Genomic DNA, 55,510 nt, shown 5'->3' with positions numbered 1-55,510 from the left:
GCGCTGGTGTGCCGCGCCCCCCCCCCCCACCCCCGCCTTCAATCGCTGCATCCCCTCGGCCAGCGTCCACAGCGCGCGGTTGAGCGTCACATTCTGATCGATGCCGTTGATCGCGCGGGTCTGGGCGCGGCGGATACGGCCCTCGGCGGTGCGCCTGCGGCCCTGCAATCCGCCACGAACCACATTCTCCTGAATGACGTTGAACGTGCTCCACAGGCTGCGGCCGACATCTTCGCGGCGACGCGGCGCGATGATCTGCTCGGGGCGCAGTGGAGCCTCGTCCTCGCCGTAGCGGGCAACAAGGCTCACCTCGCCGAGCAAGCGCTGTTCGGCCTCGGAAAGCTGGGTCGCCTTCATCTGCTCGGACGCATCGATCAGGCGCGGGAAATCTTCGGCGACGGTGAACACGCCTTCGATGATATCGTCCTGAATGTTGCCTTTGTGCGGAACGCGGACTTCCTCGAAGCGCTCGCCGGCAATCATGCTGTTGGTGCAGACGAACCGCAGCATGCCCGCGAACATCTGATAGGCGGAGGTTCCGTCATGGCTGTTGACGATAATGACCTCAGCAGCCTCGGGCTTCCCTATACCGTCATCCCGGCGCAGGCGCAGCATATGCTTGGCGTGGCCGTGTCGGGAGCCGTCGCGGGGAACCGACTGTACCGCGAAGAACGGGAGCCATCCCTCGCGCCGTAGGCCCTCCACGATATCGATCGTGGGCACATAGACGTAGCGGTCCGATCGGCTGTCATGCGCCTCACGGGCGAAGATCGAGGGAACGTGGCGATAGAGCGCCTCATTGTCGAGCGGCTCCCGGCCGCTGATCTGGTGGGCGTTGCGGCCGAAACGAGTGGCAAGTTGGTGATGCATGGTCCTTCCTTTCCGTGCTGGGGTTCAGCGCAGCTGCTGCACGCGCCTGAACCCCTGCCCGTCGGCGAGACCGGGGGTGCAAACGGAGGGGCGGCTTCGCGGGGAACCGGCTGCACGGAGCGAAGCGGAGGAAGCTGGGCGGAAGACGATCCGAAGGGCGCCTGGGGCAGAGCCCCAAGCAGCCGCGCCGCTCGCGGCGCCACAGAAACGCACCCTTGCCGCGCCCTCCGGGCAGAGCAAGAGTGCAACGCGGTCATCAAAACGCGCGCACCCTGACCGGCTTCGCCAGAAGCTGGCAGTGTGCGCTCTGTTGATTCCGCGTGCCATCCGGGTCGTTGCGGGGGCAGGCCCCGCAGAAGGGGTACGGCCAGACCTCGGCTAGCCGTCAGGGGAAAGCATTCCCCACGCGTCAGTGGCTAAGGACGAGCCATGGCGCGGCCGACGAAATGATACAAAGTCTTGGTCATTGCATGTAAATACCGAGGACTTATATCAGGCCGCATGGAAATGACGACCCATCGAGAACGGGCCCTGCAGGTCGTCCGTCACCGCGGCATCGCACGCGGCCGCGATTTCGACGCGGTCGGCGTCACGCGGGCAACCCTGCAAAGGCTGCGGGATGAAGGCGTCCTCCAGCAGGTCGGCCGCGGACTCTACAAGCTGGCCGATGCTGACGTCGACAGTGCGGCGAGCCTGGCCGAGGCCGTACGCATCCAGCCTCGCGGAATCATCTGCCTGCTCTCCGCGCTGCAGTTCCACGAGCTGACCACGCAGACCCCCCATGCGGTATGGATGATGCTCGGCCAAAAGAACTGGGCACCGGTCAACCCGTCGGTGGCGCTCAAGATCGTCCGGGCGAGCGGCGAAGGGCTGACAGCGGGCGTGGAGACACACCTCATCGACGGCGTTCCCGTGCCCATCACCGTGCCGGCCAAGACCGTCGCCGACTGCTTCAAGCACCGTAATAAGATCGGTATCGACGTGGCGGTCGAGGCTCTGCGCGATTTCATGAAGTCCCGGCCCCGGCCGGACCTCAATGCGATCTACCGTTATGCCCAGCTCGATCGGGTCCAATCGGTGATCCGGCCCTATCTCGAAGCGATGACATGAGCCGGCCGCCGAAGAACATGGCAATCTCGGTGCGCGACCGGCTGACGGCGCGCGCCCGCGAACGCCGGGAAAACGCACAGCTGCTGATGACGCGCTACGTCATCGAGCGCCTCCTCTTTCGTCTCAGCATGTCGCCACACCGCGAGCGGTTCGTACTCAAGGGCGCGATGCTGTTCAGCCTGTGGGCGGCCGCCCCCTATCGCGCCACTGGCGACCTCGATCTGCTCGGCACCGGCGAGAACGCGCCCGAGCAGCTCGCAGCGGTTTTTCAAGAAATCCTTGGCGTCGGAGTCGATGACGACGGTATCGTGTTCCGGGCCGAAACCTTGCGCGCAGCCGCAGCCCGCGCCGAGGATGAATATGCCGGCGTCCGGATCGACTTCGTCGCCGAACTCGCCGGCGCACGGCTGCCGATGCACGTCGATATCGGCTTTGGCGACGCGATCACGCCGGGCGCTGTCGAGATCGAATATCCGTCGCTGCTCGGCCAGCCCACCGCGCATCTTCGGGCCTATCCGCCCGAGACGGTCGTGGCCGAGAAATTCCAGGCAATGGTCGCGCTCGGCATGCTGAACACGCGTCTGAAGGATTTCTACGACATCTGGGCGATCGCTGGATCGTTCGCGTTCGATGGCGCCGTGCTGTCCCGCGCCATCCAGGCCACCTTCGATCGCCGCCAAACCCCGTTGCCCGTCGAGACGCCCCCGGCGCTCACGCCCGCCTTCGCCGACGAGAAGCAGGCCCAATGGACAGCGTTCCTGCGGCGGACCGAAATCGCGCTGGCGCCCGAGCCGTTCGCCGCGATCCAGGCGCAAATCTCGACGCTGGTGATGCCGCCGGTGCTGGCGCTCGGCCAAGGCACCGCCTTGGCCAGCGACTGGCCCATGGGCGGTCCCTGGAAGGAGAGGTAACGACATGCACGTCGATAGCGTTGTCGTAGCTGTCGCCGACACTGCCGACCGACGGTTCGATGCCGGCCTCGGCAAGGCGCTCGGTGTACTTGATAGACACGTATTGCGACCCACGGTCGCTATGATGGATCAGGCCACCCCGATGGGTCGGACGGCGATCGTGAAGCGCCCGTTCGAGCGCATCCAGAACGAAGCTTGCGTGCGCGGTCCTGCTGGCGCGCCAGCCTACGATCCGTCTGGCGTAGGTGTCGATGACGAAGGCGACGTAGACGAACCCTGCCCAGGTCGCGACATAGGTGAAGTCCGACACCCAAAGCCTGTTCGGCGCTGGCGCGAAGAACTGGCGGTTGACGTGATCGCGCGGGCACGGCGCCGCCTTGTCGCTGATGGTCGTACGCACCGGCTTGCCCCGGATCACGCCTGCCAAGCCCATCTCATGCATCAGCCGTTCGACGGTGCAACGGGCGATTACGAAGCCCTCCCGCATCATCTGCCGCCATACCTTCCGCACGCCGTAGACCGCGAAGTTCTCCGCGAACACGCGAGCGATCTCGGGCTTGAGGATCAGATCCTCACGCGCCCGTGCCGACAGACGCGATGGATCCTGTCGCTGCGCGACGTGCTCGTAGTAGGTGGATGGGGCGATCGGCAGGACACGGCAGATCGGCTCGACCCCATAGGCATCGCGGTGATCGTCAATGAAAGCGATCATCTCCGGAACGGGCGGTCGAGCTCCGCCTGCGCGAAATATGCCGATGCCTTGCGCAGAATCTCGTTGGCTTGCCGCAGTTCACGGACCTCGCGCTCCAGCGCCTTCACCTTGTCCGCCACCTCGGTCGGGACACCACCGCGCTTGCCGCTGTCGACCTCGGCCTTCTTCACCCACTCATGTAGCGTCTGCGGAACGCAGCCGATCTTCTCGGCAATCGATACCACGGTCGCCCATCTGGACGGATAGTCCCGCTCGTGATCGAAAACCATCCGTACCGCCCGTTCGCGGACTTCTGGCGCAAACTTGTTCGTCGTCTTGCTCGTCATGGCTCCACCTTCTCAGGAGTTGGAGCCTCGGACAAACCCGGGGCGGTTCAGTCCGAGGCGCGACGGACTCGAACGCTGGATAAGCTGCCTTTCGAAATATGGCCCTGACAGAAATGGCGGCCAACACCGGCCATTTTTCGCCAAGCGTCGCTTATGACCAAGAATTTGCGCTCGATCTCAACCGGCATGAGTCATGTCGTTTTCGGTCATTCAGAGAGGGATTGGCCGTCGCCTAACCTCAGTCTAGGTCGACGTGTCAACGGAGTGGCGGACTAGCGGCTCTGGTTCAGCAACGTACAACAGGCCTACCGGATGGGAGCAATACAACCCAGCCCGGGTATCGGGGCATCTGTCTGACCTGATGCTTTCAGTTGCCGTTTAGCGCCAATGCAGCCGAGCGAAGGGCAAAAACGCGGTCACATGCTTCCGGCGCGAGGTCACCCCAGGAAAACGCCGATCGATACTGCGCGGCGTCACGCCAAATTCGTGCCGCGAGCGCTGTGAGTTGCTGCGTCGTGGGGGGCGAACCTGTCGACACGCACTCGATCAATTCCTCAGGCACAGCAAGACTCAGGCTCTTCACGATGACAACTCCTATTGCGGATCGTCATTGGCCCGTAGCCGTGTCAGTGCCATTACAATTCTCTCTGCTCGTCGCTCGTATGGCGGCGTTTGCCTCCATTTCAGTTGAGTAGGAAACCGGAAGCCATGTGTGGCTTGAGGCCGATCGAAGCCCCCAACGATGAGCGAGGTTCGGCTCGGGCCGCAAAGCCACCAGAAAGTTACGCTTATGTGACATGAGTGCCTTCTAACCTGCGCCACTGTGCAGGAAAAGACTGAGGCGCGACCCGCTATTCCCAAAACTCGATAGCCAAACGGAAAAGCCGGAAGGCGGTCGCGAAACGGCGAAAAGCGGCAGCCAACCAATTGGCGTTCGGATGGCGATCTGCGGAAGTCGCTGACCATTCACGCATGAAGCTCTCAACTCCGGAGCAGTTTCCCGCCGCGTCACGCAATTGTCACGGGAAACCTCCATAGATTGCTATTCAAGGTGAATATTCGCCACCTAGGAAGCAAAAAGCTTTGTGACATCTGATTCAAGCCGAAGCGGCCTGATCTCCTTCGGGAGCGGACAGCTTTCTCGATCTGTTTTGTGGTGTGCCACTGACATGCTGATCGCGTACCATTTGGTCGAGCGAGTTGGTTTTTCGGGGCGCATTGCCGGATCAATCATGTTTGTCACTTTTGCGCTAAGCGCGCTTCCAGACGTTTTCGTCGCCCATTGGCTGGTGCGCAGAAGCTTCCCTGCAGAGGCCGCTCTTCGCCTTCAAAGCATTTTCGGGGTCTTGGCGGCATTGACCGGAATTGCAATGTTTTGGCCTCCCCCAGCGGAATGGCACAACAAAATCATCTATGTGTGTATATCATCAATCGCGTTTCGGATGAGTTACGCAATCTACGATGTAAGTCAAAATAGCTTGATATCTTTGCTGCCGAAGACCCCGTATGATGTTCGTCGCTTTGTGACCAGCAAGACGCTAGCATCTTCAGTGGGTCGCCTGTTTGCCTCAGTGCTTGTAGGCTTGGCTTTGACTTCGAGAACAAGCCCATTGATCGATGCAGGGATCATGGCCCTTATCGCTCTGTTGGTCATCCCGACGTGCGTAGGACTTTCCCGTGTAACGGTAGTGGCGGGTCCCGCACAGGGGACGCAGGCAGCATTCCGATGGTCCACGCTCCCGTTCCGACGCTTGGCTATTCCGATTGTTGCCATAACGTTCCAGGTCGGCTTTCTCGGGCTGATAAGCCGGTTGCTTCCGTTATATGGGCATGGCGAGGCAGGGTATGCCGAAAGCTCGGCGCTTCTTATGGCAATGGTTTGCGGAACCATCATCGGACCACCTCTTGCCCACTCGATTGGCGCTCATGGGAATGGACGGCCGATCCTGCTGGCGACGATGCTCCCCGCTGGCGCAATGCTCACCGGCATCGCGCTTGTCGTTCCACATGGCGTTTTCGTCAGCGTGTCACTCGCCATCCTCTATGGCGTAACGTTGTCCGGCATTACAAACCTGATATGGGAGCGGGCGGCGCTTGTGGCCACGGAACATGCCACTGCCACGACGATCAGGATTGACGGGCCGGTGTTCGCGTTACTGACCACAGCCATCAAGCTGGCAATTGCGGGGAGCAACGTGACCTTCGGATTCGTGCTAGAAGGCTTTAGGGCCGGTACGGCAATCAGCATCCTGACGATTATGTTCGTAGTCGTGGCCGGTGGCGTCGGCACAGCGATGACCTTAGTCCCGCTGGACGTTTGGCTTCCCAGCGCCCTACGAAAAGGTAAAAGACCGCGCTCTCCTGAAACGCCTGACCTGCGTACCGCCTCCGGATCACAAAACAGATGAGACAACGTGAAAAACCGGACATTGTACTTTCGAGCGACCAAAAGCGTATAGTCTGGCACATCCGAACTACCGGGCCTGCATCACGATCGAAGATCGCGACGGACCTGAACATGCACAATGCGTCCATGACGAGGCTCGCGCGCGAACTCGTCATCTTGGGATGCCTCGAAGAGCTCGACGACCACATTGCCGGCAGAGGCCGTCCATCGGTGCCGCTGACATTGAGCGGGCGGGCCGGCTACTCCGCGGGAGCGATGGCCCATCCCGGGTGGATTGAGCTTGTCCTGCTGGATTTCTCGGGAAAGGTGCTTGCAAGACATGCTGAACCGTTCACCAGCCCGCGTCCGAAGGACTTCGCCGAACTCGTAAGCCTGAGACTGAGGGAGCTCTCCTCGTCCACCGAAATCATGCGCCTCAAGTTTCTCGGATTGGGTATTGCGATCCCGGGAAATGCGGCCGACGCTTCCTCATACTGGACGGTCGAGTGGCTGGAGGGGTGGAGAAATATCAGATACCCTGACTTCTTCGAGGACTATCTCAATTTTCCCGTGTGGGTCGAGAACGAGTCTACTCTGGCCGGACTAGCGGACTTTTACGACCATGGCCTCATGTTGTCGTGCAGCTCCGCCATTTCCATTTTCATTGGTCACGGTGTGGGCGGTAGCATCATCTACCGACACAATGTAATCAGTGGCGAGTACGGTAACGCCGGAGACATCGGCCGCCTGTTTCCCGCCATGAACGAGCCAAGACCATCCGGCATTGACCTCGTCCGGGATCTCAACGCCGCCGGCGCAAACCTTCAATCTTTGTTTGACGTATCGAAATATGTCGACTCGCATGCCGATATTATTGCGAACTGGACGGCCCGTGCTTCAAAACAGCTCCTTACCCTCGTTGAGAGTGGGGCTGCCTGGATCGATCCGGGTGCAATCGTCGTCACTGGATCGATTCCAGTGATGATCCTTGACGCAATTGCGCAGGAGATGCGGCAATCTCAATGGATCTTTGGCGCGGCGCCCAAGCGAACTCCAGCCATATATGCGAGCCGACTTGGCAGCTGGGCCATGCCAATCGGTGCGGCCATGCTCCCTATTCACAATGTCATGGCGATCCGAGACTGACTACGTCGAATTTTATCGCGACCCTTATTTCAGCTTTAATAATTAAGTTTGTCACATTGCACGCTCAACGAGCCTTCGAACGCCAATCAGCGGGGGGGTACGATGAAGCGAATTTTGATTGTTAGTACGGGCATTGCGACTATCTGGACGTGCGCTGCACAAGCGCAGTCGGTTCCTGCCGCAAAAGACACCCTGCCAACTGGCGCTACGCAGGCCGCTACGGTGTCGGGCCCAAGAGACAACCAGCCGCAGCCCGACAGCAACATCGGAGCTGGGTCAACTGACATGCAAAGCTCTGCTGGCGACGGCGACATCGTGGTGACGGGCTCCCGCATCGCGCGACCGGAACTGCAATCCGCCATGCCGGTCTCGGTTATTCGAGCAGAGGAGGCAAAGACCTTCGCACGCACGACCGTCTACGATGCGTTGCTGCTCACGCCTGCGGTGGGACCGGGAGTCGGCGAGACCAATTCAGGCGGCCAGGTTTTCGATCAGGGTGTTGCAAACATCAATCTGCGCAATCTCGGCACCAACCGATCGTTGGTGCTCGTTGATGGCAAAAGGTGGGTTTCCGGAGGAGCTCGCACCTCGGCGGTCGATCTAAACACGATCCCCACTGCCCTCATCGACCGATACGAAATCGTGACGGGCGGCGCCGCAGCAATCTACGGCGCGGACGCCGTAAGCGGCGCAGTCAATATCATCATGAAAAAGAAGCTTTCGGGCGTTGAGTTGTCCGTGACCAATGGCATTTCCGAACGAGGCGATGGGCGTCAGACCAACGCGACATTGGCTACCGGCTTCGCCTTCGGGGGCGATCGCGGCCATGTTGTGATCGGCGGAGAGTATAACGACACGACGCCCATCGAAAACCTGTCTCGTTACCCCAAACGCATATCCTATTATCCCAACCCTGCGAGCAAGGGGCCGAATGACGGGATACCGGACAATATTCTAAACAAAGATACACGAAATTTTAGCCGTGCGGCCGTGCCTACGTTTTGCCTTCCGGCAGGTGCAGGCTGCCAGCAGTGGTATCAGGTAATCAACGACGTGGTCACGGCGGTGCCGCAGGATAGCTATCGCCCGGTAATTACGGGCCCCATCGGCACACAAGAAGGGGGCACAGATACAGGTAGCACTAGCTTCGAAAACGTCCTTCTGCGCGCGAAGTCGCAGCGCGCGGCCGCATATACAAACCTGTCCTACGAGCTGACGCCGGCCGTCACGTGGAACGGAACGTTCAGCTATGCCCATACCTACACTGAGGCAACGCCGGTCTGGCCGGCCAATCGCTCAGACAGTCGGGCCTCCTGGTGGGCCGGAGCTGGCGGTGAGGTGGCAACACTCAACAACCCTTATCTACCGTCTTCTTTGCGAGACTTCATGGTCGGCAATGGCTTGACATCAATTCCCCTAGCGCGGACATATCTCAATCTGCCGAGGTCCTACGAGATTCACAAGCGTGACAACTTCACCCTTGGCACGGACCTGAGCGCCAAGCTGACGGACAAATTCACACTTCAAGGATTTGTCCGCTACGGGCAGGTCGTTGACAATATCACGACCACGAACATGATCGTGAAGGATAACTGGCTTGCCGGCCGGAACTCCATGCGAGATGCAAGTGGTCAGATCGTGTGTTCTGATCCGGCTGCGCGAGCTGCTGGGTGCGTTCCGATTGATTTTGTCTCGACGGAGCCGTTTAGTCAAGCGGCCCTCAACTACATCGAGCGTGACCGGTATGATAGGACGAAGAATTCTCTCCTGAATGCGGGTGGGAGCGTATCGGGTAGCGCCTTTAGCTTGCCGTACGGCGATCTCTCGTTTGCCGCTGGACTTGAGTGGCGCCGCGAAAAACTGAGTACGCGAGACGATCCCGATACAGCTAAACTGAACAGCATCATCTGGGCCGGTGGCCTCGATTATCAGCTTCATCCTGCGCTGGACGCCAAGCGGGATACGAGCGAGCTGTTCGCGGAAACACTCATCCCTGTCCTTGCGGACCTGCCGTTTGCAAAGCGGGTCGAGGTCGAAGGCGCTTACCGGTATTCGCACTACTCGGATAATCCGGATACGCACACATGGAAGGCAGGCGCAACTTGGGAGCCCTTCAGTGGACTGACCCTACGAGGGGTCTACTCACACTCGGTCCGTGTTCCAAATTTCGGCGAGTTGTTCTCACCGCTTTCCAGCGTCACGTTTGGAGGTATCGACGACCCCTGCCAAACAGGTCTCATTGCTCAGAATACCAACAGGGCTGCAAATTGTGCCGCTTTAGTTAAGGGCGTTGCCTTACCATTGCCGCGCCCGAATCTTTCTCAACCGGTGATCGTGAGTGGTGGCAACCCAAACCTCACCCCCGAAAGGTCGAACAGCTACACACTTGGAGCTGTGTTTCAGCCGAAGGTCATTCGTGGCCTCGACGCAACGGTCGACTACTTTAACATTAAGATCGACAACGTCATAACGGCTTTGCCATATCTGACTTTGCTAAATAACTGTGTCGACTCGCCCGGCGGGCCGGATCAGTCATTTTGCCAGTTCATAACGCGTGATGCCCGCGGGGAAGTCACGTCCGTTCGCTCGCAGTTCGCTAATCTCGCAAAACGTAGCAGCCAAGGCATCGATGTTGGTATCAATTATCGAAAAAGCCTTGGCCGTGGCATTTTAAGCAACCGTTTGAGTGGTACATACTTACTCGACCAAACCATCGTTTCGGCCGTGGGTAGGCCGGGCGTTGATTATGCTGGAGAATGGGACTTCCCAAAAATTCGGGGAACACTGTTTTCAGATTACACAATCGGAATGTTTAGTATCGGATTACTCACGCGTTTTATTGGTCGATCCACGTATGACGTGACAGCGGCATCGAATGAAACCTTTGATGTTTCACATATTCCTGCTTTCGTCTACAATGACGTCACACTATCGTTCCGCCCTTCCAAACGTCATAGTATATCCGTTGGCGTCAAAAACATAAGCGATGCGCAGGTGCCTTTGATACTCCGCGGCAATACTGTTAGCCCAAATTCGCCTAGCTTTCGTCAGGACGGCGGAGCAAATTACGATGCAATTGGTCGCTACTTCTTCGTCAGAGTTGGCGCAAACTTCTGACTTAGTCTCCTAACTGTGCGCCTTCGGCGTGTGCATCAGATTGATGGGTCGCGTCGCTCGCAGATGCGACCCAAGCCGCCATCGCAGCGACAAGGAATATCAAACCATGATTGACCGAAAGACGGTTATCGTCACGGGACTAGCTGCTTTGTGGTCAGGCTTAGCTTCGGGGGGCGCTACGGCGCAGGCGATTCCCGAGGCGGCATCGGCAAGGCCATACGTCATCGTTCTTGCGCACCGCGCCTGCTGGGGAGCAGCTCCTGAGGTTTCGGTTTCGGCAATTCGACAATGCCTCGTAATCGGAGCCGATCAGGTCGAAATCGATGTGCGCGAGAGCAAGGACGGCGTGCTCGTTCTTATGCACGACGAAACAGTGGATCGGACGACGAATGGTAGCGGACGGGTCGCCGATCTGACCGCGCAGCAAATCCGATCGCTTCGCCTGAAGCGTGGAGCTGGCGGCCCCGATGCCAACCTGACGGAAGAGCATGTGCCCACGCTCGACGAGGGGCTTGTCGCCGCGCGCGGCAAACTGCTGGTGAACCTCCATCTAAAAGCGGCTCCGGAAACAAAAGTCGCGGCGTCGGTCCGCCGCCTTGGCATGGAAGGAAAAGTCACAACCTGGGTGACCTCCAGCTCGAATGACCCGAAGCTTCTCAGTTCGCCGCTATTAGGCGTCGTCAGCATCATACCTACCATAAACGAGTGTGGCGCCGGTTACCCCGCCCCGTGTTGGACCCAGCCGATCAGCTCGCTCAACACGTTCGCATCAGTTCGCCCTGCAGCCTTCTTCCTCGACTACCGTCAGACACACGGCTTCATCAGATCGGTGAGTGACGCCAAGCGGCCCGTAGGAACACGTATTTTCGTTGAAACCCTCAACGGCGTTGATGCTCTCCCACAAGCGCAGCGTCACGAAGAGTGGGGCAAGCTGCTCGACATGGGTGTCAGCTACATCATGACGAACGAACCGGCCGACCTGATCGCGTTCCTCCGTACCGTTGAGTATCGCCCGGACCCTGCGGCGACCAATCCAACACTGCAATCCTTTGCGTCTCGCCCGTGACAAGGGCTGTGTTAACCGTAACCCAAGCGCTCTCTGCGGCAGGCGCGGCGCTTTTGTGGGCCTCGCTCCCGTCGTCGGCTATCGCTTTGGAACGCCCTCTGATCATTGCGCATCGGGGAGGGGCCGCATTGTTGCCGGAAAACACATTTCCCGCTTTCGACAATGCGATCAGCTTGGGCATCGACATGATCGAGTTCGACATGCAAGTCACGGCAGACGATCAGCTGATTGTTACGCATGATGGCACCGTAAACGCATCGTTCTGCGCCGCTGATCCCGCTTATGTGGGTAGTCTAGGATCGGTACGCGGAACCAGTCTCAAGGTTTTATTGAAGTTCGATTGTGGTGCCAAGCACCGCGACATCTATCCTAGCCAAAAGGCGGTTCTCGGCGCCCATATGCCTGCGCTGGACACCTTGCTCGCGCGGTACGCGCTCAAGAAGGTGTTGTTTTTTGGTGAAACGAAGATGCCGGGGATCGGAGAAGGCGAGGTTGATCCAGTCGCCTTCGCACAGCTGGTCGCTGCCGCGATTCGCAAATACGGCCTTGAGCGTCGTTTTGTTCTACAGTCATCAGATTATCGCACGATCGACGCGATGCATAGGATCGATCCGCATGTCCGCACCTGTCTCCTGACGCCGTGGCAGGCCAAAAGCGACTATCTGAAATTGGCGCGCAGGCATCATTCCTCTTGCATGTTGCTGAGGCTGCAAGATGCCGATGCTGAACAGGTCGCACGCTTACGCCGTGCCGGTATCCTAGTCTTTTCAGACGTTGTGGACGATGAACAGGGCTGGCGCGATTACCTAACCCGCGGCGTTGACGCTTTGTTTACGAACGACCCAGCGAGCCTAAAGCGATTTTTGCTTAGGCGCACGCAAACACAACTTACTCATTGAAAGAGGCACCGTCTCGATTGAGAACCGCGGTGAAGATGACGTGAGCCTTCGCGGAATCGAACCGCCAGTGAGATAGCTGACGTCTTTTGGTCGGCCCCGCTCCTTATGTACGGAGCTTTTCTCAAAATCCGTTCCCAAAATCATTTTCTCAACATTGCGCCGTCGAGATGGAGTTATGAGAAAGCCAAGGCTGCTCCGGTGGGTCGACCTCAATGAACCAAGAGTAAGGCACCATCGATCCTGGTCGAGGCCCCTCCCCTCCCCTGCCCTTCCGCTTCGACAGTCGTGCGAATGATCGAGATGCTGCCGGTACGATTTGAGCATGCCTTTCGCAGACCCCTCAATCGCTGGTACTTTATTACCGCCCTGAATGCGTAAAAAGGACTGGACTAATAAGTACCACATATACCAGACTGCGGCATGTTCATCCGAGCCTATCTTCGCGCATCTACCTCCGAACAAGACGCGTCGCGCGCCAGGAGTGCCCTCGACGTGTTTGCGACGGAGCACGGGCTTAGGATTGCGGCCCGTTATGTCGAAAACGAAAGTGGTGCCAAGCTTCACCGGCCCGAGCTGTTCCGCCTGCTATCGGATTGCGAGCCGGGAGACGTGCTCCTGGTAGAGCAGGTTGATCGGCTTTCTCGCCTGACCTCACCGGACTGGATCAAGCTGCGCAATCTGCTCGACACCAAGCAGGTCAGGATCGTCGCGCTCGACCTGCCGACGTCCTGGATCCTGACGGCACCGATCGATGAGTTCACCGGCCGAATGTTCGCAGCGATCAACGCCATGATGCTGGACGTACTCGCCGCGGTTGCCCGGAAGGACTATGAGGATCGCCGTCGTCGACAGGCCGAAGGCACTGCGAAAGCCAAGGCAGCGGGCCTTTATAAGGGACGCCCCGAGAACAAGACCCGCAACGCGGCGATCTCGAGTCTTCTCCGCGATGGCCGAAGCTGGCGCGATATAATGGATGCGACTGGGTGCAGTCGAACGCTGCTCGCCAAGATTGCTCGTGATCGCCGTCTACAGGCAGGGGCTGACGCAGCGATCCGGGCGGCTGAGTCAGTAGCGCATCGCTAATGTGTTCAGGCAGCCTCTAGACCCTTATAATGAGGTGTCCATTTTAGCTGCTACCGACCCTGATTGAACGGGTTTCGTGTACCAAAGCCCCTGCCCACTCAGGGTATACCCAAATTGACGATCAGTGTGACGTCTCGCCCGTTTTGGTGGGTGACGGAAAACCTCTAGATTTTGGTTTCCGCACAGTCAGACAAAGCGACAGGGTTTGTCGCATCTGCCGGCGCATAGGTTGGGGCAGCCCCGGTCGCCTGACTGCCGCCTGTCGACAATCATGTGTTTTGCGTCACCCAAGAATGACCTGTCATTACCATAACTCTGTCGAGATGACGCCATTTCGGAAAATGTCTTGGGAACGGTTTTTGGTAAAGCGGCTTACTGCGGGGGCAGCTCGCATTGGTCGGAGTTGTTTGCCGTTTCCAAGCTAGCTTTGATCCTGAGAGTAGGCTTCCCGCTCTTGATCATTGTTTAAAACTATAGGCCGTACAACCGTGCCGAATGTAAATCATGTTGGAAATGATGCGCGAAACCGGTTTTGGGAATGAAGTCCCCATTACCTGAATGGATGTGTATACAGGAGAGCGGTAAGTCCCGATGCAAACCGATTGTCAAAGCTATTTGTCAGGATGGCGTCCAGGTTCCTCGAGAGGTTAGGAAAGCGACCTTCGGTAGCGCCGAGGAACTGGCGACGTACAGAAGATCCTTCAGACTTTTCACTCCACCGTCTGTCAAAACCTTGCTCCTCGATTGTGAAACCAAGCACGTAGTAGACGAGGTTGAACATGGCATCGGTTGCTTCGCATGCATCAATCCCCTTTCGAAGCAGTGCGCCAAGCGCGATTTCGGCGACACCGAGCACGTTGTCGCCCATGACGTAGGTGCCCGCATATATGCGCGCACCATCCCGTCTCGACAGGAGTGCCGCACGTAATGCCCCCGCGAGCGAGCGGAGCACATCGTCTGGCGCGGCATTAACATTTACGTTTCTCAACACCGGCGCGATCAGCGCGTCTGCCATTTGCTCGAGCAGGTCCTGCTTGGAGGGGAAGTGCCAGTAAAGCGTCGGCGCCTGCACGTTCAGCGCTTTGGCCAACGCCCGCATTGTCAATCCGTCGCTGCCGACTTCATCGAGCAATACCAGCGCCGTTTGGATCACCACATTTTTATCAATCGCCATCTTGACTCTCTAACACGGTTAGACTCTCTAACAACGTTAGATTGGACTCCGAAATGATTAATGCAGACGTGATTGTTGTTGGCGGCGGGCCCGTTGGGTTATGGGCTGCCTGCGAGTTGAAGCTTGCCGGCCTCACAGTCATTTTGCTCGAACGACGCGACGTCTCTATGGCGCAGTCTCGAGCGCTCACGATGCACGGCCGCACGCTCGAAATGTTCGCGATGCGAGGGCTTGCCGAGCGCTTCCTTGCTAAAGGGCAGGCGATCTCCACGGGGCATTATGCGGCCTTGGACACTCGGCTGGACTTCTCCGCCTTCGACACGCGTTACCCTTTTACGCTGTTGCTGCCGCAGAGTCAGACCGAGGCGCTTATTGAGGAACATGCCCGCGAGTTGGGTGTGATCGTCCTGCGGGGACATGAAGTGACACGAATCACTGGTAGCGAGACGGAGGGCTATGGGGTGTTCGCGCAACACGAAGATAGCGAAGCCTCCTTTCACGCCCGAGCAGTGGTGGGCGCCGATGCGCGTCGCAGTATCGTACGGCAGACGGCTGGCATTGCGTTCGAAGGCCACCCCGCCACGCTGAGTATTATGATGGGCGATGTATCACTGCGCGGACTGGACGGACCACCCGTACGAATGGTGACCAACGCGCGTGGCGCCGTGACGATCGTGCCAGTCGGGAACGGTGGCACGATGCGCGTGATCGTTGTCGATCCGCAGCGCACCCACGTAGCTGTCGGTGAACCGCTGACGCTAGAGGAACTGTCGGCTTCCACACGGCATATCCTCGACGAGGATGTTCACTTTAGTGACCCGACTTGGCTTACCCGGTTTGGGGACGAGACCCGTCTTGCTGCGCGCTATCGCGAGGGCCGCCTTTTCCTCGTGGGCGATGCCGCGCATCTTCACTTCCCGGCGGGCGGACAAGGGATGAACGTCGGCTTGCAGGACGCCATGAACCTGGGGTGGAAGTTGGCCGCAGTGCTGAATGACAGGGCACCCCCTTCTTTGCTTGATAGCTACGAAGCGGAGCGCAGGCCGGTTGGCGCGCAGCTCGCCCGCAATACTGAGGCTCAAGGCGCCTTGATGACCCGATTTGATGCCGGGCATCTGGCGCTACGCGCTGAGATGTCCGACCTGCTGAAAGTACCGGAAATCAACCGCCGACTGGCGGGCGTCCTTTCCGGCTTTGACCTACGCTACCCGAGTGGGGGACTATTCGGGGATACGCCCGGCGCAGGCGAACGGGTGGCAGATCGTAACATTGTACTGCCGGATGAAACGACAACACGGATTTACGCGCTGCTAGCTGGGGGGACATGGTTGCACCTATCTTTTGGAGACAGCGCGCAGGTAGCTTTGCCCGGATGGCTGCAAGCTGGGGCCGTGCGTTATGTCACCGCCCGAACCCCTAAGTCGCAAGCGTCCCACGAACAAACGCAAGCCGTCCTTATCCGTCCAGATGGTTACGTTGCCGAGCAGCTACCAACCGCACCTCGCTAGGAGTGTAGCATCGCCGTTCCTGCCCATTCCGTCTATCCTCAAGGAACGCACGCGCAGCCGGTATTTGACGCTAACGAAGAAGCTGCTCGCTGCGCAAGGCAAGGGAATCGAGGAGGTTGGGTATCCCGCCACGCTCAACCTTAGTCCGGAAAGTGTCCGCTGATCGACGATGATAGGATACCGCTTCAGCCAAAGCGCCTGAAGCGGTATCCCGTGCTACCCATTTAATGCGTGCTGATCGAAGGCTGCTCGCGCCTTTTCAACTTCTACCAGATTATCGCTGGCCCAGATCCAGACCCCGCAGAACGCCGCACCAAGGGTCAGCCCCAGCTGTGTCAGTCGATACTCCACCTTGGGAGGGACGACCGGGTACACGGTGCGATTGACCAGTCCGTCGCGTTCCATGGCTCTCAGCGTTTGTGTCAGCATTTTCTGGCTGATGCCGCCGATCGCCTCGGCCAGCCGGCTGAACCGTAGCGTGCCGCTCTCGGTCAACGCTTCAACTACCATCATCGTCCACTTGTCTGCCACGCGCCCGATCAGTTCGGTCACCAAGGCCTCAATTCGCGGATCGATATCTGCAGGAGGTGTCGTTGCCACGTAGCGTTCGGCGGTCGCGATCTCGTCTGCGGTGAATTTGGCGGTGATCGTCACTGACAGTTTCCTAAAGGTAAGTATGGCAGAAAAAGGTGCCTTCTTCCCGAGCGTAACCATAAACTGCATTACCCCCCTCGGCAAACATGATGGCGGAACAACGCAATGAAACTGACGGGTCGAACGGTGCTGATTACCGGTGGAAGTAGCGGGATTGGATTGGAGTTAGCGGGAGCTTTGCTTGCGCGAGGCAATGTCGTGATCGTCACTGGACGCAGTGAATCGGCTCTCGAGGCCGCCAGACTTCGCCACCCTGGTCTGCATGCTTCGAAAAGCGATGTGGCCAATGAGAATAGTATTCTTGACCTATACCAGACGCTGACTACGCGCTTTCCGGCGCTAGACGTCTTGATTAACAACGCCGGCATCATGCGCGCCTTACGGCTCGGTGACGACCGGCCTCTGACGGACGTAACTCAAGAGGTAGATATTGACCTGAGTGGTCCGATCCGAATGGTACAGCAATTCCTGCCGCACTTGCGCACGCGATCCAACCCGATGATCGTCAACGTCTCGTCCGGGCTAGCATTCGTACCGTTCACGATCTCGCCTATCTATTCTGCCGCCAAGGCTGGGCTTCATGCCTATACACGGTGCTTGCGCGAGCAGCTCCGCAATACGCCGGTCAGGGTAGTGGAAGTAGCGCCGCCACTCACGGAGACGCCTCTTTTCGCGTCGGAGTTCAAGCAGCATATGCCAGGCCAGAGCGGGATGCCCGTGGACGTGCTCGTGCGGCACATAATCTCTGGGATCGAGGCAGGGCGCGATGAGGTTCGGCCTGGCCAAAGCAACGTCCTGAAAATAGCGAGCCGTCTCGCTCCGGGCTTCATCTTCAAGCAGTTAAGTAAGGTCGGAGCCACTTGAGATTGAGCGGCGGCTGGGCGTTGACGACTTCGTCGACGCCTGTCTGCAGTATCGCCATGTGACATGAAGTCGATAGGCAGTCGATGGAGTGGCATCACGGTTCGCCTGATGACGTGGAATTAGCCCGGCCGAACCCACCGCGGCCGGGCTTGTTGACGTCAGGCTGCGAGATGCTCCACGGCATTTCGCGCCGACGCAATCGCCTTTGGGCGAGCAGCGGGGTCATTTAGGCCTTCGGCGATGACTGCCTCTATGTCTCGAACGCCAATGAAGCCTAAGATAGCCCGCAGGAGAGATTCCGCATGCTCGGCGGCCTTGAACGCGCCCTCTTCACCATAGTATCCGCCGCGAGCGATCGCGAGGATGACGCGCTTGCCACCTGCCAGGCCTTCGGGGCCGTTCGGACCGGGCTTGAAGGTCGTGCCGGGAATGACGATCCGGTCAAGCCACGCTTTCAGCTCGGACGAAAACGTGAAGTTGTACATTGGTACGCCGATCACGACCGTATCCGCGTCGATGAACTCCTGCAGAACAACGTCGCTCTCGTCACGTTGAGTCTGCTGCGCCTGGTCGAGCATTGATACGGTATTTGAGAGCGGGTGTGCCGAAGGCGCGGTCACCGCGGTGAAGTGCGGCAAATCCTCCGCGACGAGGTCGCGATAGGTTACCTGGTGTTGGTCGCTTCCCCCGAGTTGCGCGACGATAAGCGCGGATAGCTCGCGCGATACCGAGCGAGCGCCGGTGATGCTGCTGTCGACGTGGAGAATTTTCATGGATAAGGTTCCGATTGTTGCGTCGGTTATGGTATGTGCCTGCCTCAATCCCCCCGCAAGAACGCACAAATTTGATACCGAAGGCACAAAATTGTGACTGACGTCGCTGTCGAAGAGAGCGCCACACGGCGTGAACCCGCCACCTGCCTCAAGGTCACGCAGGTGCTCACGCGCATTGGCGACAAATGGGCCGTCCTGATCATCGTTATGCTGCGCGACCGAGGATATCGGTTCAATGAACTCAAACGCGGGATCGACGGCATCTCGCAGCGAATGCTCACCCTGACTCTGCGGAACATGGAACGTGACGGTCTGGTGACGAGGACCGTGACGCCGTCGATCCCGCCACGTGTTGACTATGAACTGACGGAAATTGGCCGTTCGCTCGCGGGGCCAGTCCAAATACTTGGGGATTGGGCTTTCGAGAATCTTCGCGGCATTGCCGCCTCGCAAGCTGCCTACGACGCGCGGGAAGATGCTGGTCGGTAGGCCACCGCGGCATCGTCGGGGGACACGCGTGATGCCGCAACGCCATTGCGTCAAGGGCCGGAGCTTCGGCGTAGCAGGCTAGCACGGAGGCCATGAAGCGTGTCAGGACCGATGGAGAAACGACAGGACTTGCTGGTATGAACGATAACATGAGTGACCGTCGAAGCCGCATCCTAGCCGGCGCGAGAGCGGCATTTCTGCGTTTCGGTTTTCAGCGGACCAGCCTTGCCGACATCGCTTCAGGGGCGGGAGTATCGCGAACAGCGATCTATCATTATTTCACGAACAAGGATGAGGTCCTGCGAGCAGTCGTCGATGAAATGAATGCAGGTACGCTACAGGCGTCCCGCAAGGTGCTTGATGAACAGCACTCGCTTGAGGTTGCCGTGATCGAGCTGCTGGACGCTAAATTCGGACGTACTCTCGCGTTACTAAAGGAGAGCCCCCATGGCGCCGAACTGATCGACGCCACACACCGCCTGATCGGGCCGACTGCTGCTGTTGCCGACGCCGCCTTCGAAGCGTGCATCGTTGAAGCTCTGGTAGCGGGCGGCAGGGCGACGGATGCCGACGCTGTTGCTGACACGATCGTCGCCGCAGCAAAGGGTTTGCTCCAAAGCGCCGATGGGTTGGTATCGAGAGAGCGGTACATGCAGCGCATCCGCCGGTTGGCGCGGTGGGCCACGTACTGACTCTTTGACTCTTAGGGAACAAGTCGTCAAACTCTCCATGCAATGGAGTTATTGACATGCTGCCTGACCAGACATCGCCCGCCAGGTTGGTGCCCGACCGCAGAATCGATTGGCCCAAGGAACACGAGCCCGCTTCGGCGCGCGTTTTTGCCCAGAACACTATGGATATTGCTGCCCCTCCTGAAATCGTTTGGAAGATGCTGATCGACTGCAGGCGATGGCCAAACTGGTATTGCCATTGCTCGGACGTGTCGGTTTTGCGCGATGGGCCGCTACTGGGGGCGACGTCTCAATTTCGCTTTAAAACCTTGGGCTTTTACTTTGAGCCGGAGATCGTAAGATATGAGCCATTCCGCCTGCTAGTATGGTCGGCCAACGGGCCGGCGGGCACTAGCGGCGCGCACGCATGGTACATCGAGCCGACGTCTAACGGATGCCATGTGGTGACCGAGGAATCACAGCGGGGCCTGTTGTTGTGGATTATCGGGCACCGGACCCGCACAAGATTGCTGACGGCACATGAGGAATGGCTGCGCGCTCTCAAGGTCCTGGCGGAGAACGATGTATTGCGGCAGCCCCCGGCTTAGAGGCTGTTACGACAGTCCTGCAGTTTGATGAATAGGAGCTGCCTGATCCCTTCGAGCGTCGTTGTATCAAACCGCGGGATCAAACCCAGGCGGTCGCTGCTGAAAAGTTTTGACAACCGTTGAATAGATAATCGCTATGTGTGTGCGTTCAATGCTATTGTCAGCAGCACAATATAGCTACGTCTTTCGTGTAGGGATTGCTCGTAAACAAGGAATACTTAGCTTTCGATGCGAGCATCGTAGGCCTCTTGTTGCTCACGTATCGCCGACATGCTTTCTGTGGTCCATTTTAGCAAGGATGTGAACGGCCCGTTCAATGACCGGCCCAGCGGGGTTAGTGCATATTCCACACCTAACACTCGGCCATTGATTATGGTGCGGGAGATTAGGCCGTTGCGTTCGAGCTTACGCAATGTGTGGGTAAGCACCCGCTGCGTCACACCGTCGAGCCTCCGCTTTATGGCATTAAAACGATGCGGCTCGCCAAGCAGAACCGCGAGCACCATCATCGACCATTTGTCGGCAATTTGGTCGATGATGACTCTACTCGGGCAGTCAGATCGGAAAACGAAGTAATTGTCGAAAACTGCGGTATCCTCAAACATACCAGGGATGCCCTATGTGCGTAATTGATGTCAGGTATGAGATGGATACCTTGTAGTGAGGCATCGGGCAAACGGCTCGCTGTCACATTTCCAAAGGAACCACATGACCGAGCTATCTTACACAAAGTTGCGTATCACCCAGCAAGATCGGGTCGCTACCGTCACCATCGATAACCCACCGATCAATGTTCTTGATGTAGGCCTGATGAGTGAGGTGCGTCGCTTCCTCACCTCGGTGCACGACGATCCAGAAATCCGGGTAATCGTTTTCGAAAGCGCGGATCCAGAGTTCTTTCTGGCTCATGTCGACATGACGCTGGGGGAGCAGCCTCAAGCCTTGCAAGAGTTGCAACGTAACGTTCCTACAGGCCTGAACCCATTTCAGGCTTTCGCAGAGGCTCTACGTGCTCAGCCGCAAGTTACGATCGTCAAACTTGCCGGTCTCGCACGCGGGGGCGGTGCGGAGTTCGTTGCAGCTGTCGACATGGCGTTCGCCGCCGAGGGGCAGGCTGGTCTAGCGCAATGCGAGGCGCTGATGGGCATCATACCGGGGGGTGGCGCTACACAATATCTAAGCCAGCGTATGACACGAGGCAGAGCACTTGAGGCGATACTGGGTGCCGACTTGTTTGATGCCAAGTTGGCCGAACGATATGGCTGGATCAACCGCGCCCTTCCTGCTGCTGACTTGGACAGCTTCGTTGCTCGCATCGCTGCAAATATCGCAGCGCTTCCTGATGGCGTCATTGCTGCCGCAAAGCGGGCCGTGCCATACAGCGATCCCGACGACGGGTTCGAGCGGGAAAGTGAGAACTGGATGAACCTAGTTTTTAGTCCAAGTGTCGGTCAGCTTATGATGAAGCAGCTCGCGGCGGGCGCTCAGACGCGTGACGGGGAGCGTGACCTTGAACACTTGTTGCGAGGCGTTTCGGCCAATTACGTCTGAGTTTCACCCCGAGTGGAGCTTCGGCAACGCTCGGGTTTTACTTGGCCCGTTCTCACGGCTTGTCGACGCCCAACCGGGAAGATATCGACCGATCCCGCTAACGCGCCGACGCCCCGATCAGCATCATCGGAGGCAGCTCAGATACCGGTCAAACGCTCGACAATGATCCTGACTGCATCGCGCTCTAACGGACGCCAGTCGATCGCGTCATAGATGCCGATTCCTTCGTCCTGCGCATCGAGTGCGCGCGCCGTCAACGGATTGAAGAAAACTTCTAATGCTGCCCGGCTGTTGTTCATCCACTGCTGTAAGACCACAGCGACTGCGGATGGCGAGCGGCAAAGGCATAGAGTTCGTAGCTCAGCAGGAGCGTACGCGGGCTCTGCCCATACCGAGCCGGCTATAATGTCTACCACCGCCGCCCATGCTTCATCCCGGTCGTGAGCGTCATACACGCGGCCGTGCCCACAGGGACGGCTAATGCGTTATAGGGATCAATCGTTTGGAAAGGCGCCTATCGGGCAGCTCGCCCCGAAAGATCCTCTCGCAGTTTACCACATGCCAGTGTTCAAAAGTGGGAACATTCGAGATGTCCGAAACTCAGTATTCTTGCGACACGCCTTTGGCAGGCGCCCTTGCAACCTCACTCGCTTAGGCGAGGCGATCCAGCAATTCACACAGCAACAGGCGTTCGCCCGGTGTCAGCCCCTTGGCGGTATCAAGGTGAGCCCGCAGTCCGACCGCTAATGATGCCAGATCGGCATGGTCCTGCGTGGGCAAGCTCGTCACGATAGATGCGAGTACGGCATCCCGGGTCGTAGGCGACAGCTGCGGGTCGCGCTCATCCTCGGGGAGGGCAAGCAAGGTCGTCACCGCGCCGACCCCGGCAGCATGGATCAACGCCACCGCGCGCTCTACAGGCATTCGCAACCGGCCTGCTCGCGCGATACGCTCCACCCGCTCGCGCAGGATTGCGATGCCAGCAAGCATGGCCGGTGATCCAGAGGCCGGCGCCCCCACCTCGTTCATGATCGCGAACACGGCCGGATGGGCAAGGCCGAAGGCGACATAGCTGTCCCAGGCGTTCGCCAGGTTCTGCACCGGATCGGAATGTGGCGGCAGCGCGGCCTTGCCCGCGATGAACGCCGCCTGCCCATGTTCCGCCACCGCGTTCAGCAGTCCGCGCTTGTCCCCGAACAGGCGGTACAACGTGGGGGCCTGGACCGATGCCGCCGATGCCACGGCACGCGTGGTCAAAGCGGCAATGCCGCCGCTAGCGATGATTCTGGAGGCCGCATCGAGCACCCGAGCCCGAAGGTCCCCTCCCCCCGCCTCGCCTTCAAATCCGATGGTCATAGTGCCGAATAACATCGATCAGGCACGATCGATAGCAACGATTGCGCTGCTCAGATATCGCTGATAGTTATATGTTGTTTCCAGTGATAAGGATTTGGCCATGATTGTCGTTACCGGGGCTACCGGCAAGCTTGGAAGGGCCATCGTCGAGGACCTGCTACAACGCCTTCCTGCCAATGAAGTCGTTGCCAGCGTCCGCGATGCAGACAAGGCGAAGGGTCTCGCCGCCCGCGGCGTGGACGTTCGGACAGGCGATTTCGCCGACGCGGGCGGCTTGAGAAAGGCGTTTGCAGGAGCCGGTCAGGTCCTGATCGTGTCGGCCGATAAGCTTGGCGAGGAGGCGCTGCAACTCCACCGAACCGCGATCAACACTGCCCAGGATGTCGGCGTCCACCGTATCCTCTACACCAGCCATATGGGTGCACGGCCAGCTTCGCCCTTCCTGCCGGCCGACCAGCACGCCGGCACCGAAGCGGACCTTGCGGCAAGCGGGTTGACCTACACGTCGTTGCGCCACGGCTTCTATGCCGAAAGCTGCTTGCAGATGATCGGGGACAGCCTGCGGACCGGCGACCTGTGAACGCCCGAGGATGGGCCAGTAAGCTGGACGGCGCGTGCCGATCTGGCGGAAGCGGATGCAGCGATCCTTGCGGGCGACGGGCAGTGGGACGGCATCACGCCTCCGCTCACCGCCAGCAGGGCTATAACCATGGCCGAGTTGGCGTCGATCGCTTCGGAAGTGCTTGGCCGTGACGTGCGACATACGATCGTGTCGGACGAGGGGTGGCGGAACGGCAAGGTCGCGGCCGGGATGCCCGCCATATACGCCGAGATGCTGCTGGGGACGTTCCGGGCTGCCCGCCGCGGGGACTTCGCCGCCACTGACCCGAGCTTGGAACGGCTGCTCGGTCGGTCTCCGCGCACCATGCGCGAGGTGCTGACGGCATCGCTCTTTCTATCCCCCAATCAATACTGACAGGAAAATCCTCAATGATTGCGCTTTCAGGAATCCACCACATTGGCATCGTTGTCGAAAGCGTCGAAGCGAGCGTGACCTGGTATGTCGACAACCTCGGTTTCGAGCGTCTGTACACTTTTGGATGGCCTGGTGTGCAGGCAGCCTTCATCGGTCGAGGCAGTCTCAAGATCGAGCTGTTCCAGAACGAGCAGGCGACGCGCATGGCGGAGGACAGGCGCCGTGCCGAAACGAACCTGAGGATCGGCGGTATCAATCACTTCGCAATCGAAGTCGTGGACCTCGATGCGACGGTTGCGGCGTTGCAGCAGAAGGGCGTCGAAGTGGTGTCTCCGCCGCGCGAGGTTCCCAACAGTGGCGGCAGCCACTTCGCCTTCATCCATGACAATGAGCAGATGCTTATCGAACTTTTCCAGCCCGCTTGAAGATGTGGTGACCGATTCATTGCCGGTCGCCATTCTTCCTAGAAAGGCATTCATGGTCTTCTCAACCATAAATCGCGAATGAGAGCGATCGCGGTGTGAGCGCGTCCGATATCGCAAGAGGCGGGACATATGCGACGTCCGTGACTTGCGAGTTTGGCGACAAGGCCGCTTTCCCGTTTTTCGTCACCCTTCATTTCGGGAAAGCGCAATCGGGGATAAATTTGGGAAAGCGCCTTACAAGATGCCGTGAGACCCTGCTGGCCACCCTTGGCTACCCCGACTGGCCTCCGTTTGCGGGAATGTCGCGCTGCTCCGCGTCTTGACATTCATTGTGTCCAGGCAGTCGGCGCGATCGCGAGGCGGGCGGCGATCTCAGCGACCCGGAGGCCGTAGAGGCGTCCCGTCTCAAGGTCGCCGGCCGACATTTCGTCAGCCGCTGCATCGGCGTCGCACTGCGCCATCGGCGCGATGTACAAGCCCATCCTGTTGAGATCGTCGCGCTTCGACGCCTTCAAATTGGCCGGCTTCATTGCGAGGCTGACCCACAGACCGCCATGCTGCCCGGCCAGCAGAACGAAATATTGCAGTGTGTTGAGCTTATCGCCATTCATGCTGGCGCTGTTGGTAAAGCCGCCGAAGACCTTGTCCTTCCATGCCTCGGCGAACCAGGGCTTGGACGAGGTGTCGGCAAACCTTTTGAACTGCCAGCTTGGGCCGCCCATGTAGGTAGGCGATCCGAAGATGATGGCGTCGGCCGCATCGAGCGTATTCCAACCGTCCTCCGGAATGTTGCCCTGTGCATCGATCGCGATCAGCGAGCCGCTGGCACCGTCTGCGACGGCCTCGGCCATGCGCCTCGTATGGCCATAGCCCGAGTGAAAAACGATGACGGTCTTGGTGCTTGCTTGAGTCCTGTCGCCTCCTTGGCGCGATGGATCACTGGATTGTTGGATCAGGACGTTGTCGCCGCGCTCACGAGCAGGGCAGCAAACACGCCAAGCGGTGCTAAATGCGAGAACTCCCGACGGCGCACGATCGTGACGGTAGCGACCGCGATGATAACCGCGCCAAGCGCCATTCCGATGCTCCGGCCGGCAGGAAAAGCAATCAGCGCTGCGGCCGCGATCTCGACACCCCCGGTCACGCGGCACCACCAACGCGGGTATCCCCACCGGGCGAAGTCATCCTGCGTGGCGCGTGTACCGATTGCATTAAACAGCCCTGCGCCGACTAACGCGATAACGAGCAGCCATACAGCGATACTGTGCAGCATTCCAGCACTCCTTCAACGTTTGGCGGCAGCGGACAGGCTGGAGTTCAGGGCTATGCGGCTGCTGCGGCGTAGGAGCGCAGTTCGTCGATAATCGAGTGCCGCGACGGGCGCCAGCCAAGCTCACGTTCCGCCAGTTCGCCCGAGACCAGTTGATCGCACGCGATCGCGTCCGCAAAGCCCCAAAGAGCCTGCCGTGCCTCATCCAGCGGCCATTCCGCCACCTGTCCCCCGGCGCCAGCGCCATAGCTCGCGGCACGGGCAATCTCGACGAGCGGAATAGCCGGGCCGTGGGCGCCGTTGAAGATCGACGCGGCCGGTGCCTTCTCAAGCGCGAGCAGGTAGAGGTCGGCCAGGTCGTCGGCATGGACGCACGTCCAGCGGTTCTGGCCGTCGCCGACGTAGCGCGCGGCGCCGTGCTCCCTGGCGGAGGCGTACATCATCATCGCGGTGCCGCCATGGTCGCCAAACACCCAGGCCGGGCGGATCACGACCGGATGGACGCCATCGGCCACAGCGCCGAGGATTTCCGATTCCAGCGCCTGGCGAAAGCGCACCAACTCGACGGGATGCAGCGCGTTATTCTCGGTCGCGGGCGTGTCGCCGGTCGCGCCGTAGACCAGGCATCCACTCGTATAAATGAAGCGCTTGGACGTCCCGCGGAGCGCGTCGATGATCGCGCGTGTCGCCCACTCGTCATAAGCCGCCGTGTTCTGATCGCTCGGCGACGCAGCATGGACGACCGCATCGACGCTCCCGGCGGCGTGGGCGACGCTGGCCGCGTCGGCAAGGTCGCCGTGGATTGCCTGATAGCCTTGCTGGGTCAGCTTGGCCGCGCTCGCCTCCGAACGCGTAAGGCCCACGACGTCATGTCCTGCGGACGCTAGCCGACGCGCGACCGCGCCGCCGATCAAGCCCGTCGCACCCGTTACCAATACCCGCATGTCACCACCTCATCGCCTTTGTGCAGCGACCTAGAGCGGAACGGCGGCCCGCGTGAAATCGCGAGAAATGATACGGCGACATCAGCGTGGCCGATGGTATCAGGCCGAGGCGGCGATCTCGGCGATGCAATCGCGCAGCCAGACCGTGGCGGGATGATCGTCGACCCGACGATGCCACATCATCGCCAGCGGCCACTCCGGCAGCGCGATCGGCGGTTCGTGCACGGCGACGCCGAGATTGGCCGCTGAGAACCTCCGGGCGACCCGAGCGGCGACCGTCGCGACAAGATCCGTCTCAGCAATTACGAACGGCGCGACCAGGAACTGCGGCAGGCTCAGCACGACGCGACGTTCGAGACCGAGCGCGGCCAGCTTGCGGTCCACCAAACCTGTGCGATCACCTTCCGGCGACACCAGCAAATGAGAGGCTGCCGCGAAGGCCTCGACGCCCGCGCCTTTCGCAAAGGCCGTGTGCCCAGGCCGCGCGATGCACGCGAATCCTTCCTGAAGCAGCAGGCGCTTGAGGATGCGAGCTGAGGCGTCGACCGGGACGCTGATCGCCATGTTCGCTTCGCCACTGTCAAGAAGGTCGACAACTTCATCTTTGCCGAAGATGCCACGCACCCGCACATCGAGACGAGGCGCCGCGACCGCTAGCCGCGCCAGCAGCGGCGGCAACAGAACAAAGGCGGCATAATCGGTCATTGCGATCGTGACGACGTGATCGACGGTCGCCGGATCGAACTTATCGTCCTGAAGAACCGATCGCATGAGGCGGAGTGCCGCCGCGATCGGACCGGCCAAGTCATCGGCGCGCGGCGTCGGTTGCATCCCCGTCGGCGATCGTACGAACAGTTCGTCCGAGAACACCTCGCGAAGTCGGGTAAGCGCACCGCTCATGGCCGATTGACTCAGGCCGATGCGCTGGCCCGCACGAGTGACGTGGCGCTCGGCGTACAGGGCATCAAATGCCTTCAACAGGTTCAGGTCAAAGCCGGCGACGTCCATCGAGCCGTGATAGGGCTTTACGGCCAGCCGCGGAAGCGGCCGAGGTGTTCTCCAAACTCAATCCCGTTTGAGAAAAGCGGCAGCTAAGCAATGTCGGCTATTGCCACCCGCTTTCCTGAAAGTCGCCGTTCCACTTTCCTTCCCATTATCGCCGTTCAGCGGTCAAATATTTGAAAAACCCAGTCGCAATCACGACTGTGCGATAAACAGGTGAGACTGTTGAAAAAGGCCTGCGCGAAATCGGCGTGGCGGATGGCTGGTGACGCCGGCATGGTAGGATACGCCGCGTATCAGGCCGGCGCAGCCTGCCGGGCGAGCAGCTGAAGGTTGTATGCCGCGGCGGCCATGGTGAACTCCTCGGCGGCTCCTGACAGGCCTCGCAGCTTGAGCGTTCGTATTCCCAGGTTGCGTTTCAGGTGGCCGAACACGCGCTCGATCCGCTGTATTCGACGCCGTGCGTGCACATAGGCGTCGGTGCCGGCAAGGGCGCGCACGGTATCGCGGGCTTCCTCGCTAACGAGCCGGGTGACACCTCGCTTCGGACCGATGGTGCATTGCGGCTTCAGCTCGCAGGCGGCGCAATCGGCTGCTCGCCGCGTCGCTGCTAGAACCGGAAAGCCAGGACTCCTTCCTTGCCTGGGGCTTCTTTCCCGAGGCAATGGCAGGAGCGCAAGTGGCGGAAGCGTTCGTGTCGGCGCCGCTGGCCGAAGCGATGCTCGCGGCCGACCCAACACTGCGTCCGGCATTCGAGGCGAAGCTCGCTGCCGATCCGGCTTTTGCTGCCGATCCGCAAGCACGGCTGACCTGGTTCGCGGAGCGGCTACCGAACAGTCAGGTGCGCGTCTATCCCGTCCGCCGTGAGGAGTGACCGCAATATCGCTTCCCAAAGGTGCGGAAGTCGCTTGCTGGCTAGCTAGGGCCACAACCACTTGTTCTGGCACCAGAGCGATGAAGAACCTGTCGAACGAATAGTTCAACAAGGGATAGTCGTTAGAAGCGCCGACCCGCGTGTGGCGCGCTCCCAGCGCCCTTTCTCACCATGCGATGTTGCAACGCGGTAACAACGCCGTATGATACGCTATATCATGTCGCTTGCAGATTGAGGCCTATGCCCGATAATAACGGTAACCCTATCGCTATCCACGAACTGGCGCTTGCCTACGGCGACCATCGCGTTCTCGACGGTCTATCGCTCACTGTTCCCGCCAGCAGCATCACGGCGTTGCTGGGTGGCAACGGAGCGGGCAAGTCGACCACCTTGTCCGCTCTGCTTGGCTTTGTGCGCGCCGATGCGGGGCAGATCGCGGTCTGCGGCATCGATCCAGGTGCTGACGCTGACGCGGCACGCCGACGCATTGCCTATCTTCCCGAGAATGTCGCGCTCTACGAGCATCTGAGCGCCGTTGAGAATGCCGATTACCTGTTGGCACTCGCCGATCAACGTCAGGACCGAGGAACGATCACCGCTGCGCTGGCTGCTGCCGGGTTGCAGGACCGGGCGTGGGACCAACGGCTGGGCGGCTTTTCCAAGGGTATGCGGCAGAAGGTTGCGATTGCAGTGGCGCTGCTGCGCGAAGTGCCGGTGCTACTGCTTGATGAGCCGACCTCTGGTCTCGACCCGCGCGCAACCGCCGACTTCAACGCGCTTCTCCTGAAAGTGCGTGACCGTGGCACCGCGGTGCTCATGGTAACGCACGACCTCTTATCTGCCGCCGATGTCGCCGACCGGATCGCCTTCCTTGAACAGGGCCGAATCGTCGAGGATGTCACGGCCACCGGGTCCGAACGGTTCGACATTCGCGCCCTGCACGCGCGGTTCCAAGTCGGCGTAGGGACCCGTGCGGCGTGAGTGCGACTCACCTGATTGCGCGTGACGAACTTCGGTTGATGGCACGCAACCGCGTCGCGGTGATCGCGCTTGTTCTGCTCGTCCTGCTGACCCTGGCGGCTGTACTCAGTTCATGGTCGCACCAACGCGGCGTCGCTGAGCTGCGCACGCGGCATCAGCAGGTGGCTGCTGCGGCGTTCAAGGCTCAACCTGATCGCCACCCGCACCGCATGGTCCATTACGGCACCTTCATCTATCGCCCGCTCGGGGCGTTGGCTGCGTTCGATCCCGGTGTCGACGCCTTTACGGGCAACAGCATGTTCCTCGAAGGCCACCGCCAGAACAGCGCCAATTTTGGCGACGTGCGGCAAAGCTCCTTGCTGGTCCGTTTTGGGCAACTCACCCCCGCCTTCGTCCTCCAGGTTGTAGCGCCGTTACTCCTGATCTTCCTGGGCTTCGGCGTGCTGGCGCGCGAGACCGAGCGAGGGACACTGCGATTACTGATGCTGCAGGGTGTCTCGCGCGGACAGCTGGTGCGCGGCAAGCTTGCCGCGCTCGGGATCGTGGCCGTGATCGTCGGATTGCCGGCGATGGTAGGTTTTGTCGCAGTCGTCGCGCAACCCGGCACGCTAGCGTTGCCAATGGCGGCCATCGGACTTGGCTATGCGCTGTATCTTGCCCTGTGGGTCGTCCTGATCCTGCTAGCGTCGGGCTTTGCTCGGCGCGGGCGCGATGCCCTCCTTGCACTGCTGGCAATATGGACGGGCGCGGTCGTGCTGCTGCCGCGCATCGCCCCCGACATCGCGGGGGCCGCGGTGCCGCTCCAGAACCGTCTTCAGACCGATGTCGCCATCGCGCGAGACCTGCGCCAGCTGGGCGACAGTCACAATCCCGACGATCCGCATCTGGCAGCCTTCAAGCAGTCGGTCCTGCAACGCTACGGCGTAACCCGGGTCGAGGATCTGCCGGTGAACTACAAGGGATTGCTGGCGATGGAGGGGGAGCGGCTGACGTCCGGTCTGTTCGATCACTATGCAGGTGCCAGCTTCGCGGCACAGACCGCTCAGAACCGGTTGGTCGATGCGATCGGTGTGCTAAGCCCGACGATCGCGATCCGCGCGCTGTCGATGGCCGCGGCGAACACCGACTTTGCCGGACATCGCCGCTTCCTCGAACAGGCGGAGGCGTATCGCTACGCCCTTGTGCAACGTCTCAACCGGATGGAGGCGAAGAACGTCAGCTACGCCGACGATATAGCCGAGGATGCGGGTGCCGATCGCCGCAAGCGGATCGCAGCGGACAATTGGCAACATATGCCTGATTTCGCCTTCGTTGCGCCAAGCGCCGCGGCGCTCGCGACCGCAGCGCTGCCCGGGATCATTATTCTGGGACTGTGGCTGGCGGTAGCCACACTGTTGCTCACACGGGTGACCCGTCGTCTAGGAGCCCGTCAATGACGCTGTGGATGCATGAACTGCGCCTGCTGCTCCGTGCGCGACTAAGCGTCGCGGCACTGATCCTGCTGGCCATACTCACTGCCGCTTCTGTCACCGCGGGCATGGTGGAAACTTCCCAGCAGCGTACCGCGATCGCCGCGATCCCGGCCGCGCAGTCCGAAGATATCGCGGCCGTTGCCGACTATGTCGATCGGACCAAGGACGGGGGCAGTGCGGGCTATTACAGCTTCCACCCAACCTGGGACGCACCCTCCCCGCTGGCCTTCGCCGCAATCGGGATGCGCGACGTCACGCCCTATATTTTGCGCGTCCGGGCTTTGGGATTGGAAGCACAAATCTATGACGGCGACGTCTTCAATCCTGAGCTCGCTTTGCCAGGCCGGTTCGATTTTGCGTTCGTCCTCGTCTTCCTCGCGCCGTTATTCGTGGTGGCGTTGTTCCATGATCTGACGTCCGGAGAACGCGAGGCTGGGCGGCTGCGGATGCTGGATGCTCTACCGCGGGGTGGCGCAAAGCTGCTGCGTCGACGTATGCTGCTGCGTATCGCGCTGCTATGGGCGGCGCCTGCCGTGCCCTTCCTCGTTGCCGCGGTAGCGTCTGGTGTCGGGGGCGCAGCGATCTTTGCGGTTCTCTCCGTAATCCTCGCTTACCTCCTGTTTTGGATGGCGCTCGCCGCATTGGTCGCGAGACTCCGCTGGAGCTCGGTTGCAAACGCTGCAACGCTCGCAGCGTGCTGGCTTGTGCTGGTGCTCGTCCTGCCGACACTGGCGCACGTCGCAATCAACCGCGCCGTGCCGATCGGTCAGGGCGCAGAGATCGCGCTTGCCCAGCGCGAGATGGTCAACCGCGCCTGGGACATTCCTCGCGAAACGACGATGCGCCGCTTCTATGCCGGTCATCCTGAATGGGCGGACTCTGCTCCGCTCGGGTCGGCCTTCCATTACAAATGGTATTTCGCCTTCCATCAGCTTGGTGACGAAAGCGTCGCGACCAAGGTCCGCGCCTATCGAAGCGGGTTGGAACGCCGCGATGCCGCTGCGCGCATGCTTGGGTGGGTGCTGCCTTCGGTGGGAGTACAGGCTTTGCTGACCCGGCTGGCTGATACCGACGTGCGCGCACAGCTGGCATATCAGGACCGAGTGCGTGCCTTCCACGCCAGGCTGCGCAATTTCTACTACGGGTATCTGTTTCGCGACCGGCCGTTTGGCAGGGTCGACTTCGGTCGGGCACCGATCTTTGCCGCTCGCATGAATACAGCGGGTGGATCAAACGAGGCCGCTTACCGGCCCTGAAACCACCCTTTACGGCGGTGAACGGCTCACCCGGAGCTAGCAGGCTGTTCGCTGATCAAAACACGGCCATCGGCAGCCTGAGCAACATAATAGAATAACATCACTTAAGGGGTCTACATGCGTTCATTTGCGATAGCGCTTGCCGCCACAGCTGCGATGCCGATGCCTGCGTTGGCGCAGGAGGTCGTTCGGGAAGCCGACGCAGTCGAAGACAATGATGAGGCCCGGGAGATCGTCGTTACGGGCAGTCGTTTTGGCGGCCGCACGACAACGCAATCGTCGACGCCAGTGGACGCCATATCGCGTGAGGCGCTGCAACAGAGTGGGCGTGTCGATCTCATCCAGATGCTGAAGGTTCAGGTGCCGAGCTTCAGCGCCCCGCGACCGCTGGCATCAGGTGTCGGCGATTTCATCCAGCCACCTTCCCTGCGCGGACTAGGGGCCGGCGAACTGCTCGTGCTGATCAATGGCAAACGTCGCCACACCACGGCCGACCTCAATTCGAGCAACGGCATCGGTCGCGGCGACGTCGCGGTTGATTTCAATGCCATTCCGACCCTTGCCATGTCGAGAATTGAAGTGCTGCGCGATGGTGCTGCCGCCCAATACGGCTCGGACGCGATCTCGGGGGTGATCAACATGATCCTCGACCGCTCGCTCGGCACCATCGCGCAGGCGGGCTATGTGCAGACTACGAAGGGCGACGGCGACATCTACGAGGCAAGTGCCTCCACAGGCATCCCGCTCGGAGCGAACGGCGTCCTGCGCCTGACCGCGGCTTACCAACACCGGGATGGCACCAATCGTGCGCGGGCGGATACGCGGCAGCAGTATTTCGGAACGAACGCCGCTGGTCGGCCAGTCGCGCCCTCTGGCAACTATGGCTCCGGTGTTGGACTGACACCATCGAACGGGACGCTCGACCCGCGGGAAGCCGGGTTCGACCGGAACGTATTCCAGCAGGGCGACCAGCCAAACCGAAATTACCAGCTCTTCTACAACCTCGTCGCGCCCCTGCCAGGGGGCACCGAACTCTACAGCTTCGGTGGCTACAATCGCCTTGATGGCGACATCCAGTATTTTTTCCGCCGTCCTGGACAGGACGAGACGGTACGCGCGCTCTACCCGGACGGTTACAGCCCAGGCCTCGACACCAGGCTGGAGAACATTTCCACCGCGATCGGTTTGCGTGGAGATGATCTGGCAGGGTTCGGTTGGGACCTGTCGACCGTCTATGGCGTCAGCACCGTCCGCACGACTTACGTCGACAGCGTCAACGTGTCCTTGGGGGCTGCCTCCCCGTCGCGCTTTTACCGCGGCGGTAGCGACTTCTATCAATGGACCTCGAACCTCGATTTCACGCGAGAGATCCCGGTCGGTGACGATCAGCCGGTAAGACTGGCGTTCGGCACCGAGTATCGCGAGGAAGCCTACCGTCTTTTCTCGGGGGCGCCCGATGGTTATCGCAATGGCGGGGTATTGATCCCGGATGGCCCTAATGCCGGTCGTCCGGGGCCGATTGGTTCGCAACCTGGACCAAGCAACGGGCCCGATGATCGTGCGTCGATCGCTCGCGATAGCGTCGCGCTGTATGGCGAAGTGGAAAAGCGGTTTTTCGGCTGGCTGCTGTTATCAGGTGCGGCCAGGCACGAACGTTATTCCGACTTCGGCAGTACCACGAATTTCAAGGCTGCCGGGCGGCTCAGTCTGTTCGGCGGGCTTGCGCTGCGAGGCTCTTACAACACCGGCTTTCGCGCGCCTGCGCTGGCACAGTCCGGCTATAACGCATCGAATACGCTGATCCTCAACGGCGCCCAGGCGATCGTACGAGTGGCGGCAGTCGACAATCCTGCAGCGCGGCTGGCAGGCGCGACTGACCTGAAACCTGAACAGTCACGCAACGTATCTATCGGTACCGTCTTCGAGGCCGGCGGTTTCACGGCGACGCTCGATGCCTACCGGATCAAGGTGCGTGACCGCATCGCCATCTCATCGACCTTCCAGGACGCCCGCCTAACGAACTATCTGGCCGCCAATAGGCAGTCTGGCTTCGCTGCGTTGTCGTTCCTGACCAACGCGGTCGACACGGAGACAAAGGGCATCGATCTGGTCATGAACTACCGACATCGTTTCGGAGACGGAAGCCGGATCACGGCCACGCTTGCGGGCAATTACAACAAAACGACGTTCGACAGGATCGCGGGCACCCCGGCGCCGATCGCGGCACTGGGCATCACCACGCCGCTCTTTGACCTCACCCAGCAACTTCGCTTTTCGGACAGCCTACCGCGCGACAAGATCACACTGGATCTGAACTATGCGCGGGGACCGTTTACGTTGTCGCTCACCAACACCCGGTATGGGCGCGTCGCGACGGTAGCGTTGCTTAATCGTACGCCGGCCCAAGTCGCAGCATTGGTTCAGGGCTATGACGTTCGCTTGGTTCCCTCGACGGGTAGTGCGGCGAACTCAGACATCGTCCAGCGCTTTGGTGCCAAGATTCTGACGGATATCGACGTCGGCTGGCAGGCAACCCGTGCGTTTAGGCTGAGCGTGGGAGCGCAGAACGTCTTTGACATTTATCCGGACGAAAATATCGCCTCAACGGTCTCTAGCGTTGCGGTCGGGAGCAATGGCGCCGACAATGCTGGCACCCAGCCTTACAACGCCGTTTCCCCCTTCGGATTTAACGGTCGATCAGTGTTCATGCGCGGCAGTTATAGCTTTTAGGACGCCGTGATTGCGGGCGGAATGTTGATCGTAGCGATAGTTGAAAGGTCCTGCTGCGTCGCTTCCCACGAAGGCGGCGCTGGCTCAGACTGGAGTCTCCCGCCCTTCGCACTGTCTGAACGACGAAGCCAGTTTGAGGGCACCTATGTGGAAAACCCAGTCGCAATCACTATTGTGCGACAAACAGGTGTTTTGCGACACTTGGGCGGGTCGCATGTAGCGCTGACAAGCCGCGCCGATCAGCATCGACGGTTACACAGCAATCGGCTGTCCTGCTGTCGCGAAAGTTAGGACTTCCGCGAGAATGCCGCGGAAGTCCTATGTGATACGGGCTTTAGGTGACTTGCTTAGATTGTGATCTCGCCCTCATCGCTACCATCCCAGTAGCGGATCGCCTTTGCATCGACACGGATCATTACGATACCGGGTGTGTCGATGCCCTCGGGAAAGTACCGATCGAGATCCTTGGTCCAGTGATCGGCGAACGCGCCTTTGTCCTCGATCAGCGCAGCGGCGCCTTCGACAGTTACAAACAGCGGGGGACCGCCGAGCATACCGACGGCACCGGTATAGCTAAGCGTGACGTGCGGATCGGCACGCAGGTCAGTAATCTTTCGCGAGTTTTGGTAGGCGAAAAAGTAGCTGTCGCCTTGGTATTCTACATCGCCGTTGTTGCTCATCGGGCGGGCTGTCAGGGTGCCATTGGGTGAGCGAGTGGCCATCATCGTGAAGTCCAACTTTGCCATCTTCTTTGACAGGTCGTGTAGGCTGAGGTCCGACATCGTGTTGCTCCTTCAAAGTGGGGCCATGAAAGTTTGCCCAAGCGGTTGCAACGAACATGGTGGCATAACGGTCGCGTGCGGCAATACGACTATCGGTACAATCGGGAACAGTTTTTGGAAAATGGACAGGTGAGACAGAGGCCCCTCCCCAGTTCTGCCGAGCCACCTCTGTTCGCAGTAGTTGCTAAGAACCACTGCTCACGACTGCAGATAACGATCCGTCCGGATTGCGCCCCTCACGAATTAGTACAGCATCCTGTTGCACTTGCCGGATATCTTGCGGACTGCCTTCTCTAGCCGGCGGAAGCGCAACCTCGGCAATTCCCCCGACGTTAGCCGAACCATGGAGCGCACCTGCTATCTCACGATCAAATTCGCCTGCTTCGATAGCGGCCCGCATGTTCACTAGGTAGTCGGCAAAGCGGTCAGCGGGAATGAAGTTCGTCGTTTGACCACCGATCGTCAGTGTCGCCCCATTTCGCGTCATGGGCGTGAAGGCAACATGCTCGCCGTCACGGACGAACCATAGTCCTGAATGAACACCGTCGGTCGCCCATGCCTTTTCGGCCAGATGTAAGTCCTGCAAAACCTCGTCACGGTCGGAAATTGGGTCAGCAGATGGCGACGAGACGACATCCTTCAAAGCAGACTTGGCCGCGTTAACAATGTTTTCTAGTGCCATTTCACTTCTCCAATACGGCTCCGGGACGTTATGAACGCAACGGTCTAATTTGCAGATTGGGCGCAGGTTCACTGAATCAAATCGCCAGCGCCCCGCGTGGTCGGGCGTGCGGCTGATGTCGCCGGGCGCGCTCAGCAACGTCCATGTGCTGCGGCTCGACTTCGACGGGCAGCTCGCCACCAATGACATCAAGGAAAGCGACTACGCTGAGTTCGCCACCGATGGCAAAACGCTCAAAGAGAATAACCTGAAGCCGTAAACAGACGAGCATGCCGCCGTCGTGACATCGTCTAACGACGGCGGAGACCCGCGTGGTTGTTCATGGTCGCCGCTTCCTGCTTGCCCAAACAGTCAGCGACGAGAACTTGCGCTAGGAATTCATTGTCGCGGCATGGTCAGGGCGGCTTCGTTTTTGACAATCATACGCCGCCACAGTGGCAGGATGGGGATCCCCGCCTGATACCCAACCGTTCGCCAGCGGCCGTTCCGCTGCACCTGCAACGATGTCCAAAACGGCGACGTATCGCGGTAGGCCGTTCGCACCAGCAATCGGCCTGATCCAGCTATCAAGGCTTCAAGCCCTTCCGCGAGGTCAGCCGGCAAGCCGATTTCCGGATTTCCAGGGGCCGCCCCATCAAGCGCCCACCCATCGCCCCAGCAATGGATCGAGCCCTTCTCGAGCGCCAGCGTGACCGCGAAGGAAAGCCCCGGCTGCACGGGGAGGGTGCAGACGACCTCGAAAGACACGTCGTCCGGCCATTGCAGATCAAGATGATGTCGCTGCGCCAGATCGACAAAGGCGGCGCGGGCGGCTGGGTGATAACTCGCCCATGTCCAACCGCTATCTGCCAAGGCCCGCGCTGATCCCAGCGCATGTGGGTCTGTCGATCCGACCGGCCAGGCCAGCACCCGTGCCTTGCCCTGCTCGAACTGGTCGTCAGAGATAAGACCTCGCTCCCGCAGTTCCTGTAGTTCGCGAATTTCGCTAGCGAGTGACCGGATCGGTGTCGGTGTAACGACCGCCTTTCGCGATGGCAGACACAGGAGCAGCGCGACGGCAATGGGGCCGGTGAGCGCGCCTAGGATCGTCCACAGGATCACAGAACGATCCCTCACAGTGGCAATCACGCCGCTCAGGATCGTACTGACGAACATGGACAGAATAAGTCCGTTCATATGCCGATTCCCTTCACGGCGAGGGCGCGCGCAGACAGCGGCACGGCTCCAGGCAGCAAAGCTAGCACATGGGCGGCCAGCGGCACGGCACCGAGATTGGCCGTGAAGTTCAGCAGCGATCCGTAGAAGGTGAAGTCAAGATTGACGGTGCCCCTGCCCTGCCGGACATCGACACATTCGATTTCGGCATAACGACGTTTCCGCTGGCGAGCGACGCGGAAACGAATGCCGTCAGGTTCGATCACGAACAGCGGTTTGGCATTGTTCGACGCGACCGCATACCACCACGGCAGACCGCGGACTCCGGTGAAGGTCGCAAGCACGGGTATCGTTGCCGCGCCTGCCCCGTCGACAGTGATGTTAGCAACCACGGCTCGTTCGTAGGCGCGACGTCCCAGCCGCGACGACAGCCAGGCCATCCCGCGGTACGTCGCATATGCCAGTCCGACGAACGCCATCCCCTGGAGGACGAAGACCAGCGCAAACCCCAGGGCTGTCCACGTGGTTTCAGGTACTTTTTCTTCGTCGGACACCGCTTCGCGGTCGTCCCCCTGGCATGGCCCCAGATAGCGGCTTGTCGTGTCGAAGGACTGAGCCAACTCCGCCTGCATGCCTGCCCGTGCCACCAAGGTTTCGGTGGAAAGCCGATACTGGCGGGCCAGATCACCTGATAGCTCCCGTTGTATGATCAGCAGCATACCGGGTTGGCCACTTTCACATTCCACCCTGGAAACGATCCCGGCAGTTGTTTTCCTGACTTTGGCGGCAGTGCAGTTCGCAGGCCATAAACTGAGCGAGTGCAACGGTGCATCGGCAGCGACGCAGCATCGGACTGGTGCAACTTGCGCAGCACCGGCGATGCTGACCCGGGTCTCCCATAATCCAGCCCGCTGCCCCTGGCCGACCGCGGGCATGAAGATCAGAACACCCGGTAGCAGCTTGAGCCACCGCATGATTGAGCCGGGACAGCTTATAATTAGCATCGTCTGTTGTGGCGTATGAACAATCGAAGGTCCGATTTGAATCGCAGCAGCTCGCTGGTTGGCGGGTGGCGCTGCCCTAACTCATATGTACTTCACGCGAGATGTCAGGCGAGGCCTTTGGCAGGGGCGGCTACTATGTCCTCGTTATCGTCTGCCTCATTAAGCTGGCCAAGCTCGCCAGACGCCCGCGCTTTTCTACCATACACAAGCTCGAACAGGGGCGATGCCATCAGCGTCGTCACGATGGCCATGACGACCAGCATCGAGAACAGCGCAGGACCGATGATGCCCTTTTGCAGACCAATGTTGATGATGATGAGCTCCATCAACCCGCGTGCATTCATCAGCGTGCCGACCGCCATGGCGGTCGCATTGTCCTGACCCGTGACACGGGCTGCCGCCCAGCATGCCAACCCTTTGGCCGCAACCGAACCCACTAGAATCACGGTAGCGATGGCAGCCAGGTTGAGGCTGTTGACCATTGTGAGTTGCGTGTTGAGCCCTGAGAAGGCGAAGAACATCGGCACGAGCAGCGCTGTGGTAAACGGTTCAACCTGCTTTCTAATCTCACGGGTCAGCAGCCCACGCGGCATTGCCACACCGAGCAGAAAGCCTCCGAACACCGAGTGCAGTCCGGCAGCGTCCATAGCCCAAGCGCTCAACCCAAACAGCATGACCACGACGGCCAGGATTTGCGGGGTGACCTTACCTTCACGCTCCGCCCAACGGGCAAGTGGCGCCAGCAGCTTTGGACCCAGGACAATCATGAACGCGGCAAACAGACCGCCGCCAACGATGGCCTTGATGGCGACCTCCGGACCTCCGCCAAAGCTCGCCAGGACGATCGCGAGCACCGTCCACGCACCGGCATCGTCGATTGCACCGGCAGACAGTGCCAGCGAACCGAGCGGCGTCTTCGTCAGCCCGCGTTCCTGAATGATGCGCGCGAGCACGGGAAACGCGGTGATCGAGATACAGGCACCCATGAAAAGCGTCGCCTGGACGCTGGTTATGCCTTTGCCGAAGAGATCGAGGTTGAGGAGCCACGGCGTGAGCGCCACGGCAACGAGGAAAGGCGCGGCCATGCCAGACACTGAAACAGCAACCGCGCTCCTTGCGTTCAATCGGAAATGGTCGGTGCGGAAGCCAAGGCCGACGAGAAACATGTAGAGCCCGACGCCGAGCTGGGCACAGACATACAGCACCGGCTTTGCATCCTTGGGGAAGATCATCGCCTGGACGTCGGGCGCAAGCAGCCCGAGCAGCGACGGCCCCAGGATGACGCCGGCGATCATCTCCCCGATGACTTGCGGTTGATCGAAGAAGCGCTTCATGATCCAGCCCATCGCACGGCATGCGGCGACGATGACGAAGACCTGCAAAAAGAATGCTACGCTCAGCTCAGATAGAGCCATATGTCCCCCCCATGCGCCAGCCAGCCGATCGATTGTCGATTGTGTCCGCGGTGCCGCTACCTACCGCGGAAGAAGACGCAAATCGGGGCCGATTTCAAGCCGGATGCATTGCAGATGGTACATGCACTCAAGCATTCCTGATGATCGCTCCAGGTTCTGTTGCCCAAGCGCCACAGGGTAGTCGTTCTAATGTCACGCCTTCAGCGTGGACCGCGATCATGTCCCCATGGCACAGGGATCGGTAGAACGTTGCAGGGTCCGGTTCGGCGTAAGCTCAGTTCGTAAGGAGGCTCAGTCGCGTGCCTGCCATATCCGACACACCGAGCTTGGCAATTCTGCTAACAATTGAGCAGTTGTAGTTGATGTGGTTACCGCGGTTTGGTCTCCATCGTTGTAGGTAATCTGAGAATATGAGACGGCCATTTTTCCCCATGATGCTTGCTGGTGCAACCCTGCGTGACCGCCTTTTTGCGTGTATTGGGGGGGTAATCGGGGTCGCACTGACGAGCCTCGTGTGCGCTATGGCGCTGCACGGATCTGGGCCGCTCCCGTTGCTGGTGGCGCCGATCGGCGCTTCTGCAGTGCTAATTTTTGCCGTCCCGGCGAGCCCATTGGCACAACCTTGGTCGGTGGTCGGCGGTAACATCATATCGGCGCTGGTCGGCGTAACAGCGGCCCGCTTCGTACCCATACCGTATCTGGCGGCAGGGGTTGCTGTGGGCGGGGCAATTCTGGTCATGTCGCTCCTACGCTGCCTTCATCCCCCCGGCGGGGCTGCTGCGTTGACAGCAGTGATCGGTGGGCCTTCAGTGCTGGAAGCTGGTTACGCTTTCCCTCTCGTTCCGGTCGGCGTTAATTCACTGATCCTAATCTTGGCTGGCATCGCGTTCCACCGGGTTTCGGGCCATTCCTACCCGCACCGCGCAGTCCCGGTAGTAGGTCACAAGCTTGCTGCATCCGAGTTAAGCATCCCGCACCCCCTAGACATCGACCTTGCGCTCGGATCTCGGAGAAACCTTCGATGTGAGCCGGGAAGACCTCGACCTGCTGTTCCGGCGTGTTGAGTTCCACGCGGCCAGTCGGGCGGCAAGCGGAATTCTCGACAGGCGCCCACGAACTTGACTTTGAATTCATATTTGTAATGCAAACGGGAGTTTTTTAGATTATAGAATCTATTAATATCCTTCTTGCGCTATTTATAGCGTTGCTTTGCGATTTGCTCTGGCGATCGGAAGCGAGAGCGGGAAAAATATTGTTAACATCGCTTACAATGGCAATACTGACCGCCACAATTTGGATTGCTCAGGTCGGTTTAGTCCAAGAAGCGGATCCTATATTTTCTTGGGTTGCCATTTTGTCAGCAACGCTTCTGCTAAAGTGGCTTCACACCATTATTCGAGAAGTAGACGGAAAATGACGCTATTGCTCTGTCTAAAGAGAGTTTAGGATACCAGAGGATTCGGGATACTAGTCAGGGTTGCTCTTGGGCGTTCGCCCGAGTTTGGCGACAGGAATAGTTCGGGGTATCTTCGTTAGTTTCTCGGCCGTCCGACAGCGGTAAAAGTCTTCGACGTATCGGCGCGCCGTGTTTTAGATGGCAACTCCCGTCGACTAGACGGTCGGAATGATGCATTCCGTGGATGCGGGTTTTCGGCGATTGGGAGGTCTGCGCAATCCGAAGGCATCCTGCCAGGTCGCACTGAAATTACGGTACTCCCGGCTGCGCCTTCCGCAAGACGATCACCGTGGCGGGCGAGCCTCACCTTCTTCGGCCATCCGCCGGATATCCGCGCCTGCCTTGCGCATGGTATCCTCGGCGCCACGTGCCGCATCTAGAAAATCTTCCTGCGACGCCACGGCGTAATTGCACCCGACCAGGAGCATTTTCGGATCCGTCGATGGCGGCACCTTCGCAGACTTCGCGGCCGGATCGCCGCCGAAGGCATCGACTAACATTTTCGCCATCGCATCAACGGTCGGCGCGAACCCGCCGATCATCGGCCCGGTTTCGGGATCGACAAAGCGGTAATATTGTTCCGTGATCGCGATCGGCGCCCGCGTCATCTTCTGGGCAGCAATCACCCGCTCGGCGCTTGCGCGGGGTAGCAGCGCAACGACCCAGTCGCTCATGAAATAGACGTGGTCGACCGGCTCCTCGAACACCGAGACGTTGCCCTCGACTGCGAAGCCATACAACCCGATCATGCCGTCGAGCGCCTTAGGAAGTTTACTCGGGCGCATCCACGCTGGCGGGCGATACTGCAGGAAAAGCAACTCGGCGAAGGTTCCGAGCGCGTCGCGCGACTGGCAGGACAGGACCTGCGTTAGCGATGCCGGCGTCGGCAGCACCTCATGCTCGGATTGGGCCACGGCTGGCGATGCCGCCAACGCGCTGGCAACCGCGACGGCGACCATCGCTCGCACCGGAAACCGCCTCAGGGTGAAGCGCGTCGGCGACGTGGTCGCGCGGTGGTGACGATGATCCATGTTCGCGGTACTACCCCGCCAGTACGCAGGATCAACTCCAGCGTTACGCATGCCGCTCGTACCGGCCTTTATCCGTGCCGTTCAGCAGCAGCGCACCATGGTCAATCAGCAACCGCAATTGCCGGAAGGCCGGTTCTGCGGCAGCGCCGGGTCCGGTTCCGGCCTCCAGCAGGACCGCGTCGCCATCGACCCGCCACTTGCCCTCCGCCGCCTGATCCGCGGCGCCGTAGCTCATGAACCAGACAAAGCTTTGATCTGGACGTAGCAGCAGTTCCGATCCCGTCTCCATCACACCTAACAGGTGGTAATGACCGGTAAGACTGCGACTGGCGCCGGATGCAACCGCTGATGCATCCGGCGCGTAGCGTGCATTGCACCGCAGTTCTCGCATATCCATCGACGACATGTACAGGAACGACGTCATCGGATCGCCGGCGTCGACGTTCTTGTGGACGTAACGTGGGCCGCCACTGAGCAGGAAGGTCATGAAGCCGCCGTCGTCAGTTTCGAACGCGGTGATCGCTCCTCGATCATGCGGTGCCTGATACGTCTTCGCTACCAAGTCGAAGCTGTAGCTTTCCTTGGCCTCGCCTTCGCGTCGCTTGCAGGTCTTCGCTTCCGCGCAAGCCCAGGTTGTTACCGCCGTACACTGCAGACCCACGGGCGACCATATCGTGGCAGATGCCGCGGCGGTGGCTAGCAATCCCATCGCCGCCACCGCCGGTCCAACTCGCTTCAACACGATCCATTCTCCGGTCGACACTCCGGCTCGCTGCACACGGTAAGGGCACCGTCCAGCGCGGGCGAACAGGTCCTACCATGATCTTTACTGATGCACAGGCGGATCCATTCGCGACCTGTCACAACGGTCGTGAGCGAGCCGCAAACCAGCCGGTAAAAGCTGAGATTGCGACAGCCGGCACAGCGAGGACGCAGCACATTGCCAGGCCGATTACCCAGAGCGAGATAGTCCCAGCGTTGAGCCATATCACAGGAAGCTGGGCAAACGTCAGGATAACTCCTGCCATCCACCCCCTCGTCTTGAACGCTGCCCCTGCTAGCGCAGCTAGGCCCAACGAGGACGGGTACCAGAGACGCCAGTAGGCGTCGGCATCCCAGGGTTCCGCCGCGCCTGTCACCCAGCAGACGAAAAGCCAGTACAGGACACCGGATACCAGCAAGACGGGGATCTTCATCAGTCCGGTGCTCGTCGGCTCATTGTCACATGCAAAATGCCTGAATCCTATTCTCGCCAACCAGGTGCCGGGGTCAAAGCAGATTATCGCGGCTCACCAACCAAACTTTGGATATGGGCGCTGTTGCCTGCAATAGCGCCCGTGCCTCGCTGCATCCGCTTCGCGCGGTACAGAGCCTCGTCTGCCTCTTTAAGCAACGAAGCCCGATCGACATAACTTGCGCCATAGACACAGGCTCCGATCGTCGCAGACACCGTTATAACGCTACGGTCGTCAGGCACGGCGTAGCGTAGGTCTGCGAGCAATCGCGCGATGTCTTGGACGAGTTCTTCGTGCGTACGCCGTCCGCGTAGGATCAGCACGAACTCGTCCCCGCCCAGTCGGGCGATGGAGTGATCGCCCAGATACTGTACTGCTTGCAGCTTGGCGGCCATCACCTGCAAAACCTTGTCCCCTGTCGCATGGCCAAGCCGGTCGTTGACCTCCTTGAACCGATCCAGATCGATGATTGCGATAGCAAGCGGTGCGCCTTCCCGGGCGCGATCGAGCGCAGCTTCCAATTCTTCGTTAAAAGCGCGTCGGCTTGGTATGCCCGTCAGTTCGTCGGTTCGAGCTACCGCAACCAGGCGGCGCTCGAATTGGTACCGGTCCGTGATGTCCTGGATCACTCCCATGACGGCGACACGCTTACCGGCGCGCTCATCGATCTCACCCAATGTGCGCACGCGACGGGGCCGCCCCTGCGCATCTGTGAAGTTCAGCTCCAGATCCCATGCAGTCCCTTGCCGCACACAGCGGTCTAGCGCTGCTTCCAACTTGGCACGATCGTCTTCGGGGTAGAACTGCATAGCTAGGGCAAGCTGCGCTTGCGAGCCCGGTGCCAGGCCGTGGATCGCGTAGGTCTGATCGGACCAGTGTATCCGTCCGCCTTCAAGCTCGAGGCGCCACGACCCGATCCTTGCCATGCGTTCGGCGTGCTGGAGCAGTCTGTGCGTGCGGGCCATGTCACCGAGGGCCTCCTGGCGATCAAGCGCCAGCTGTAGGTTCTCTTTGCTGGTCCGGCGCGCCTCAAGCAGCGCTTCGACGACCCGCGCCATACCGGCGAGTATCTCCAGCTTTTCGCGGGTCGGATCCTGCGGTTTGTCGTCAGCCACGCACAAGGTGCCGATCGGCAGCGCGGCACCTCCTCCTGGTGGTGTCACTCGCAACGGCACGCCTGCATAGAAACGCACAAAGGGTGTTTCCACCACCATAGGATTGGTTGCAAAGCGCGGGTCTTCGCGCGTGTCCGCAATGACGAGCAGATCGTCGGCAGCGATCGTATGGGTGCAAAAAGACACATCTCGTGGTGTCTCGCTAGCCTCAAGGCCGCACGCTGCCTTGAACCACTGCCGGTCCGCGTCAACTAACGAAACGAAAGCGAACTTGCAGCCAAAGAGGTGCCGCGCCCCTACAGCGATGGCGTCGAACTCGGCTTCAGGGGGAGTGTCGAGCATATCGAGAGCACGAAGCGCGTCCAGCCGCGCTACCTCGTCGACTATGCCGGTTAGGTTTACCATGGGGCACGGTAGCATAAGTGAGGTTGGCATCGGGTTAACGGCATGTACAGGGTCGGTACATCGCCGCGACTCGCTAATGGCATGGCGGCGACTGAGAGACGCTGGAGCGCTCCCGCTTGATAGGAGCATAAACGTGTCCAACTCGAGCGATCTGAGCACTCTTGTTCGTAACGAAGCGCGCGCGCGGGAACAGGCCGAAGCCAGTAACGACGTTTCAGCTCGCATCGCTCATCTGGCTCGTGCTGCCGGGTACGCCAAAATGATCAAGGCTTTGAAGCCATGATGGACGGCGAAACAACCGCTCAGCGCCTCGAACGTCTAATAACGGTTATCGGTCAGGCTTTGGCGGTCGCGGATGCTGGTGACCAACCGTTGGTAGGCGCGCATCTTCATAAATGCCTTCGAACGGCAATCGCGTTGCGTGCTATTCCCGATAGTTTGTCACGGCCTTTTTAATAGCAATCAGCCCGATATCGTGAAGGCGGCAGCAAACAAGTTCGCTCGCCAGCAAAACTTACCATCCGCGACTTCTAATCCCGCAAACGAACGATGATCGAGACGGATAGGGCGTTCTCGGACTCGATCCCGGTCGATACGATCAGGAGCGCGACGTCAGGCTATTTTTCAACCGCACCGGCCGTTTGTTTAACATATACAGACGGTTCTGCCGAGGCAGATCGTATACACATCAGCGTTAATGGGCACTCACTGACCGCGGTAATCGTCAGAACGAAACCTGTACGCGCCCTACGATTCTGTCTCCGGCGTTGCGTTGATCGGCAAACCTGCTGGCAGTGGCGGTGCGGGAGACGTCAGTCCCAATATAATCGACGCCGATCGTCAGACGGTCACGACGATGCTCGAGACCCAGCCGCCAGTTGATGTAACTGCCGCCCGGACGAAGACGCTGCACCCGACTGGGGTCGCGGACGCTGCCGGACGAGTGGCCGACTTCGGCCAGCATCGTCAGCGGCGTACCAGGAATACCGGCATTGGCGTTCGCATAGACATACACGTTGCTGCCACCGATCGCGCGCTGCGACGGCGCGCCGATCACGCCGGCCGTGGCGTAGAGCGGACCATAGGCATAGCTTGCCGATACGCCGGCCTCGACATAGTCCATGCGGCCCCGCGCGCCCGCGAATGCGTGGCCGGTGGCGTCGGTACGGATACGCACCGCACCCAGATCCCAGTCGGTTCCCACCGAAAGGTCGACGACCGCATCGGCGCCACCGTGTCGCACGCTGTTCCGAAGCGTTACCACGCGCGCCGATGCATCGAGCCGGCCGCGCGAGACGCGAATATCGCCCGCTAGCGCGGCACGTCCCTCACTCCAGCTCAGCCCGCGCCGTTCCTCTTCGCTCATCATTTCCAAGGTTACCGACCCGACATCTTGTGCAAACGCGGGCGTGATCAGGCCGCAACTTGCGGCACCGAGCACGCCCGCCAATCGAACGCGCCGGATCATCCTGCGCGCTGCGGACCGTGGATCCGGTCGAGCTCGACGCGCAGCATCTGCTCGTCTTCCTGCGCCAGCTTTACCAGATGCTGCTGCATGTCCGCGGACTTCGTCGCGACCTCCTTCTTGATCGCGCCATGGCTCGCAACGCACCAGCCGGGCCGGGTGCCGGAAATCACCGGTTCGCTGTCGATGCTGCGCACCAGCCTGGTACCCGACGCCGCGACCGCGTGCCGTGCCACTGACATGCTCGCCGCCCAGTCGCAGCGTAGCGACGACGGTCTTCCGCCGGGTGCAACCGCGCCCACCTGCTTGTGCGTGATGACAACGTCACCGCGATATTTGACGGCGACCGGACCGCTGCGGTGATCCACCTGGTTCTGATGATCGACAGTCATGCCGAGGGCCGCCCCGGTAGCAGCAAGCACCAAGCCGGCGGTTAGAAAATAGGCCATATTCGTTCTCCTTTTGCCATCCCGATCCATTCTGATCGGTGAAGCCAATCCTTACGGACGATGATTCTACAACGATGGTTCAGCGTGTCGGTTCAGCTGAACTGCGGCCGCAAGGCGCGTGCGTGCAGGCGGTCCTTCACGTCGAGACGCAACCGCTTCAGCCGAAATAGCCGCAAGGTATCGGGCATGCGTCGCTTCATCTCGACGCGGATCTGCTCATCCAGCCGGGCATGCAACTGGGTCAACTTGTGAGAAAATATAGGCAAAGCCGCTCTCCAACCAACGATTGAACGATCGGATCAGTCGCGATGAAAGGAGGCAAACAGGCCAGGCCTAGACATCGAGATAACCCGATGCGGTCCGACATCACGTTCGTCCTGAGACGACCGCCAGAGGGGCCCGGCCCGCTCCCTCAAGCTAGGGTTTAGCCGGTCAAGGTCAATAGGAGAGCAAATGGATTTGCACGAGTTGACATTAGGACACGGGTCCCCGATGTTACTGGCATGTACGCTCCTGCGACACATAAGCGTTTCCGCGACCACGCCGGCCAACTCGCCGCACGCGCTTAGCCCGAGCTCGCGGCCACTGCCGCTCGAGTTCGGGCTTTATTCGATCTGACCTTTGGGACGCGTTCTGCGCGCCCATGATCTCGAATAAGTGGAAACCGTGTAGTGGAAAACCAAGTCTCGAAATCCGATGATTTGTGTCAGGATGACCGTCAGCATCAAGCTGCCAATCCAGCACCTCAGCCTTTCTTGCGGATGCGACCACAAAGTTTTTTCTCGAACAAATTCGATCTGGAGATTGTAGAAGACTATTCTAAGGCTGATGCCGAAGCCCGGCAGAATGAAGGTAAGGACTGGCTGAGCCGACTTATGGAGCTCAACCTGTTACTTTTAATCGTTTTGGTTGGCGTACCGGTGCTGGTATATTGCGTCTTATCCTCTGCACTTTAGAACACGATAAGATACCGCCTTCGCGTCGCAACCGGGATCGTGGATAAAGGCCTCTGGGTCGTCCCACTGAAGCCTCGGGTAAATGACAATATGTCAGGCGCCCGAGGACCGTTTAAGTACGATAGCGCTGAATGCGAGCGAGTTTCTTTGTGACATTGCAACGCGTAAGCTGATCGGCCGTTGTGGAAAAATGGCAACGAATACCTTACCCCAACGGACCGCGTTCGATCTGCCGCATCTCGCGGTGCTGCTGACAGCAGCGCTTCAAATTCTAACGCCTCTTTTACCGCAGATTGGGATCGGTGAGCCTATCGGATCCCGGTCTCTGGCGGTCCGAACCTTGATAACCCCGGCAGGCTGGGCATTCTCGATCTGGGGCGCGCTCTACCTCGGAGCCACGGTGTTTGCTGTTTATCAGGCCCTGCCCGCACAGCGCCAAAATGCATTGCTTCATCGCCTGCGCTGGCCGGCAGCGGGCGCATTTTTGGGGAACGCACTCTGGGCTGCTTACACACAGCTTTACGGGTTAAGCTTCGTATCGGTTCTGATCATTACCTTCACGCTGACGTGCCTGATCATTGCCTATCGTGCCCTGTCGAATGCGGCGGTGTCGAAAACCGCGTGGTGGTGTGCGTACCTTCCGTTGAGCGCGCTCGCCGCATGGTTGACCGTCGCTACCACCGTCAACATCGCAGCTAGCCTGAGGTATCACGGCATGGAGGGCGGTGCAGCCGCGCCGGTAATCGGTGCAGCGGTGATCGTGATTGCTGGACTCATCGCGGCCACCGTGCTGGTCCGAGGACGTGGCAATCTGCCGTACGCAGCTGTTTTCCTTTGGGCTCTTGCTGCTATCTTCGCTGCAGGTGGCCAAGCTGCAGGACCTATTGCCGTAGCAACCGGCGCTGCCGCGATCCTCGTTATTTCAGGCTTGGTCGCTGGCTACCGGCGTAGGGTATATGCGTCTGATTCGATTAGAGGTTGAACCTAAATCCGTAGCCGAGACCTAGGGTGAATTGGGTCCGGCGCCCACGTTCGCGGACGAGAGGTGAATCGCCTGCGTTCTGACCTAGTTGATCCAGGCCAGTGAAAAGCGTGACGGCGCTTCGCCGGCTCAGGGGACGAATTACGGTACCGCCTACACCGTAGGACAATAGTCCGCCTGACGCAGAATACGGTCTAAGCCCGGACCGTTGCGACTGGACCGCATCGATGCCGAAATACGTCTCGATATACTCGCGGCTTGCCAGCGTTGCGCGAGGCCCGACGTTGATGATGGTCCGTCCCCGGCGCGCTTGGTAAGCAACTGACCCGTCGGCGACAACGCCGTCATGTCCGCCGAAGCCGCGACGAACCTCGATCCGTCCACGCCATGGCCCAGCCCGTTTCTCGATAAAGCCTCCCACCTCAACAGCTGCATCTACGTCGCCGAGGCCGCGTAGCGCGTCACTCCCGCCTGTAATGAGGAACGGCGATCCCCCGCGCTCCTCATCCCGCCCGAAGCGGAGTTTGGCCAGAGGTCCTGCCTTCCACCCGTCGTGGTTCACCACATTCCAGCCCAAACCGTCAGGAATCGAGGCAAAGATCACGTCCTTGTAGTTGAGCCGCAAGTCGGGAAAAATCGACAAGGCCATGTCTCGCGAGCCTTGCCATGCAGGACTGAGGACTGACGCGACGCCAACGGTAATGCTCCATCCGGCAGTGCCTGCCTCCAAAGGCCTACCTGCAGGCGGGCCTGGCCTCGGGTCAGTTTGCGCGAAGCAAGGTTGAGCAGAGACTAGCGCGATGATGGCTAAAACGGCGCGCATCTTGATCCCTTTTTTTGACCATGTTGGTGGACGGCCGGACGGTCATAATCAGCAGCCACCTTATCCCTGTGCGTCGTAAACGCCAGTCTCGGTAAATGGAGTACGGCTATACCCACAGCTTATGACCGGTCCGCTTTCAATGCCGGCGGACGCGTTCAAACTCAGGCCGAAGCAGCCGCTCGCGTTTTCCACAGGGACCAGCCGACGCCGCAACCCAGTATCGCAAAGGTTACCGCCAACGACGCTGCGGGCGGGAATTTGGCGAGCCCGAACATGTCGGCAACGAAAATTTTCGAGCCGATAAACACCAGCAACGCGGCTAAGGCGTATTTCAGGTAATGGAACCGGTCGACCATTGCGGCGAGCGCAAAATAGAGTGCGCGTAACCCAAGGATAGCAAAGATGTTCGACGTGTAGACGATAAATGGATCCGTTGTGATCGCGAAGATAGCCGGTACAGAATCGACCGCAAAAATGACGTCAGCGCATTCGATCATGACCAGAGCCAGTAGCAACGGCGTAGCGATCCGGCGCATGCGCCCAGTCGCCGGGTCCTGCTCTTTTACCCAGAAACGTTCCCCGTGAAGTTGGTCGGTAACCGGCATGCGCTGGCGAATCCAGCGTAAAACGGGCGAACTGGCTACGTCATATTCCGTGTCGGCAGTCAGCCACATCTTGATACCGGTGAAAACCAGGAAGGCAGCAAAGACGTACAATACCCATTCGAACCGATCGACCAATGCCGCGCCAAAACCGATCATCACTGCACGCAGGACAATGACACCTAGGATGCCCCAGAACAGTACGCGGTGCTGATGGATGCCTGGGATGGCGAAGTAGCCGAAGATCATGGCGATGATGAACACGTTATCCATGGCGAGACTCTTCTCGATGACGAAGCCCGTCACGTAGTTGAGGCCAGCAGTAGGCCCGATATACCACCAAATCCACCCGCCGAACGCCAGTCCCAGCGTGATGTAACCTGCTGACAATGCAAGACTCTCGCGTACTCCGATTTCCCGTTGTCCGCGGTGCAAGACACCCAGATCGAGGATCAGCAATGTTGCGACGATGCCGAGAAATGCCAGCCACATCCAGACAGGGGTACCAAGGAATAACAAGGAGAGCAGCTCAGGCATGGGAACCTCTAACAAACATGGTGGCGTGGGGCGAGATCAGCGGTCAGGAGGGCCGGTATCTCGCGTGTGGTGGGCACAAGCGGCCTCTCAGACCCAACTCAAAGCGCTACAATTGCAGCACAATTGGAGAAGTCGGGGTTCGGCGCGCCATCGCGATACGCGCGTGCTCGTCCAACTGCTGATGGAGCTGTGCCGATCTGTTCGTTTCCATGCTCAGAGCCTCTTTTCAATCGGTGATCGAAAGCTCGGATCATCAACGACGACAGGAGGCAAAGCGGCCAGGCCTATATCGAGATAACCCGATGCGGTCCGACATCACAATAACCCGAGGGAAACTGTCAGAGGGGCCCGGCCCGCTCTTTCTAGATAGGACATGGCTCCCGGTGATCAAGCTGTTTCACTGTTTGATAATTACTGTAGTCGGCACTCAAACTGCCGCACTTTTCTTTCCAAAACATAACGCCGATCGGAAAAAGGGATCGGTCGAAAACACTTGCTTCTGGACACTCAGTTTGGCGATCCGCAAGCCTGAAGGCCATTCGCCAAGCCATGAGCCGCAACGTGCCCGCCGGCAGGTACTCTGCTTGCGGCAGGCAAGCCGTGCGGCGTATGTCGCTACTGCTGGTGGGGGGAAATGAATGGCGAATGGCAGTAGCAGCCGCGGAAACTCGGTGGTCGGCGAGCGCTGGCCGCTCTTCTGGGCAGGCTGTGCGGCGATCAGCGTTGGGGTGGCCCTTCACTTACCAATGCTCGCGATGGCCCATACGATGGGCAATCACCTGTCGGGTATGCCGATGGACGGATGGATGTACCTGGGCATGGCGCTAATCGGCGTCGGCGTGCCGGCAGCTATATTTGGCGCTTTACCCAAGAAACGGCCTGATCACAGGGCAGGGGTTGGCGTCGCATATGAAGCGCCCGATGATACCCCTCTGACGCGCTCGCATGCTGCCGTTCTGCTGGTGCTTACCCTTGGGCTCATCATCGACACGATGAAGCCAGCAACGCTCGGCTTTGTGCTTCCCGGCATGCGGGGCGAGTATGGGCTCGCCAAATCGACCGTTGCCCTGCTTCCGTTCGTTGCCCTTACGGGGACCACAGTTGGCTCGTTCTTGTGGGGGTGGCTTGCGGACATCTACGGTCGGCGTGTGTCGATCCTGTTGTCCACGATCCTGTTCGTCTCGACCTCCATCTGCGGAGCCATGCCTTCCTATAGCTGGAACCTGGTCATGTGTTTTCTGATGGGGTGCTCGGCTGGCGGCATGCTGCCCGTCGTCTACACGCTGTTGGCAGAGATCATGCCTCCGCGGCACAGAAGCTGGGTCCTTGTGCTGGTTGGTGGTACGGGACTGGTCGGTGGCTACCTCGCAGCTAGCGGTGCAGCGCATCTGTTCGAGCCCCTGTTCGGCTGGCGTAGCTTGTGGCTGCAGGGCTTTCCCACCGGTTTGCTGCTGCTTGCGATGGCAAGGTGGATACCTGAGTCCCCGCGATTTCTGTTGGAACGGGGTATGGACGCCGAACTAGCTGACATGGCTCGAAAGTTCGGAATCGTCAGGCGTGCGCCACAAGCAGCGCCAGCGGACGCTGGCAGCGCCGCGGCTCACCACCGCGAGTTGACTATCGCCCTGGTGATCACGGCCCTGTCTTGGAGCTTCGTCAACTTCGGCTTGCTGCTATGGTTGCCTTCCGATCTCCAGGATCGAGGCTTCAGTGCCGAGATTGCGAGCGGCATCATCGCAAGCTCAGCACTTGTTGCCCTGCCCACGATCATGATCGCGGCCTTCCTTTACAGCCGGTGGAGCAGCAAGCGCACCCTGATCGGCACTGTGCTTCTCACACTCGCCGGGCTTGCCGGAGCCCTACTGCCGGCGCCTACGCTGGCTTGGCCACCACTGCTCATCGCTGTGATCGCGTTGCTGGTGGTTGGCACAAACGGATTGATCGCCGTGCTACTTCCCTATGCAGCCGAAAACTACGCATTACGCGTCCGTGGGCGTGCCACCGGGCTTATCGCGGGGAGTAGCAAATTTGGTGGCGTTGCTGTCCAGCTGGGCGCCTTCGCTGGGCTGATCCCGACGATGGGGGGCGCGGCAATCGCGCTAATTGTACCAATGACGCTGTCAGCGGTACTGATCGGACGCTCAGGTAGAGAGACGCGCGGCCGCAGCTTACGCGAGCTGGAAGCAACAGCTTAGCTGTCGGCTCGACATGGGCCTGCGCGGAGTGTCCTCAGCGGTCAATATGGAAAAAACCCAGTCGCAATCACGACTGCACGACAAGCAGGTGTTCTGCGCCGCCTGCGCAGAGCGGTTGGCGCTTAGCATATCTCTGGGTCCGTTCTATGTACCGACCCCAATAGCCCGATCCGAGTCGACGACATAAGCCCGTTCAAATCGTCGGCCATGCGGGTTGAACATGGAGTGGAGATCCTGCCGCTTTGCAACGTTGCGAGGCGTTAAAAGCGTTGTTTCCGCTATCTTCGACAGGCTCAGCACGAACCGAGATAGGCACGGGTCAATTCACCGCCATCCTGCTCTACGGCTGGCGCTCGTACCGTCCCTTGGCGCCCTCGATAACCAGCGCGGTGCCCGCGATGCGCAGGCGCAACGTGTCGAACGGCCGCGCCATCAGTTGCTGCCGATCGAAGCCGATCCGGACGATCCCGTGTTGAAGCGGTGCGAAGGTGATCGTCGTGTCACCCGCGATCGGCGCCTCGGTGTGAACGGTAAGGCTGACGGCCTTCGTCGTTGTGCCGCGCGGGGCGAACGCGAAGCCGCTCCTGCCGGTGACCAGCTTCTCCTTAGTGCCGTTCGCAAAGTGCAGCGTGACGGGGAGATTGCGCGCGGGCAGGTCCGACGCGGGATCGAAAATCCTGATCGCCAGACCGGGGGAGGGGCGCGGAGTACCGCTTTCGCCCGCGTCGGCTGGCGGGATAGTGCACGCGGCGGGCAGTGTCGGATCGGCTAGCGTGGGTTCCGGCAAGCCCGCCGCACGTGCGGTCTCGATCGCCCGCGCGCGCGCATCCTGCCAATCGGACAATGCCTGTCGCACCTGCGGGGCAGCGGGCTTTGCGCTAGTCGGCGGAGCATCTGACATCAGTCGAGCAGCCAGGAGCTCCGCATTCGTCCTGGCAGCGTTCGCAGCGCGCAATGCCGTGGCGGCGCGCTGTTGAAGGATCGTCGCGGACGGCGCGGGGGCATTGTCGGCGGTCATCAAAGGCGTCGCGGAGACAAATGGTTCGGGGAAGATCGGGCACCGGGTGCGGATCCCGGCCTCGATCTGGCTGCGCTGATGCTGCTGACGTTCGTCTTCGGTCTCCTCATCCCACGGCGCGGTGGACAAGTAGGAGAAGAGTGGCTTCTGCGCGCTTGGTGCGGACGCCACGAGCACGACGTTGTCGCGCTCGACGTGCCACATACCCTGCGCCTCCTGGTCCAGCGCACCGTAACTCAACGCCCAGTCGAACTGGCCGTCTGGCCGCAGCAACAGCTCGGATCCGGTCTCCATCACACCCATGAGGTAATAATGGCCAACGAGCGCGGCAGGTGTAGCATGGCCGTCGGCAGGCGTGCCCTGCGTCGAGGAGGAATCGGCGGGAGCGAGCGCATCCAGTGCGTCGCTCAGGTGACACGACTTGCCCGGTTGATAGTCGAGAAACTCGGCAACGGTCAGGACGTTACGATCACCCTCCTCGCTATAGCTGCCCATCACGTCGGCAGACGCGCGCCGGCCATCCTTGCGATAGCGGGCGACCGCCTGAGCTCCCGGCACATCGCGCAGCAGGTAGCGCGACGCCGCCAGATCGCACCGCGTGAGGATGACCTCGCCTCGCTCGATCGACAGCGTACCGATGAAGCTATCCATGCCGGAGGGTTGCGCAACCGCCGGCAGCGGCGCGACCAGTGCCAGCGAGACGACGATCGCGCGGTGCCAATTCCGTCTCACAGCGATGTCCCATCCTTGTCCAGCATATCGAACCGATATGCGCAGCCGTAGAGTGTCTTGCCGGGGTGCGTGGTGACGTTGGAGATCGTTCGGGCAACTACCATGTGGCTGCCATAGCCGTCCTTGCCCGCGGGTTCGGTGACGTCGGTCATGATCCGCTCGCCCAGGAACTTGCGAAAGGGGAACTCGGCTTCCGCCTGGGCGCGGGTCACTTTACCCGAGGCCACCATCGCGTCGATCATCGGTCGGGCCGACATGCTGTTGTCG

At 60.0% G+C, this 55,510-nt stretch carries 54 protein-coding genes, 2 pseudogenes and 1 other annotated feature (1 of these 57 cut by a window edge); of the genes and pseudogenes, 28 read left to right on the top strand and 28 right to left on the bottom strand.

What is annotated here, in order from left to right; translation table 11 throughout:
* A partial coding sequence (locus tag H8S47_RS07005) for a DUF932 domain-containing protein (protein ID WP_187503186.1) occupies window positions 1-870 on the bottom strand: 870 nt, incomplete at its 3' end.
* 501 nt (window positions 871-1,371) lie between these two features.
* Here H8S47_RS07005 and H8S47_RS07000 point away from each other — a divergent pair.
* Complete coding sequence (locus H8S47_RS07000) at window positions 1,372-1,980, top strand: type IV toxin-antitoxin system AbiEi family antitoxin domain-containing protein (RefSeq protein WP_187503185.1); 609 nt, start codon at window positions 1,372-1,374, stop codon at window positions 1,978-1,980.
* Complete coding sequence (locus H8S47_RS06995; protein ID WP_187503184.1) at window positions 1,977-2,891, top strand: nucleotidyl transferase AbiEii/AbiGii toxin family protein; 915 nt, start codon at window positions 1,977-1,979, stop codon at window positions 2,889-2,891. The genes H8S47_RS07000 and H8S47_RS06995 overlap by 4 nt, the downstream gene beginning before the upstream one ends.
* 13 nt (window positions 2,892-2,904) lie before the next feature.
* On the opposite strand, the pseudogene H8S47_RS06990 reads toward H8S47_RS06995, so the two are convergent.
* A pseudogene (locus H8S47_RS06990) lies at window positions 2,905-3,929 on the bottom strand (IS3 family transposase); the annotation flags it as partial.
* Window positions 3,529-3,645: a sequence feature (AL1L pseudoknot), on the bottom strand. Its footprint overlaps the pseudogene before it by 117 nt.
* Window positions 3,930-5,014: 1,085 nt before the next feature.
* Here H8S47_RS06990 and H8S47_RS06985 point away from each other — a divergent pair.
* From H8S47_RS06985 to H8S47_RS06960, 6 genes are all read left to right on the top strand, one after another.
* Window positions 5,015-6,337 (top strand): MFS transporter, encoded by a 1,323-nt coding sequence (locus tag H8S47_RS06985; protein ID WP_187503183.1) that lies wholly within the window; start codon window positions 5,015-5,017, stop codon window positions 6,335-6,337.
* A 125-nt stretch (window positions 6,338-6,462) separates the two neighbouring features.
* Window positions 6,463-7,461, top strand: a complete 999-nt coding sequence (locus H8S47_RS06980; RefSeq protein WP_214654985.1) for an ROK family protein — start codon at window positions 6,463-6,465, stop codon at window positions 7,459-7,461.
* Between the two features lie 102 nt (window positions 7,462-7,563).
* Window positions 7,564-10,578, top strand: coding sequence for a TonB-dependent receptor plug domain-containing protein (locus H8S47_RS06975; RefSeq protein ID WP_187503181.1), 3,015 nt, complete (start codon window positions 7,564-7,566; stop codon window positions 10,576-10,578).
* Between the two features lie 106 nt (window positions 10,579-10,684).
* Window positions 10,685-11,644 (top strand): glycerophosphodiester phosphodiesterase family protein, encoded by a 960-nt coding sequence (locus H8S47_RS06970; protein WP_187503180.1) that lies wholly within the window; start codon window positions 10,685-10,687, stop codon window positions 11,642-11,644.
* Window positions 11,645-11,652: 8 nt separating this feature from the next.
* Window positions 11,653-12,543 (top strand): glycerophosphodiester phosphodiesterase family protein, encoded by an 891-nt coding sequence (locus H8S47_RS06965; RefSeq protein ID WP_187503179.1) that lies wholly within the window; start codon window positions 11,653-11,655, stop codon window positions 12,541-12,543.
* A gap of 420 nt (window positions 12,544-12,963) precedes the next feature.
* A complete protein-coding gene (locus H8S47_RS06960; protein ID WP_187503178.1) occupies window positions 12,964-13,626 on the top strand; it encodes a recombinase family protein in 663 nt (220 codons plus the stop codon).
* Window positions 13,627-14,176: 550 nt separating this feature from the next.
* Here H8S47_RS06960 and H8S47_RS06955 read toward each other — a convergent pair.
* Complete coding sequence (locus tag H8S47_RS06955; protein ID WP_187503177.1) at window positions 14,177-14,800, bottom strand: TetR/AcrR family transcriptional regulator C-terminal domain-containing protein; 624 nt, start codon at window positions 14,798-14,800, stop codon at window positions 14,177-14,179.
* A 53-nt stretch (window positions 14,801-14,853) separates the two neighbouring features.
* Between H8S47_RS06955 and H8S47_RS06950 the strand changes: the two genes are divergently transcribed.
* On the top strand, window positions 14,854-16,308 hold the full coding sequence (locus H8S47_RS06950; RefSeq protein WP_187503176.1) for an FAD-dependent oxidoreductase: 1,455 nt from the start codon (window positions 14,854-14,856) through the stop codon (window positions 16,306-16,308).
* Window positions 16,309-16,524: 216 nt separating this feature from the next.
* Here H8S47_RS06950 and H8S47_RS06945 read toward each other — a convergent pair whose 3' ends face one another.
* Window positions 16,525-16,968: a winged helix-turn-helix transcriptional regulator gene (locus H8S47_RS06945; RefSeq protein ID WP_235982670.1), complete on the bottom strand. Its 444-nt coding sequence runs from the start codon at window positions 16,966-16,968 to the stop codon at window positions 16,525-16,527.
* A 99-nt stretch (window positions 16,969-17,067) separates the two neighbouring features.
* On the opposite strand from H8S47_RS06945, the gene H8S47_RS06940 reads away from it, so the two are divergent.
* Entirely contained in the window at window positions 17,068-17,826 is a 759-nt protein-coding gene (locus tag H8S47_RS06940; protein ID WP_187503175.1) for an SDR family oxidoreductase, read from the top strand.
* Window positions 17,827-17,984: 158 nt separating this feature from the next.
* Here the strand turns inward: H8S47_RS06940 and H8S47_RS06935 are convergent, their stop codons facing one another.
* Window positions 17,985-18,599 carry an FMN-dependent NADH-azoreductase gene (locus H8S47_RS06935; RefSeq protein ID WP_187503174.1) on the bottom strand — a complete coding sequence of 205 codons (615 nt, stop codon included), beginning with the start codon at window positions 18,597-18,599 and terminating at the stop codon, window positions 17,985-17,987.
* Window positions 18,600-18,692: 93 nt separating this feature from the next.
* Between H8S47_RS06935 and H8S47_RS06930 the strand changes: the two genes are divergently transcribed.
* The 3 genes from H8S47_RS06930 (at window position 18,693) to H8S47_RS06920 (ending at window position 20,367) form a co-directional block, all read left to right on the top strand.
* Window positions 18,693-19,088, top strand: coding sequence for a winged helix-turn-helix transcriptional regulator (locus H8S47_RS06930; RefSeq protein WP_187503173.1), 396 nt, complete (start codon window positions 18,693-18,695; stop codon window positions 19,086-19,088).
* Between the two features lie 137 nt (window positions 19,089-19,225).
* Entirely contained in the window at window positions 19,226-19,780 is a 555-nt protein-coding gene (locus tag H8S47_RS06925; protein WP_187503172.1) for a TetR/AcrR family transcriptional regulator, read from the top strand.
* A gap of 56 nt (window positions 19,781-19,836) precedes the next feature.
* A complete protein-coding gene (locus tag H8S47_RS06920) occupies window positions 19,837-20,367 on the top strand; it encodes an SRPBCC domain-containing protein (protein ID WP_187503171.1) in 531 nt (176 codons plus the stop codon).
* Between the two features lie 218 nt (window positions 20,368-20,585).
* Here the strand turns inward: H8S47_RS06920 and H8S47_RS06915 are convergent, their stop codons facing one another.
* Window positions 20,586-20,972, bottom strand: a complete 387-nt coding sequence (locus H8S47_RS06915) for a winged helix-turn-helix transcriptional regulator (RefSeq protein ID WP_187503170.1) — start codon at window positions 20,970-20,972, stop codon at window positions 20,586-20,588.
* A gap of 103 nt (window positions 20,973-21,075) precedes the next feature.
* Between H8S47_RS06915 and H8S47_RS06910 the strand changes: the two genes are divergently transcribed.
* Window positions 21,076-21,918 carry an enoyl-CoA hydratase/isomerase family protein gene (locus H8S47_RS06910; RefSeq protein ID WP_187503169.1) on the top strand — a complete coding sequence of 281 codons (843 nt, stop codon included), beginning with the start codon at window positions 21,076-21,078 and terminating at the stop codon, window positions 21,916-21,918.
* Between the two features lie 137 nt (window positions 21,919-22,055).
* Here H8S47_RS06910 and H8S47_RS06905 read toward each other — a convergent pair whose 3' ends face one another.
* Window positions 22,056-22,217, bottom strand: a complete 162-nt coding sequence (locus H8S47_RS06905) for an adenine nucleotide alpha hydrolase family protein (RefSeq protein ID WP_187503168.1) — start codon at window positions 22,215-22,217, stop codon at window positions 22,056-22,058.
* A 352-nt stretch (window positions 22,218-22,569) separates the two neighbouring features.
* The gene (locus H8S47_RS06900) at window positions 22,570-23,274 is read right to left on the bottom strand and encodes a TetR/AcrR family transcriptional regulator (protein ID WP_187503167.1); all 705 of its coding nucleotides are present in this window, start codon (window positions 23,272-23,274) and stop codon (window positions 22,570-22,572) included.
* A gap of 100 nt (window positions 23,275-23,374) precedes the next feature.
* Here H8S47_RS06900 and H8S47_RS18655 point away from each other — a divergent pair, with 100 nt between their 5' ends.
* From H8S47_RS18655 to H8S47_RS06890, 3 genes are all read left to right on the top strand, one after another.
* Window positions 23,375-23,854: an NAD(P)H-binding protein gene (locus H8S47_RS18655; RefSeq protein WP_214654984.1), complete on the top strand. Its 480-nt coding sequence runs from the start codon at window positions 23,375-23,377 to the stop codon at window positions 23,852-23,854.
* 129 nt (window positions 23,855-23,983) lie between these two features.
* Window positions 23,984-24,250, top strand: coding sequence for a Rossmann-fold NAD(P)-binding domain-containing protein (locus H8S47_RS18650; protein WP_214654983.1), 267 nt, complete (start codon window positions 23,984-23,986; stop codon window positions 24,248-24,250).
* 14 nt (window positions 24,251-24,264) lie between these two features.
* A complete protein-coding gene (locus H8S47_RS06890) occupies window positions 24,265-24,675 on the top strand; it encodes a VOC family protein (protein WP_187503166.1) in 411 nt (136 codons plus the stop codon).
* Between the two features lie 326 nt (window positions 24,676-25,001).
* Here H8S47_RS06890 and H8S47_RS06885 read toward each other — a convergent pair whose 3' ends face one another.
* The 5 genes and pseudogenes from H8S47_RS06885 to H8S47_RS06865 form a co-directional block, all read right to left on the bottom strand.
* The gene (locus H8S47_RS06885) at window positions 25,002-25,562 is read right to left on the bottom strand and encodes a flavodoxin family protein (RefSeq protein WP_328805451.1); all 561 of its coding nucleotides are present in this window, start codon (window positions 25,560-25,562) and stop codon (window positions 25,002-25,004) included.
* Between the two features lie 65 nt (window positions 25,563-25,627).
* Window positions 25,628-25,948, bottom strand: coding sequence for a DoxX family protein (locus H8S47_RS06880; protein WP_187503164.1), 321 nt, complete (start codon window positions 25,946-25,948; stop codon window positions 25,628-25,630).
* Between the two features lie 50 nt (window positions 25,949-25,998).
* Window positions 25,999-26,889 (bottom strand): SDR family NAD(P)-dependent oxidoreductase, encoded by an 891-nt coding sequence (locus tag H8S47_RS06875; RefSeq protein WP_187503163.1) that lies wholly within the window; start codon window positions 26,887-26,889, stop codon window positions 25,999-26,001.
* 99 nt (window positions 26,890-26,988) lie between these two features.
* The gene (locus H8S47_RS06870) at window positions 26,989-27,897 is read right to left on the bottom strand and encodes a LysR family transcriptional regulator (protein WP_187503162.1); all 909 of its coding nucleotides are present in this window, start codon (window positions 27,895-27,897) and stop codon (window positions 26,989-26,991) included.
* A 290-nt stretch (window positions 27,898-28,187) separates the two neighbouring features.
* Window positions 28,188-28,490 (bottom strand): annotated as a pseudogene (locus H8S47_RS06865) (transposase); the annotation flags it as partial.
* Window positions 28,491-28,555: 65 nt separating this feature from the next.
* On the opposite strand from H8S47_RS06865, the gene H8S47_RS06860 reads away from it, so the two are divergent.
* From H8S47_RS06860 to H8S47_RS06840, 5 genes are all read left to right on the top strand, one after another.
* Window positions 28,556-28,765, top strand: coding sequence for a hypothetical protein (locus H8S47_RS06860; RefSeq protein ID WP_214654989.1), 210 nt, complete (start codon window positions 28,556-28,558; stop codon window positions 28,763-28,765).
* 240 nt (window positions 28,766-29,005) lie between these two features.
* Window positions 29,006-29,746: an ABC transporter ATP-binding protein gene (locus H8S47_RS06855; RefSeq protein ID WP_187503161.1), complete on the top strand. Its 741-nt coding sequence runs from the start codon at window positions 29,006-29,008 to the stop codon at window positions 29,744-29,746.
* Window positions 29,743-31,182, top strand: a complete 1,440-nt coding sequence (locus tag H8S47_RS06850; RefSeq protein WP_187503160.1) for an ABC transporter permease — start codon at window positions 29,743-29,745, stop codon at window positions 31,180-31,182. Before H8S47_RS06855 ends, H8S47_RS06850 begins: the two co-directional genes overlap by 4 nt.
* Window positions 31,179-32,474 carry a DUF3526 domain-containing protein gene (locus H8S47_RS06845; protein ID WP_187503159.1) on the top strand — a complete coding sequence of 432 codons (1,296 nt, stop codon included), beginning with the start codon at window positions 31,179-31,181 and terminating at the stop codon, window positions 32,472-32,474. The genes H8S47_RS06850 and H8S47_RS06845 overlap by 4 nt, the downstream gene beginning before the upstream one ends.
* Window positions 32,475-32,591: 117 nt before the next feature.
* The gene (locus tag H8S47_RS06840) at window positions 32,592-35,204 is read left to right on the top strand and encodes a TonB-dependent receptor plug domain-containing protein (protein WP_214654981.1); all 2,613 of its coding nucleotides are present in this window, start codon (window positions 32,592-32,594) and stop codon (window positions 35,202-35,204) included.
* 347 nt (window positions 35,205-35,551) lie between these two features.
* Here H8S47_RS06840 and H8S47_RS06835 read toward each other — a convergent pair whose 3' ends face one another.
* A complete protein-coding gene (locus H8S47_RS06835) occupies window positions 35,552-35,986 on the bottom strand; it encodes a pyridoxamine 5'-phosphate oxidase family protein (protein WP_056418705.1) in 435 nt (144 codons plus the stop codon).
* Window positions 35,987-36,170: 184 nt separating this feature from the next.
* A complete protein-coding gene (locus H8S47_RS06830) occupies window positions 36,171-36,668 on the bottom strand; it encodes a hypothetical protein (protein WP_187503158.1) in 498 nt (165 codons plus the stop codon).
* Between the two features lie 115 nt (window positions 36,669-36,783).
* Between H8S47_RS06830 and H8S47_RS06825 the strand changes: the two genes are divergently transcribed.
* Complete coding sequence (locus H8S47_RS06825; protein ID WP_187503157.1) at window positions 36,784-36,927, top strand: hypothetical protein; 144 nt, start codon at window positions 36,784-36,786, stop codon at window positions 36,925-36,927.
* A 119-nt stretch (window positions 36,928-37,046) separates the two neighbouring features.
* Here H8S47_RS06825 and H8S47_RS06820 read toward each other — a convergent pair whose 3' ends face one another.
* The 3 genes from H8S47_RS06820 to H8S47_RS06810 form a co-directional block, all read right to left on the bottom strand.
* Entirely contained in the window at window positions 37,047-37,844 is a 798-nt protein-coding gene (locus H8S47_RS06820) for an SHOCT domain-containing protein (RefSeq protein WP_056418710.1), read from the bottom strand.
* Window positions 37,841-38,758, bottom strand: coding sequence for a DUF3617 domain-containing protein (locus H8S47_RS06815; RefSeq protein WP_398457787.1), 918 nt, complete (start codon window positions 38,756-38,758; stop codon window positions 37,841-37,843). The genes H8S47_RS06820 and H8S47_RS06815 overlap by 4 nt, the downstream gene beginning before the upstream one ends.
* Before the next feature lie 173 nt (window positions 38,759-38,931).
* Window positions 38,932-40,242: a cation:proton antiporter gene (locus H8S47_RS06810; RefSeq protein ID WP_187503155.1), complete on the bottom strand. Its 1,311-nt coding sequence runs from the start codon at window positions 40,240-40,242 to the stop codon at window positions 38,932-38,934.
* A 410-nt stretch (window positions 40,243-40,652) separates the two neighbouring features.
* On the opposite strand from H8S47_RS06810, the gene H8S47_RS06805 reads away from it, so the two are divergent.
* Window positions 40,653-41,306 (top strand): HPP family protein, encoded by a 654-nt coding sequence (locus H8S47_RS06805; RefSeq protein ID WP_328805448.1) that lies wholly within the window; start codon window positions 40,653-40,655, stop codon window positions 41,304-41,306.
* 676 nt (window positions 41,307-41,982) lie between these two features.
* On the opposite strand, the gene H8S47_RS06800 is transcribed toward H8S47_RS06805, so the two are convergent.
* The 6 genes from H8S47_RS06800 to H8S47_RS06775 all read right to left on the bottom strand — a co-directional run bounded on the left by H8S47_RS06800 (window position 41,983) and on the right by H8S47_RS06775 (window position 47,643).
* Window positions 41,983-42,729: a hypothetical protein gene (locus H8S47_RS06800; protein ID WP_056418717.1), complete on the bottom strand. Its 747-nt coding sequence runs from the start codon at window positions 42,727-42,729 to the stop codon at window positions 41,983-41,985.
* 43 nt (window positions 42,730-42,772) lie between these two features.
* Entirely contained in the window at window positions 42,773-43,492 is a 720-nt protein-coding gene (locus H8S47_RS06795; protein WP_187503154.1) for a hypothetical protein, read from the bottom strand.
* Between the two features lie 516 nt (window positions 43,493-44,008).
* Window positions 44,009-45,421: a sensor domain-containing diguanylate cyclase gene (locus H8S47_RS06790; protein WP_187503153.1), complete on the bottom strand. Its 1,413-nt coding sequence runs from the start codon at window positions 45,419-45,421 to the stop codon at window positions 44,009-44,011.
* A 787-nt stretch (window positions 45,422-46,208) separates the two neighbouring features.
* A complete protein-coding gene (locus H8S47_RS06785; RefSeq protein ID WP_235516971.1) occupies window positions 46,209-46,850 on the bottom strand; it encodes a TorF family putative porin in 642 nt (213 codons plus the stop codon).
* A 98-nt stretch (window positions 46,851-46,948) separates the two neighbouring features.
* Window positions 46,949-47,398, bottom strand: a complete 450-nt coding sequence (locus H8S47_RS06780) for a hypothetical protein (protein WP_055876914.1) — start codon at window positions 47,396-47,398, stop codon at window positions 46,949-46,951.
* A gap of 92 nt (window positions 47,399-47,490) precedes the next feature.
* On the bottom strand, window positions 47,491-47,643 hold the full coding sequence (locus tag H8S47_RS06775; protein WP_321163344.1) for a DUF465 domain-containing protein: 153 nt from the start codon (window positions 47,641-47,643) through the stop codon (window positions 47,491-47,493).
* Window positions 47,644-48,069: 426 nt separating this feature from the next.
* On the opposite strand from H8S47_RS06775, the gene H8S47_RS06770 reads away from it, so the two are divergent.
* Complete coding sequence (locus H8S47_RS06770) at window positions 48,070-48,354, top strand: hypothetical protein (RefSeq protein ID WP_146168893.1); 285 nt, start codon at window positions 48,070-48,072, stop codon at window positions 48,352-48,354.
* Window positions 48,355-48,544: 190 nt separating this feature from the next.
* Entirely contained in the window at window positions 48,545-49,336 is a 792-nt protein-coding gene (locus H8S47_RS06765; RefSeq protein WP_082463307.1) for a hypothetical protein, read from the top strand.
* Here H8S47_RS06765 and H8S47_RS06760 read toward each other — a convergent pair.
* Together H8S47_RS06760 and H8S47_RS06755 are read right to left on the bottom strand one after the other, a co-directional pair.
* Window positions 49,326-50,159, bottom strand: a complete 834-nt coding sequence (locus H8S47_RS06760) for a MipA/OmpV family protein (protein WP_214654980.1) — start codon at window positions 50,157-50,159, stop codon at window positions 49,326-49,328. The genes H8S47_RS06765 and H8S47_RS06760 overlap by 11 nt on opposite strands.
* A 161-nt stretch (window positions 50,160-50,320) precedes the next feature.
* Window positions 50,321-51,298, bottom strand: coding sequence for a TerC family protein (locus H8S47_RS06755; protein ID WP_187503152.1), 978 nt, complete (start codon window positions 51,296-51,298; stop codon window positions 50,321-50,323).
* 383 nt (window positions 51,299-51,681) lie between these two features.
* Between H8S47_RS06755 and H8S47_RS06750 the strand changes: the two genes are divergently transcribed.
* Both H8S47_RS06750 and H8S47_RS06745 read left to right on the top strand, forming a co-directional pair.
* On the top strand, window positions 51,682-51,936 hold the full coding sequence (locus H8S47_RS06750; protein ID WP_187503151.1) for a hypothetical protein: 255 nt from the start codon (window positions 51,682-51,684) through the stop codon (window positions 51,934-51,936).
* A gap of 108 nt (window positions 51,937-52,044) precedes the next feature.
* Window positions 52,045-53,493 carry an MFS transporter gene (locus H8S47_RS06745; protein WP_235982660.1) on the top strand — a complete coding sequence of 483 codons (1,449 nt, stop codon included), beginning with the start codon at window positions 52,045-52,047 and terminating at the stop codon, window positions 53,491-53,493.
* A 340-nt stretch (window positions 53,494-53,833) separates the two neighbouring features.
* Here the strand turns inward: H8S47_RS06745 and H8S47_RS06740 are convergent, their stop codons facing one another.
* Window positions 53,834-55,243 carry a hypothetical protein gene (locus H8S47_RS06740; RefSeq protein WP_187503195.1) on the bottom strand — a complete coding sequence of 470 codons (1,410 nt, stop codon included), beginning with the start codon at window positions 55,241-55,243 and terminating at the stop codon, window positions 53,834-53,836.
* Window positions 55,240-55,510: the end of a hypothetical protein gene (locus H8S47_RS06735; RefSeq protein ID WP_187503150.1), read on the bottom strand. 341 nt of this gene lie beyond the right edge of the window; only the last 271 of its 612 coding nucleotides appear in the window; its start codon lies beyond the right edge, outside the window; the stop codon is at window positions 55,240-55,242. The genes H8S47_RS06740 and H8S47_RS06735 overlap by 4 nt, the downstream gene beginning before the upstream one ends.

The organism is Sphingomonas albertensis, assembly GCF_014358075.1.
GTDB classification, from domain to species: domain Bacteria; phylum Pseudomonadota; class Alphaproteobacteria; order Sphingomonadales; family Sphingomonadaceae; genus Sphingomonas; species Sphingomonas albertensis.
Note: the sequence above shows the minus strand (reverse complement) of the source record. Positions and strands in the feature narration are given on the sequence as shown.

Excerpts from the sequence above, each read along its gene's own strand:
- H8S47_RS07000 (WP_187503185.1), top strand. The coding sequence starts at position 1,372 with ATGGAAATGACGACCCATCGAGAACGGGCCCTGCAGGTCGTCCGTCAC.
- H8S47_RS06995 (WP_187503184.1), top strand. The coding sequence starts at position 1,977 with ATGAGCCGGCCGCCGAAGAACATGGCAATCTCGGTGCGCGACCGGCTG.
- H8S47_RS06980 (WP_214654985.1), top strand. The coding sequence starts at position 6,463 with ATGACGAGGCTCGCGCGCGAACTCGTCATCTTGGGATGCCTCGAAGAG.
- H8S47_RS06975 (WP_187503181.1), top strand. The coding sequence starts at position 7,564 with ATGAAGCGAATTTTGATTGTTAGTACGGGCATTGCGACTATCTGGACG.
- H8S47_RS06970 (WP_187503180.1), top strand. The coding sequence starts at position 10,685 with ATGATTGACCGAAAGACGGTTATCGTCACGGGACTAGCTGCTTTGTGG.
- H8S47_RS06960 (WP_187503178.1), top strand. The coding sequence starts at position 12,964 with ATGTTCATCCGAGCCTATCTTCGCGCATCTACCTCCGAACAAGACGCG.
- H8S47_RS06955 (WP_187503177.1), bottom strand. The coding sequence starts at position 14,800 with ATGGCGATTGATAAAAATGTGGTGATCCAAACGGCGCTGGTATTGCTC.
- H8S47_RS06950 (WP_187503176.1), top strand. The coding sequence starts at position 14,854 with ATGATTAATGCAGACGTGATTGTTGTTGGCGGCGGGCCCGTTGGGTTA.
- H8S47_RS06940 (WP_187503175.1), top strand. The coding sequence starts at position 17,068 with ATGAAACTGACGGGTCGAACGGTGCTGATTACCGGTGGAAGTAGCGGG.
- H8S47_RS06935 (WP_187503174.1), bottom strand. The coding sequence starts at position 18,599 with ATGAAAATTCTCCACGTCGACAGCAGCATCACCGGCGCTCGCTCGGTA.
- H8S47_RS06925 (WP_187503172.1), top strand. The coding sequence starts at position 19,226 with ATGAACGATAACATGAGTGACCGTCGAAGCCGCATCCTAGCCGGCGCG.
- H8S47_RS06920 (WP_187503171.1), top strand. The coding sequence starts at position 19,837 with ATGCTGCCTGACCAGACATCGCCCGCCAGGTTGGTGCCCGACCGCAGA.
- H8S47_RS06915 (WP_187503170.1), bottom strand. The coding sequence starts at position 20,972 with ATGTTTGAGGATACCGCAGTTTTCGACAATTACTTCGTTTTCCGATCT.
- H8S47_RS06910 (WP_187503169.1), top strand. The coding sequence starts at position 21,076 with ATGACCGAGCTATCTTACACAAAGTTGCGTATCACCCAGCAAGATCGG.
- H8S47_RS06905 (WP_187503168.1), bottom strand. The coding sequence starts at position 22,217 with ATGAACAACAGCCGGGCAGCATTAGAAGTTTTCTTCAATCCGTTGACG.
- H8S47_RS06900 (WP_187503167.1), bottom strand. The coding sequence starts at position 23,274 with ATGACCATCGGATTTGAAGGCGAGGCGGGGGGAGGGGACCTTCGGGCT.
- H8S47_RS18655 (WP_214654984.1), top strand. The coding sequence starts at position 23,375 with ATGATTGTCGTTACCGGGGCTACCGGCAAGCTTGGAAGGGCCATCGTC.
- H8S47_RS18650 (WP_214654983.1), top strand. The coding sequence starts at position 23,984 with ATGGCCGAGTTGGCGTCGATCGCTTCGGAAGTGCTTGGCCGTGACGTG.
- H8S47_RS06890 (WP_187503166.1), top strand. The coding sequence starts at position 24,265 with ATGATTGCGCTTTCAGGAATCCACCACATTGGCATCGTTGTCGAAAGC.
- H8S47_RS06880 (WP_187503164.1), bottom strand. The coding sequence starts at position 25,948 with ATGCTGCACAGTATCGCTGTATGGCTGCTCGTTATCGCGTTAGTCGGC.
- H8S47_RS06875 (WP_187503163.1), bottom strand. The coding sequence starts at position 26,889 with ATGCGGGTATTGGTAACGGGTGCGACGGGCTTGATCGGCGGCGCGGTC.
- H8S47_RS06870 (WP_187503162.1), bottom strand. The coding sequence starts at position 27,897 with ATGGACGTCGCCGGCTTTGACCTGAACCTGTTGAAGGCATTTGATGCC.
- H8S47_RS06860 (WP_214654989.1), top strand. The coding sequence starts at position 28,556 with ATGGCAGGAGCGCAAGTGGCGGAAGCGTTCGTGTCGGCGCCGCTGGCC.
- H8S47_RS06855 (WP_187503161.1), top strand. The coding sequence starts at position 29,006 with ATGCCCGATAATAACGGTAACCCTATCGCTATCCACGAACTGGCGCTT.
- H8S47_RS06845 (WP_187503159.1), top strand. The coding sequence starts at position 31,179 with ATGACGCTGTGGATGCATGAACTGCGCCTGCTGCTCCGTGCGCGACTA.
- H8S47_RS06840 (WP_214654981.1), top strand. The coding sequence starts at position 32,592 with ATGCGTTCATTTGCGATAGCGCTTGCCGCCACAGCTGCGATGCCGATG.
- H8S47_RS06835 (WP_056418705.1), bottom strand. The coding sequence starts at position 35,986 with ATGTCGGACCTCAGCCTACACGACCTGTCAAAGAAGATGGCAAAGTTG.
- H8S47_RS06830 (WP_187503158.1), bottom strand. The coding sequence starts at position 36,668 with ATGGCACTAGAAAACATTGTTAACGCGGCCAAGTCTGCTTTGAAGGAT.
- H8S47_RS06825 (WP_187503157.1), top strand. The coding sequence starts at position 36,784 with ATGTCGCCGGGCGCGCTCAGCAACGTCCATGTGCTGCGGCTCGACTTC.
- H8S47_RS06820 (WP_056418710.1), bottom strand. The coding sequence starts at position 37,844 with ATGAACGGACTTATTCTGTCCATGTTCGTCAGTACGATCCTGAGCGGC.
- H8S47_RS06815 (WP_398457787.1), bottom strand. The coding sequence starts at position 38,758 with ATGCCCGCGGTCGGCCAGGGGCAGCGGGCTGGATTATGGGAGACCCGG.
- H8S47_RS06810 (WP_187503155.1), bottom strand. The coding sequence starts at position 40,242 with ATGGCTCTATCTGAGCTGAGCGTAGCATTCTTTTTGCAGGTCTTCGTC.
- H8S47_RS06805 (WP_328805448.1), top strand. The coding sequence starts at position 40,653 with ATGAGACGGCCATTTTTCCCCATGATGCTTGCTGGTGCAACCCTGCGT.
- H8S47_RS06800 (WP_056418717.1), bottom strand. The coding sequence starts at position 42,729 with ATGGATCATCGTCACCACCGCGCGACCACGTCGCCGACGCGCTTCACC.
- H8S47_RS06790 (WP_187503153.1), bottom strand. The coding sequence starts at position 45,421 with ATGCTCGACACTCCCCCTGAAGCCGAGTTCGACGCCATCGCTGTAGGG.
- H8S47_RS06785 (WP_235516971.1), bottom strand. The coding sequence starts at position 46,850 with ATGAGCGAAGAGGAACGGCGCGGGCTGAGCTGGAGTGAGGGACGTGCC.
- H8S47_RS06780 (WP_055876914.1), bottom strand. The coding sequence starts at position 47,398 with ATGGCCTATTTTCTAACCGCCGGCTTGGTGCTTGCTGCTACCGGGGCG.
- H8S47_RS06765 (WP_082463307.1), top strand. The coding sequence starts at position 48,545 with ATGGCAACGAATACCTTACCCCAACGGACCGCGTTCGATCTGCCGCAT.
- H8S47_RS06760 (WP_214654980.1), bottom strand. The coding sequence starts at position 50,159 with ATGCGCGCCGTTTTAGCCATCATCGCGCTAGTCTCTGCTCAACCTTGC.
- H8S47_RS06755 (WP_187503152.1), bottom strand. The coding sequence starts at position 51,298 with ATGCCTGAGCTGCTCTCCTTGTTATTCCTTGGTACCCCTGTCTGGATG.
- H8S47_RS06745 (WP_235982660.1), top strand. The coding sequence starts at position 52,045 with ATGCTCGCGATGGCCCATACGATGGGCAATCACCTGTCGGGTATGCCG.